The 57209-nt window shown below is 61.4% G+C and carries 49 protein-coding genes and 5 tRNA genes (2 of these 54 only partly in view); 35 read left to right on the top strand and 19 right to left on the bottom strand.

The genetic code is table 11. The annotated features are described in order from the left end of the window. Both K6T12_RS00775 and K6T12_RS00770 read left to right on the top strand, forming a co-directional pair. On the top strand, window positions 1–425 hold the 3' end of the coding sequence (locus K6T12_RS00775) for an acyl-CoA dehydrogenase C-terminal domain-containing protein (RefSeq protein ID WP_222218459.1). The gene continues 1354 nt to the left of window position 1, outside the view; 425 of the gene's 1779 nt are visible here — the last part of the coding sequence; the start codon falls outside the window, past its left edge; it ends in the stop codon at window positions 423–425. Between the two features lie 139 nt (window positions 426–564). Further along, window positions 565–2199: an electron transfer flavoprotein-ubiquinone oxidoreductase gene (locus tag K6T12_RS00770; protein WP_222218556.1), complete on the top strand. Its 1635-nt coding sequence runs from the start codon at window positions 565–567 to the stop codon at window positions 2197–2199. A 75-nt stretch (window positions 2200–2274) separates the two neighbouring features. Here the strand turns inward: K6T12_RS00770 and K6T12_RS00765 are convergent, their stop codons facing one another. Continuing rightward, entirely contained in the window at window positions 2275–3636 is a 1362-nt protein-coding gene (locus K6T12_RS00765) for a sodium-dependent transporter (protein ID WP_222218456.1), read from the bottom strand. A 357-nt stretch (window positions 3637–3993) separates the two neighbouring features. On the opposite strand from K6T12_RS00765, the gene K6T12_RS00760 reads away from it, so the two are divergent. After that, window positions 3994–4680 carry a response regulator transcription factor gene (locus tag K6T12_RS00760; RefSeq protein ID WP_222218454.1) on the top strand — a complete coding sequence of 229 codons (687 nt, stop codon included), beginning with the start codon at window positions 3994–3996 and terminating at the stop codon, window positions 4678–4680. A gap of 431 nt (window positions 4681–5111) precedes the next feature. Here K6T12_RS00760 and egtD read toward each other — a convergent pair whose 3' ends face one another. Both egtD and egtB read right to left on the bottom strand, forming a co-directional pair. Further along, complete coding sequence (egtD, locus tag K6T12_RS00755; RefSeq protein WP_222218452.1) at window positions 5112–6113, bottom strand: L-histidine N(alpha)-methyltransferase; 1002 nt, start codon at window positions 6111–6113, stop codon at window positions 5112–5114. Then, window positions 6113–7360 carry an ergothioneine biosynthesis protein EgtB gene (gene egtB, locus K6T12_RS00750; protein ID WP_315853543.1) on the bottom strand — a complete coding sequence of 416 codons (1248 nt, stop codon included), beginning with the start codon at window positions 7358–7360 and terminating at the stop codon, window positions 6113–6115. Before egtB ends, egtD begins: the two co-directional genes overlap by 1 nt. A 247-nt stretch (window positions 7361–7607) precedes the next feature. Between egtB and K6T12_RS00745 the strand changes: the two genes are divergently transcribed. Continuing rightward, a complete protein-coding gene (locus tag K6T12_RS00745) occupies window positions 7608–8267 on the top strand; it encodes a metallophosphoesterase (RefSeq protein ID WP_222218450.1) in 660 nt (219 codons plus the stop codon). A 118-nt stretch (window positions 8268–8385) separates the two neighbouring features. Here K6T12_RS00745 and K6T12_RS00740 read toward each other — a convergent pair whose 3' ends face one another. After that, complete coding sequence (locus K6T12_RS00740; protein ID WP_222218448.1) at window positions 8386–11127, bottom strand: cation-translocating P-type ATPase; 2742 nt, start codon at window positions 11125–11127, stop codon at window positions 8386–8388. Between the two features lie 128 nt (window positions 11128–11255). Further along, a complete protein-coding gene (locus K6T12_RS00735) occupies window positions 11256–11930 on the bottom strand; it encodes an SOS response-associated peptidase (protein WP_222218446.1) in 675 nt (224 codons plus the stop codon). A 196-nt stretch (window positions 11931–12126) separates the two neighbouring features. Between K6T12_RS00735 and K6T12_RS00730 the strand changes: the two genes are divergently transcribed. From K6T12_RS00730 to K6T12_RS00715, 4 genes are read left to right on the top strand one after another with little or no spacing between them, the layout of a single operon-like run. Further along, a complete protein-coding gene (locus tag K6T12_RS00730) occupies window positions 12127–13254 on the top strand; it encodes an efflux RND transporter periplasmic adaptor subunit (RefSeq protein WP_222218444.1) in 1128 nt (375 codons plus the stop codon). Then, complete coding sequence (locus K6T12_RS00725) at window positions 13247–13921, top strand: ABC transporter ATP-binding protein (protein ID WP_222218442.1); 675 nt, start codon at window positions 13247–13249, stop codon at window positions 13919–13921. The genes K6T12_RS00730 and K6T12_RS00725 overlap by 8 nt, the downstream gene beginning before the upstream one ends. Further along, complete coding sequence (locus tag K6T12_RS00720; protein WP_222218440.1) at window positions 13918–15129, top strand: ABC transporter permease; 1212 nt, start codon at window positions 13918–13920, stop codon at window positions 15127–15129. Before K6T12_RS00725 ends, K6T12_RS00720 begins: the two co-directional genes overlap by 4 nt. Continuing rightward, window positions 15126–16325: an ABC transporter permease gene (locus tag K6T12_RS00715; protein ID WP_222218438.1), complete on the top strand. Its 1200-nt coding sequence runs from the start codon at window positions 15126–15128 to the stop codon at window positions 16323–16325. Before K6T12_RS00720 ends, K6T12_RS00715 begins: the two co-directional genes overlap by 4 nt. A gap of 16 nt (window positions 16326–16341) precedes the next feature. Here the strand turns inward: K6T12_RS00715 and K6T12_RS00710 are convergent, their stop codons facing one another. The 4 genes from K6T12_RS00710 to K6T12_RS00695 form a co-directional block, all read right to left on the bottom strand. Continuing rightward, window positions 16342–16674 carry a hypothetical protein gene (locus K6T12_RS00710; protein ID WP_222218436.1) on the bottom strand — a complete coding sequence of 111 codons (333 nt, stop codon included), beginning with the start codon at window positions 16672–16674 and terminating at the stop codon, window positions 16342–16344. Between the two features lie 211 nt (window positions 16675–16885). Further along, window positions 16886–18166, bottom strand: coding sequence for a CinA family nicotinamide mononucleotide deamidase-related protein (locus K6T12_RS00705; protein ID WP_222218434.1), 1281 nt, complete (start codon window positions 18164–18166; stop codon window positions 16886–16888). A 33-nt stretch (window positions 18167–18199) separates the two neighbouring features. Further along, window positions 18200–18787 carry a DNA-J related domain-containing protein gene (locus K6T12_RS00700; RefSeq protein ID WP_222218432.1) on the bottom strand — a complete coding sequence of 196 codons (588 nt, stop codon included), beginning with the start codon at window positions 18785–18787 and terminating at the stop codon, window positions 18200–18202. Further along, window positions 18777–19145 (bottom strand): SpoIIAA family protein, encoded by a 369-nt coding sequence (locus K6T12_RS00695; RefSeq protein ID WP_222218430.1) that lies wholly within the window; start codon window positions 19143–19145, stop codon window positions 18777–18779. Before K6T12_RS00695 ends, K6T12_RS00700 begins: the two co-directional genes overlap by 11 nt. 107 nt (window positions 19146–19252) lie before the next feature. On the opposite strand from K6T12_RS00695, the gene K6T12_RS00690 reads away from it, so the two are divergent. The 3 genes from K6T12_RS00690 (at window position 19253) to K6T12_RS00680 (ending at window position 20989) form a co-directional block, all read left to right on the top strand. Further along, window positions 19253–20020: a lipoate--protein ligase family protein gene (locus tag K6T12_RS00690; protein WP_222218428.1), complete on the top strand. Its 768-nt coding sequence runs from the start codon at window positions 19253–19255 to the stop codon at window positions 20018–20020. 58 nt (window positions 20021–20078) lie between these two features. Further along, window positions 20079–20555 carry a DUF2947 domain-containing protein gene (locus K6T12_RS00685; RefSeq protein ID WP_222218426.1) on the top strand — a complete coding sequence of 159 codons (477 nt, stop codon included), beginning with the start codon at window positions 20079–20081 and terminating at the stop codon, window positions 20553–20555. 65 nt (window positions 20556–20620) lie between these two features. After that, the gene (locus K6T12_RS00680; protein WP_222218424.1) at window positions 20621–20989 is read left to right on the top strand and encodes a glutaredoxin family protein; all 369 of its coding nucleotides are present in this window, start codon (window positions 20621–20623) and stop codon (window positions 20987–20989) included. Window positions 20990–21193: 204 nt separating this feature from the next. On the opposite strand, the gene K6T12_RS00675 is transcribed toward K6T12_RS00680, so the two are convergent. Continuing rightward, complete coding sequence (locus K6T12_RS00675; protein WP_222218422.1) at window positions 21194–21364, bottom strand: DUF3012 domain-containing protein; 171 nt, start codon at window positions 21362–21364, stop codon at window positions 21194–21196. A gap of 158 nt (window positions 21365–21522) precedes the next feature. On the opposite strand from K6T12_RS00675, the gene K6T12_RS00670 reads away from it, so the two are divergent. The 4 genes from K6T12_RS00670 (at window position 21523) to K6T12_RS00655 (ending at window position 27733) form a co-directional block, all read left to right on the top strand. Further along, window positions 21523–23868 carry a helicase-related protein gene (locus tag K6T12_RS00670; protein ID WP_222218420.1) on the top strand — a complete coding sequence of 782 codons (2346 nt, stop codon included), beginning with the start codon at window positions 21523–21525 and terminating at the stop codon, window positions 23866–23868. A 217-nt stretch (window positions 23869–24085) separates the two neighbouring features. Continuing rightward, on the top strand, window positions 24086–25123 hold the full coding sequence (gene gshB / locus K6T12_RS00665; RefSeq protein WP_222218419.1) for a glutathione synthase: 1038 nt from the start codon (window positions 24086–24088) through the stop codon (window positions 25121–25123). Further along, window positions 25107–27137: a flavohemoglobin expression-modulating QEGLA motif protein gene (locus tag K6T12_RS00660; protein ID WP_222218418.1), complete on the top strand. Its 2031-nt coding sequence runs from the start codon at window positions 25107–25109 to the stop codon at window positions 27135–27137. The genes gshB and K6T12_RS00660 overlap by 17 nt, the downstream gene beginning before the upstream one ends. A gap of 86 nt (window positions 27138–27223) precedes the next feature. Next, the gene (locus tag K6T12_RS00655) at window positions 27224–27733 is read left to right on the top strand and encodes a gamma-glutamylcyclotransferase family protein (RefSeq protein ID WP_222218417.1); all 510 of its coding nucleotides are present in this window, start codon (window positions 27224–27226) and stop codon (window positions 27731–27733) included. A gap of 101 nt (window positions 27734–27834) precedes the next feature. On the opposite strand, the gene K6T12_RS00650 is transcribed toward K6T12_RS00655, so the two are convergent. Then, entirely contained in the window at window positions 27835–28647 is an 813-nt protein-coding gene (locus K6T12_RS00650) for a class I SAM-dependent methyltransferase (protein ID WP_222218416.1), read from the bottom strand. Between the two features lie 380 nt (window positions 28648–29027). Continuing rightward, window positions 29028–30410 carry a class II fumarate hydratase gene (locus K6T12_RS00645; RefSeq protein ID WP_222218415.1) on the bottom strand — a complete coding sequence of 461 codons (1383 nt, stop codon included), beginning with the start codon at window positions 30408–30410 and terminating at the stop codon, window positions 29028–29030. 558 nt (window positions 30411–30968) lie between these two features. Here K6T12_RS00645 and K6T12_RS00640 point away from each other — a divergent pair. Next, window positions 30969–32063 carry a hypothetical protein gene (locus K6T12_RS00640; RefSeq protein WP_222218414.1) on the top strand — a complete coding sequence of 365 codons (1095 nt, stop codon included), beginning with the start codon at window positions 30969–30971 and terminating at the stop codon, window positions 32061–32063. A 113-nt stretch (window positions 32064–32176) separates the two neighbouring features. Here K6T12_RS00640 and acnB read toward each other — a convergent pair whose 3' ends face one another. After that, window positions 32177–34771, bottom strand: a complete 2595-nt coding sequence (acnB, locus tag K6T12_RS00635; RefSeq protein WP_222218413.1) for a bifunctional aconitate hydratase 2/2-methylisocitrate dehydratase — start codon at window positions 34769–34771, stop codon at window positions 32177–32179. Between the two features lie 526 nt (window positions 34772–35297). Between acnB and K6T12_RS00630 the strand changes: the two genes are divergently transcribed. Together K6T12_RS00630 and miaE are read left to right on the top strand one after the other, a co-directional pair. Continuing rightward, complete coding sequence (locus K6T12_RS00630; protein WP_222218412.1) at window positions 35298–35771, top strand: PAS domain-containing protein; 474 nt, start codon at window positions 35298–35300, stop codon at window positions 35769–35771. Between the two features lie 58 nt (window positions 35772–35829). Then, the gene (gene miaE, locus K6T12_RS00625; protein WP_222218552.1) at window positions 35830–36447 is read left to right on the top strand and encodes a tRNA-(ms[2]io[6]A)-hydroxylase; all 618 of its coding nucleotides are present in this window, start codon (window positions 35830–35832) and stop codon (window positions 36445–36447) included. A gap of 89 nt (window positions 36448–36536) precedes the next feature. Here the strand turns inward: miaE and K6T12_RS00620 are convergent, their stop codons facing one another. Both K6T12_RS00620 and K6T12_RS00615 read right to left on the bottom strand, forming a co-directional pair. Then, on the bottom strand, window positions 36537–37274 hold the full coding sequence (locus K6T12_RS00620; RefSeq protein WP_222218410.1) for a UDP-2,3-diacylglucosamine diphosphatase: 738 nt from the start codon (window positions 37272–37274) through the stop codon (window positions 36537–36539). 9 nt (window positions 37275–37283) lie between these two features. Next, window positions 37284–37790, bottom strand: a complete 507-nt coding sequence (locus K6T12_RS00615; protein WP_222218408.1) for a peptidylprolyl isomerase — start codon at window positions 37788–37790, stop codon at window positions 37284–37286. A 185-nt stretch (window positions 37791–37975) separates the two neighbouring features. Here K6T12_RS00615 and K6T12_RS00610 point away from each other — a divergent pair, with 185 nt between their 5' ends. The 4 genes from K6T12_RS00610 (at window position 37976) to K6T12_RS00595 (ending at window position 43325) form a co-directional block, all read left to right on the top strand. After that, window positions 37976–39649, top strand: a complete 1674-nt coding sequence (locus tag K6T12_RS00610; RefSeq protein ID WP_222218406.1) for a glutamine--tRNA ligase/YqeY domain fusion protein — start codon at window positions 37976–37978, stop codon at window positions 39647–39649. 246 nt (window positions 39650–39895) lie between these two features. Then, window positions 39896–40798, top strand: a complete 903-nt coding sequence (locus tag K6T12_RS00605) for a hypothetical protein (RefSeq protein WP_222218404.1) — start codon at window positions 39896–39898, stop codon at window positions 40796–40798. A 108-nt stretch (window positions 40799–40906) separates the two neighbouring features. Then, on the top strand, window positions 40907–42298 hold the full coding sequence (gene cysS / locus K6T12_RS00600) for a cysteine--tRNA ligase (RefSeq protein WP_222218402.1): 1392 nt from the start codon (window positions 40907–40909) through the stop codon (window positions 42296–42298). Window positions 42299–42644: 346 nt separating this feature from the next. Continuing rightward, window positions 42645–43325 (top strand): TIGR04282 family arsenosugar biosynthesis glycosyltransferase, encoded by a 681-nt coding sequence (locus K6T12_RS00595; protein WP_222218400.1) that lies wholly within the window; start codon window positions 42645–42647, stop codon window positions 43323–43325. 288 nt (window positions 43326–43613) lie between these two features. Here the strand turns inward: K6T12_RS00595 and folD are convergent, their stop codons facing one another. Continuing rightward, window positions 43614–44465 carry a bifunctional methylenetetrahydrofolate dehydrogenase/methenyltetrahydrofolate cyclohydrolase FolD gene (gene folD / locus K6T12_RS00590; protein ID WP_222218398.1) on the bottom strand — a complete coding sequence of 284 codons (852 nt, stop codon included), beginning with the start codon at window positions 44463–44465 and terminating at the stop codon, window positions 43614–43616. A gap of 307 nt (window positions 44466–44772) precedes the next feature. On the opposite strand from folD, the gene K6T12_RS00585 reads away from it, so the two are divergent. From K6T12_RS00585 to clpX, 8 genes are all read left to right on the top strand, one after another. Beyond that, window positions 44773–44849: transfer RNA gene (locus tag K6T12_RS00585), tRNA-Arg, on the top strand. 40 nt (window positions 44850–44889) lie between these two features. Then, window positions 44890–44965 (top strand) — tRNA-His (locus K6T12_RS00580). A 31-nt stretch (window positions 44966–44996) separates the two neighbouring features. After that, window positions 44997–45081, top strand: a tRNA-Leu gene (locus K6T12_RS00575). Window positions 45082–45106: 25 nt separating this feature from the next. Continuing rightward, window positions 45107–45182: transfer RNA gene (locus K6T12_RS00570), tRNA-His, on the top strand. Between the two features lie 89 nt (window positions 45183–45271). Then, a tRNA-His gene (locus K6T12_RS00565) sits at window positions 45272–45347 on the top strand. Window positions 45348–45694: 347 nt separating this feature from the next. Further along, complete coding sequence (tig, locus tag K6T12_RS00560; protein WP_222218396.1) at window positions 45695–47038, top strand: trigger factor; 1344 nt, start codon at window positions 45695–45697, stop codon at window positions 47036–47038. 96 nt (window positions 47039–47134) lie between these two features. Beyond that, a complete protein-coding gene (gene clpP / locus K6T12_RS00555; RefSeq protein ID WP_222218394.1) occupies window positions 47135–47749 on the top strand; it encodes an ATP-dependent Clp endopeptidase proteolytic subunit ClpP in 615 nt (204 codons plus the stop codon). A 76-nt stretch (window positions 47750–47825) separates the two neighbouring features. Then, window positions 47826–49109, top strand: coding sequence for an ATP-dependent protease ATP-binding subunit ClpX (gene clpX / locus K6T12_RS00550; RefSeq protein WP_222218392.1), 1284 nt, complete (start codon window positions 47826–47828; stop codon window positions 49107–49109). 179 nt (window positions 49110–49288) lie between these two features. On the opposite strand, the gene K6T12_RS00545 is transcribed toward clpX, so the two are convergent. Together K6T12_RS00545 and K6T12_RS00540 are read right to left on the bottom strand one after the other, a co-directional pair. Further along, window positions 49289–49903 (bottom strand): nitroreductase family protein, encoded by a 615-nt coding sequence (locus K6T12_RS00545; RefSeq protein ID WP_222218390.1) that lies wholly within the window; start codon window positions 49901–49903, stop codon window positions 49289–49291. Window positions 49904–49969: 66 nt separating this feature from the next. Beyond that, the gene (locus K6T12_RS00540) at window positions 49970–50908 is read right to left on the bottom strand and encodes a DMT family transporter (protein WP_222218388.1); all 939 of its coding nucleotides are present in this window, start codon (window positions 50906–50908) and stop codon (window positions 49970–49972) included. Between the two features lie 81 nt (window positions 50909–50989). Here K6T12_RS00540 and K6T12_RS00535 point away from each other — a divergent pair, with 81 nt between their 5' ends. The 5 genes from K6T12_RS00535 (at window position 50990) to K6T12_RS00515 (ending at window position 56779) form a co-directional block, all read left to right on the top strand. Then, on the top strand, window positions 50990–51502 hold the full coding sequence (locus K6T12_RS00535) for a MarR family winged helix-turn-helix transcriptional regulator (RefSeq protein ID WP_222218386.1): 513 nt from the start codon (window positions 50990–50992) through the stop codon (window positions 51500–51502). A 172-nt stretch (window positions 51503–51674) separates the two neighbouring features. After that, the gene (locus K6T12_RS00530; protein WP_222218384.1) at window positions 51675–51989 is read left to right on the top strand and encodes a carboxymuconolactone decarboxylase family protein; all 315 of its coding nucleotides are present in this window, start codon (window positions 51675–51677) and stop codon (window positions 51987–51989) included. A 91-nt stretch (window positions 51990–52080) separates the two neighbouring features. Further along, complete coding sequence (locus K6T12_RS00525; RefSeq protein ID WP_222218382.1) at window positions 52081–55233, top strand: hybrid sensor histidine kinase/response regulator; 3153 nt, start codon at window positions 52081–52083, stop codon at window positions 55231–55233. Between the two features lie 152 nt (window positions 55234–55385). Then, window positions 55386–55775 (top strand): DUF6627 family protein, encoded by a 390-nt coding sequence (locus tag K6T12_RS00520; RefSeq protein WP_222218380.1) that lies wholly within the window; start codon window positions 55386–55388, stop codon window positions 55773–55775. Continuing rightward, window positions 55772–56779, top strand: a complete 1008-nt coding sequence (locus tag K6T12_RS00515; RefSeq protein ID WP_222218377.1) for a PA2778 family cysteine peptidase — start codon at window positions 55772–55774, stop codon at window positions 56777–56779. Before K6T12_RS00520 ends, K6T12_RS00515 begins: the two co-directional genes overlap by 4 nt. A gap of 38 nt (window positions 56780–56817) precedes the next feature. On the opposite strand, the gene K6T12_RS00510 is transcribed toward K6T12_RS00515, so the two are convergent. Then, window positions 56818–57209, bottom strand: partial view of a universal stress protein gene (locus K6T12_RS00510; protein WP_222218376.1) — the 3' portion only. 358 nt of this gene lie beyond the right edge of the window; 392 of the gene's 750 nt are visible here — the last part of the coding sequence; its start codon lies off the right edge, out of view; its stop codon occupies window positions 56818–56820.

Genomic DNA, 57209 nt, shown 5'->3' with positions numbered 1-57209 from the left:
TGCTGAACAACGGCGAGCTGCTGGCCGAGCTGCTGGCGGAGATCGAACAGACGGTGGTTGCGCTGGAGGGTAGCGAGCAGCTGTCAGCGCTGGGTGGTGCACTGCGTACCGCACTGACCGGCGGCCAGCAGGCCCGCCAGTGGCTGTTGGACAACGCGCCGGCCGATCGGGACGCCGCCGGCAGCGTCAGCGTCAACTTCATGATGCTGTTCGGCTACCTCTGTGGTGGTTGGATGATGGGCAAATCAGCGCTGAAGGCGCAGGCGCAGCTGGATGCCGGTCAGGGCGATACGGAATTCCTGAACGCCAAGCAGGCGACCGTGCGGTTCTACTGCGATCATCTGCTGCCGCGGGTGCAGGCAAACCTGGCCTCTATCCAGGCTGGCAGCGGCAGCATCATGGAACTGCCGGAAGATTTGTTTTGAAGAGATCGATTTAGATATCCGTAGCAGCCCGCTCTGAGGGCGACCGGTCGCTGACGAAGGCCGCTCTGTTACGGGCGGGCATTGGAAGAAAGAAAATAATAGTTACGGGGTGCAGGAGGTATTTATTGTGCGTGAAGCGATGGAATTTGATGTCGTAATCGTCGGTGCCGGGCCGTCCGGCCTGGCGGCGGCTTGCCGGCTGATGCAGCAGGCACAGGCGGCCGAGCGGGAACTGACGGTCTGTGTGGTCGAAAAGGGTTCGGAAGTCGGCGCCCACATTCTGTCCGGCGCGATTGTCGAGCCGCGGGCGTTGGCCGAGCTGTTCCCGGACTGGCAGGAATTGGGCGCGCCACTGAATACGCCGGTCACCGAAGACCAGTTGTTCCTGCTGAAAGATGCCGACAAGGGCACCAAGCTGCCCAACTTCGTGGTGCCCAAGACGATGCACAACGAGGGCAACTACATTGCCAGCCTTGGCAACCTGTGCCGCTGGTTGGCCGAGCAGGCGGAACAGTTGGGTGTCGAGATCTTCCCCGGCTTCGCCGCCAGCGAAGTGCTGTATAACGAGGATGGCTCGGTGAAAGGGATCGCCACCGGCGATATGGGTGTCGCCAGCAACGGCGAGCAGAAAGACAGCTACATGCCGGGTATGGAGCTGCACGCCAAGTACACGCTGTTCGCCGAAGGCTGCCGTGGTCACCTGGGCAAGCAGCTGTACGCCAACTTCGGGCTGGATGCCGAGGCGGATGCGCAGCACTACGGTATCGGTATCAAGGAGCTGTGGGATATCGATCCGGCCAAACATCAGCCGGGGCTGGTATTGCACGGTTCCGGCTGGCCGTTGTCGCAGGGGGCCAGCGGTGGTTTTTTCCTGTACCACGCCGAGGACAACCAGGTGGTGGTCGGGCTGATCATCGACCTGAACTACGACAACCCCTACCTGAGCCCGTTCGACGAGTTCCAGCGGCTCAAGCACCATCCGGTGTTGAAGCAGTACCTGGACGGCGGCAAGCGGGTTTCCTACGGTGCCCGGGCGATCACCAAGGGCGGCTATAACGCGCTGCCGAAGATGACCTTCCCCGGCGGTCTGTTGATCGGTTGTAACGCCGGCACCCTGAACTTCGCCAAGATCAAGGGCACCCACACCGCGATGAAATCCGGCATGCTGGCGGCCGAGACGGTGTTCGAGGCGCTTAGCGGCGGCTGCGACGGCGGCAGGGAGCTGACCGGCTTCAACGACAAGTTCAAGGCCTCCTGGTTGTACGACGAGTTGCATCGCAGTCGCAACTTCGGTCCGGCAATGCACAAGTTCGGCGCCTTCCTCGGCGGTGCGTTCAACTTCATCGACCAGAACATCTTCGGCGGCAAATTGCCGATCACCCTGCGTGATAACCATGTGGACTATGCCCAGTTGAAGCCGGCCAGCGGTTTCCAGCCGATCGAGTACCCGAAACCGGACGGCAAGCTGAGCTTCGACAAGCTCTCCTCGGTGTTCCTGTCGAACACCAACCATGAGGAGGATCAGCCCTGCCACCTGCAGCTGGCCGACGCCGAGTTGCCGTTGCGGGATAACCTGCCGGCGTTTGCCGAGCCGGCCCAGCGTTACTGCCCGGCGGGGGTCTACGAGGTGGTGGACGAGGGTAGCGGGCCGCGCTTCCAGATCAACGCCCAGAACTGCCTGCACTGCAAGACCTGCGATATCAAGGACCCGGCCCAGAATATCACCTGGGTGACCCCGGAAGGGGGCGGCGGGCCGAACTATCCCAATATGTGATCCACTCCATCTCGGGGCGGGCAGCAAACACGCGGGATGGGCAAACCCTCCCGCGTGCGTTGTTCTGGCGGGCTGTCAGATCAGGCCGATCGCGTTCAGGAACACCAGGCTGACGCCGACCGGTGTGATGTAGCGCACCATGAACAGCCAGAGCGCGTAAGTGCCTTCCTCCCGCATCGCCAGTTCGTCATGGCTGATCGCCCTGGGCAGCAGCCAGGCGGCGAACAACGCGATCAGCAGGCCGCCGAGCGGCAGCATGATATTGGAGGCCAGAAAATCCAGGTTGTCGAAGATGGTCTTGCCGAACAGGGTGAAATCGGACCAGATATTAAACGACAGCGCACTTGCCAGCCCCAGCAGCCAGATGATGCCGCCGCAGCCGACGGTCGCGACCACGCGGCTGAGGCCCCGGTTCTCCACCAGCCAGGCAACGGCCGGCTCCAGCAGCGAGATGCCCGAGGTCCAGGCGGCGAAGCTCAGCAGCACGAAGAACAGGGTGCCGAACAGCAGGCCGCCGGGCATCTGGCCGAAGGCGATCGGCAGGGTCTGGAAGATCAGGCCGGGGCCGGCGCCGGGTTCCAGGCCATTGGCGAACACGATTGGAAAGATCGCCATCCCGGCCAGCAGTGCCACCAGGGTGTCGGCGGCGGCGATGGTGACCGTGGTGGTGGCGATGGAGGCTTTCTGCGGCAGATAGGCGCCATATACCATGATCGCGCCCATCCCCAGGCTCAAGGTAAAGAAGGCATGGCCCAGGGCGATAAGCACCCCCTCGGCGCTGATCTTGCTGAAATCGGGCTTAAACAGAAACGCCAGGCCATCGGTGAAGTAGCCGCTGTTCATCGCATAGCCGACCAACAGCAGCAGTAGCGCGAACAGCGCCGGCATCAACACCCGTACCGCCCGTTCCAGCCCCTTCTCGACACCACGCGCCACCACAAAGACGGTCATCGCCATAAAGATCGTATGCCAGCTGATCAGGGTAACCGGATTGCCCAGCAGGCCGCCGAACAGGGCGCCGATCCTGTCGGCTTCGCCTCCTACAAAGGCGCCACTGGCGGCTTCCAGTACATAGGCCAGCGCCCAGCCGGCGATCACGCTATAGAACGACAGGATGATAAAGCCGGCCAGCACCCCGCCCCAGCCGAGCAGCTGCCAGGCCGGCGAGCGGCCCGACTCCTGCGCCAGCAGGCGCATGGTGTTGATCGGGCTGTGGCGCCCACGCCGACCGAGCATCACCTCGGCCATCATGATCGGAATGCCGACGATGGCGATGCAGGCCAGATAGACCAGCACGAAGGCGCCGCCGCCGTTTTCGCCGGTGATATAGGGAAATTTCCAGATGTTGCCCAGCCCCACCGCCGAGCCGGTGGCAGCCAGGATAAAGGCCCAGCGCGACGACCATTCGCCGTGCATCGATTTTCTTTGCTGTGGCATAGGGATTCCCCCGCGCAGGTTGAGCCACTGGGCGCAGCGGCTCGAATTCTGCTTATAAGCTTAGTTTTGCCCTGCATAGCCTTAAAAAACCGCCATCAGGACGGGCAGCTGGCCCGGATCAGAGCCCTGTGGGCGTTTGCCGTCCAAAAAAGTCTAGTCGTTATCTGCGTTAAGCCGTAAATGCCCGTATGTCCGGTGTGATCTGCTGTTTAGCCTGTCCGCTAATGTTAATAAAACAGCCTTTTCCGTTATTGCTGGTGCTGGTATAAGCCGCGACACTTACAGCTAGTGTAGATTGACGGGCTACGTTTAGAGGCGTGGAGTGCTCTCTTTAGCTGTAGCCGAAAGGAGATGCCGATGAATGGCTACAAATTATTGATCGCCGATCGCTCGCCGCTTTATCGGGAGGGCGTCAAGCTGGCCTGCCGGGAGGTACGGCATACGCTGGCGTTTTACGAGGCCGGCTCGGCGACCGGGCTGCAACAGCAACTCGATCAGCAGCCCGATATCGACCTGATCGTGCTGGATGTGGCGTTGTTCGAAAGTCAATTGCGTCAGTGGCTCTGCCAGCTGGATATTCCAATATTGCTGACCTGTGGCTCCCGATTGGTGGTCGGCGAGCGCCAATTGCGCCGGCTGGGCGTGCGGGGCGTGCTGTCCAAGCAGGCCCCGCTGGATGATGTGCCGGCGGCAATCGCCACTTTGCTGGGTGGTGCAGGCTGGTTCCGGCCGGACGGGGTGGCGGGCGGGGAGCCTATCCATTCCAAGGGCCAGTTCTCCGCCATCGGCCAGAGCGTGAGTAGACTGACGCCCCGCGAGCACACCGTATTGGATCTGTTGGCGGGCGGTCTGATGAACAAGGAGATCGCTTTCCAGCTGGATCTAAATGAAAGCACCGTCAAACGTCATGTCTCCAATATCTACCGCAAGTTGCGTATCCATAACCGCACCCATCTGGTGCTGGCGATGAATGGTGGCATGAGCCCGGCAGGCAGTCTGAGTGCCCAGGCGTTTGGCTACCAGGGGGCGACCGCACTGCAGTGATCCAAAGACCGAGGACGATCTAAAACTTTACTCTGCAGCGGGGCGAAAGTGGAATCGGCTGCCTACTTTCAGGCGAAGTCACCCAACTTTGACGGGGGAATCGTGCATTTGTCGAAGCAGCCTCCGCACTGCTGGTGCCTGCAGGGGATGTGTTTGCAGTGCGCGTGATTGCCGGCGTGTTTATGGCTGCAATAGCCGTTGCTGGCTTGGTCGGCTAACAGGTCGGTCAGGGTAAGTTCCGCAACGGTTGGGGATGTCGGCTTCGTCTTGTAATGAATACAGGTGCGGGTCGGCATCTTTGTCACTCCTGGCTCGTAGTCTCGGGCGGATATGTATGCGAGTCGGAGCATCCTTGCAAACGCTTATTCAGCAACTATAGAAGTAGTGGCCAGGGCTGCCAGTGAGCTGGATCAGTAATTGCGCAGATTGACTTACTGTGCTTCTGGAGAGGGCGAAGGCCAGTGCCAGTCAGTCCGCTCGCTAACTTCCAGCAGGTAGAGGGCGAAGCTGTCTTGCTCGGCCAGCCAGTAGTCGACCGGCCGGAAGCCGGCCCGTCTGGCCAGGGCGAGAAACTCGTCCGGGCTGTATTTATAGGAGTTCTCGGTATGGATGCTTTCGCCCGCCTTGAATTCGAAACAGTGGTCACCGATACACAGCGTCTGTGCCCGACGGCTGACCAGGTGCATCTCGATGCGGCTCTGCTGCTCATTATAGAAAGCATGATGGGCGAACTGGTCGACTTCCAATACCGCCGACAACTCCCGCTGCAGTCGCTTTAGCAGGTTCAGGTTGAACTCGGCGGTCACGCCGGCTTCGTCGTTGTAGGCCGCATTCAGTACCCTGGCGGATTTTTTGGTATCGACACCGATCAGCAACATACCGTTGGCCCCGAGCCGCTGCTGGACCATCGCCAGGAACTGCTGGGCTTCGGTCGGTTCGAAGTTGCCCAAGCTGGAACCGGGGAAAAACGCCAGCCGGTGACGATCAGGAAGCTGCTCCGGCAGTGGAATGGAGTGGGTGAAATCGACACAGGTGGCGTGCACATCCAGCCAGGGATAATCGCGACTCAGGTTATGCGCGGCGTCCTGCAGATAGTCGGCGGATATGTCCATCGGTACGTAACAGCAGGGTAGTAGAGGTTCGAGCAGCAGACGTATCTTGCTGAGGCTGCCGGCACCGGGCTCGAATACCGTACGCTGACGGCCGGCCAGGCGGCCGATTTCGCCGCTCAATCGATTCAACAGGCCACGCTCGGCGCGCGGTAGGTAATACTCCGGCTGATCACAGATTGCATCGAATAGCTGTGAACCTCGCTGGTCGTAGAGGAACTTCGGTGGAATTGCCTTGTTGGCGCGCGACAACCCGTCGATCACCGTATCGGCCAGGCTCAGTTCGCGTGGTTTGTGGTCGTGAAAACGTACCCGGGTTTTCATCAGAGATCCTCCGCCAGGCGCAGGCCACAGAAGGCCCAGCGTTCATCGGGATAGAAAAAGTTGCGATAACTGGCCCGGCAGTGCTGCTGTGGCGTGGCACAGCTGCCACCTTTGAGGACCATCTGGTTGGCCATGAACTTGCCGTTGTATTCGCCCAACGAGCCGGCCAGCGGGCGGAAGCCGGGATAGGCGCCGTAGCTGCTGGCGGTCCAGGCCCAGAGATCGCCAAACCATTGGCCATCGCTGCTGGCAGGCGCCGGGTGCAGCCGGTCGGACTCGACAAAATTTCCGCTCAGCGGCCGCTGGGTCAACGCCAGTTCCAGTTCTTCTTCGCGGGGCAGCCGCTTACCGGCCCAGCAGGCATAAGCATCGGCTTCGTAATAGCTGAGGTGGCAGACCGGCTCGGCAGGGTTCAGCGACCTGATACCGGCCAGGGTGAACTCCCGCCACTCGCCGTCCCGCTGCCGCCAGTACAGCGGCTGTTGCCAACCGCGCTGGTTGATCAACGCCCAGCCGTCCGCCAGCCAGAGCCGGGCATCCCGGTAGCCGCCGTCTTCGATGAAGGCGAGGTACTCACCATTGGTGACGAAGCGGTCGGCCAGTCGATGGTCGTTGACCAGTACCCGGTGGCGCGGAGTTTCGTTGTCGAAGGCGAACTCGCCGCCGGCAGCGCCGATTTCGTACAGCCCGCCGTGCTGCTCTTGCCAGCCCATCTCTGTCGCGGCTATGCCATTTTGCGGTAGGTCGTCGCGATAGGCCGGGAACAGCGGGGAGATCGACAAGTTGTGCTTGATATCCATCAGTAGCAGCTCCTGATGCTGCTGTTCATGGTTCAAGCCCAGCACCACTCTGTTTTGCAGCTCCGGCCAGCGATCGTTGCTCACCGCAGTCAGCAGCGCCAGCATCTGCTCATCCACGTAGCGGCGATAGCCATAGATCTCGCCGACCGTGGGGCGGGAGAGCAGACCGCGATCAGGTCGGGGGAAGGGCTCGCCGACACTCTGGTAATAACTGTTGAACAGGTGGCCGAACAGAGGATGGTAGGGCCGGTAATTGCTGAACAGCGGCAGCACGAAGTTTTCGAAGAACCAGCTGACGTGGGCCAGGTGCCATTTCGGCGGGCTGGTCTGCGGTATCGATTGGATCTGGAAGTCGTCGGGGGCGAGCGGCGCGCACAGCTGCTCGGTGGTTGCCCGTACCTGGCGATATCGGGCCATCAGTCCTTGTCGCTCCTGCTCGTCAGACACCGCTTTTCTCCAGGTCGCCAGTAGCCTCACGGGGAACTTCTCAATCCCTGCCTGCTCGATGCCCCATCGGGCAAAGGTTTGTTTGACTATAGGCGATGAACTTCGCTTCTGCCGCCGCGCTGTACAATTTATCTGGACGATAAGCAACCGAGCCGCAGGTGTGGCGCTTAGCGTCATTGGCGTCCACGCTTATATGGAGAGAGAGCTAACTGGAGGCGAGAAGGGGGGCGCCGGGAGGTTTCGGGTGATGTTGCAGAGGTTCGAACGAAACAAGCGAGGTCATGACTTCGCGGTTGGCGACCTGCACGGGCATTTTACGCTGCTGCTGCGCAAGTTGAGACAGATCGGCTTCAACCCGGATGCTGACCGACTATTCTCGGTGGGCGACCTGATCGACCGGGGGCCGGACTCGATGAAATGCATGGGGATGATGTTCGAGCCCTGGTTCTGGGCGGTGCGCGGCAACCACGAGGAGATGATGTTCGATGCGTTGCTGCGTGACGGCAGTATCGACCTCTGGCTGTGGAATGGCGGCGGTTGGATGGCCAAGGAGAACATGGAAGAGCTGAAGGCGCTGGCCCAGATGCTCGATAAATGGTTGCCCTGCGCCATCGAACTGGAGAGCGCCGCCGGTCATGTGGGGATCGTTCATGCCGAAGTTCCGGGTGACGACTGGGCCGGGGTGGAAGCCGGCGATATCAAGACCATGACCTGGGCCCGCAGGCGGGTTAGCGAGCGGCGTTGTAACCCGGTGCGGGGGATCGACGCGGTGATCTGCGGCCATACCCCGGTATCGGAGCCGATGCGTCTGGGCAATGTGAACTATATAGATACAGGCGCGTTCACCACCGGGCATCTGACGATTATCGACCTGGCGGATCTGTGCGAGGTGCGGGCGGCGGCTTAGCGGCCGGCCGGGGCAGATGCGGCGCAAGATAAGCGGCCCTTCAGAAACCTCTTTGACGAGCGTCGCCCAGTGTCGTAGCCGGTAGCCTGAGCTCCGGTCCGGAGCTTGGCTGAGGCCCTTATCGGGCCTCAGCCGATTTGGCCTTACGGTTATCACCCACCAACCGCCACAGCAATTTCTCCAGCTCGACCAGCAGCAGGATCGGCAGCGCCACCGTCACTATCAGCAGCCAGTCCAGCGGACCGAGCCCCGCTAGACCGAAAATCCTTTGTGAAACGGGCAGATAGGTATATCCCAGCTGGAGCAGCAGTACCCCGGCGATCGCCAGCAGCGACGGCCAGGCACCGCGGAAGATCGCCGTGGTGAAGATGGTACGGCTGAGCAATCGGCAGTTCAGCAGATAGACCGCTTCGATCATCACCAGCGCGTTCACCGCCACTGTCCGGGCCTGCTCTATACCGGCGCCGCCGTTGCGGTAGTGGGTGAACAGCCAGAACACGATGGCTGCCGTGGTCAACCCGACCAGTAACATCCGGCTCAGCAGCGGCGGGGTGATCAGCCCCTGGTCGCGGGGCCGGGGCGGCCGCTGCATGATGTTCGGTTCTGGGGGTTCGAAGGCCAGTGCCAGAGCCAGGGTGACCGCGGTCACCATGTTGACCCACAGGATCTGGGCCGGGGTGATCGGCAGCATCCGGCCACCGATGATCGCGGCGATGATCACCGAGGCCTGGGCCACGTTGGTGGGCAGGATAAACATGATCGATTTGACGATATTGTCATAGACGGTACGGCCCTCGATAACCGCTTTGGCGATGGTGCTGAAATTATCGTCGGTCAGCACGATATCGGAGGCCTCCTTGGCGGCGTCGGTACCTTTCTTGCCCATCGCTACGCCGATATTCGCCTGGCGCAGCGCCGGCGCGTCGTTGACCCCGTCGCCGGTCATCGCCACCACATGACCGGTTTGCTGCAGGGCGTTGACCAGCTGCAATTTGTTGGCCGGGCTGGTGCGGGCGAACAGGTCGACCTGCTCGACCGCCTGGTTGAGTTCGGCGGGGTTCAGCCGGTCCAGCTCGCTACCGCTCAGCACCCGCCCGGCGTTCAACCCCAGCTCGCTACCGATCGCCGAAGCGGTGACCGGGTTGTCGCCGGTAATCATCTTGACGGTGATGCCGGCGGCGTGGCACTGACGGATGCTGTCGATCGCCTCGGCGCGCGGCGGATCGCTGATACCGACCAGGGCGACCAGGGTCAGCCCGTTTTCGACGATACCATGGCTCAGCGCGGTTACCCTGTCGGGGACCGTTTTTTCAGCCAGCGCCATCACCCGCATCCCCCGGGCAGCCAATTCATGCAGCGTCTGCTGCCAGTAATCGGCGTTCAGCGGTTCGCTGCCGTTGTCGGTCAACTGCCGTTCGCAGTATTGCAAAATCCGGTCGGGAGCCCCCTTAACCGCCAGCAACCGGTGCCCCTCGGCGTCGTGATGCAGGGTGGCCATGTAACGTCGCTCGGTTTCGAATGGCAGTTCATCGATCCGTGGCCAAGCGCGTTTACAGGCGTCGAGACTGAGGCCATGTTTCATCGCCAGCACCAGCAGGGCACCCTCGGTGGGGTCGCCATGCAGTTCCCAGTCGTCATTGCTCTCGGTCAGGTTGGCGTCGTTGCACAGCAGGGCGATCAGGCAGCTGCGGTTCAACAGGCTGTCCTGACTCGGCTCCACCAACGCCTGGCTGTGCCGATCTCGGAACCCGCCTGCCGGCCGGTAGCCTTCGCCGCTGATGCTGTAATGGCCGGCGCTGTTGACCAGCTCCCGCGCGGTCATGGCGTTGGTGGTCAGGGTGCCGGTCTTGTCGGAGCAGATCACATCGATCGAGCCCAGCACCTCGACGCTGGGCAGCCGGCGAACCAGAGCTCGGTTGCGGGCCATCCGCTGCACCCCAATTGCCAGCGCGATGGTGACGATTGCCGGCAGCCCCTCGGGGATGGACGCCACTGCGATACCGATCGCCGCCTGGAACATCTCGTCGATTCGGTAGTCGTGTAACAGGATGCCGAACAGCATCGATGCTAGCGACAGCATCAGGATGCCGATGCAGAGTTGGTGGGCGAACCGCTTCAGTTGCTTCTGCAGCGGCGTTTCCGGCAGCCGGGCACGCTGTACCAATTCGCTGATGGTGCCGATCTCGGTATTGAGGCCGGTGCCGCAGACGATGCCGCGCGCGGTGCCGTAGGTGGTCAGCGTGCCCATATAGGCCATGTTCTTGCGCTCGGCGAGGGGGATCTCAGCTGCCAACCGGTCGGTTCGCTTGCCGACCGGCTGGGATTCGCCGGTAAGTGCCGACTCGTCGCAACGCAGGTCCTTGCAGTAGAACAGCCGCAGGTCGGCCGGTACCCGGTCGCCGGCCTGCAGGAAGACGATATCGCCCGGCACCAGCTCGGTGCTGTCGATGCTGATCAATGCGCCGTCGCGCACCACCATGCAGTGGGTTCGAGCCATCGACAGGATCGCGCGCAACGCCGCCTCGGCCTTGCCCTCCTGGATGAAGCCGACCAGCGCATTGATCACCACCACGGCAAAGATCACCCCGCTGTCGACGTAGTGCTGCAGCAGCAGGCTGACCAGTGCGCTGGCCAGCAACACGTAGATCAGCACATTGTGAAACTGGCGCAGCAGCCGTTTCCAGCCGGGTGTCGGCGGTGCGCTGGGCAGGGCGTTGGCGCCGTGGCGGGCCTGCCGTTCGGCCACCGCCTCCGGGGACAAGCCATGCTCGCTGCTATCCAGCGCGGCAAAGACCGCTTCGGCCTCCTGGGCATGGAGATTTTCCGGCAGGCCGGTGGCAGCGCAATCGGGTCCGCTCATCGGTGTGCTCCTGATGATGGCGAATGGTGCTTATCTGCTGATTACTGTAGCCCAGCACGATGACAGAACACTGACCGCCATCAACGCTGTGTTCGGCCGACTGTTGCTCTGTTGCCGCAGGCCGGCCGCTATTGTTCTGACAGTATCTCGCTCGTGCCGGTGGCCTGCGGCGGGCGCTTGTTATGGCTGTTGTTGATCGCCCGGTCGACCGGCCGGACCCGCAGATCGCCCGGCAACCCCGGCAGCAACAACGGCAGCAGGTCGCGACCCTCTAGGGCCGGGTCGAGCCAGCGGTCGAAGCAATCTGCCGGCAGCATCGCCGGTTGACGGTTATGGATATGGCGTAATGCCGGCGCCGCGTCGCTGGTGATCAGCGTGCAGGAGTCGAACGCTTCCTCGCCTTCGCCCCAGCTGTCCCAGAGGCCGGCGAAGGCCAGTGCGCCGTCGCAGCCGCTGATCTCGTAGGGTTGCTTGCCGCCATCGTCCGGATGCCATTCGATAAAACTGCTGGCCGGCAGGATGCAGCGTTGGGACTTGAACGGGTGGCGGAACGCCGGGCTCTCGGTCAGGGTTTCGGCGCGGGCGTTGAACATCGAGTAGCGGGTGTCCGGCTGCTCGGCCCAGCCGGGCACCAGCCACCAACGCATGGTGCAAAGCTCACGGCTGTGATTGCACTGGCGGACTACCGGCACCATCTCAGTCGGGGCGATGTTGTAGCGGGTCTCTAGCCGTCCTTTTACCTTCAGGGCTTTCAACAACTCCCGAACGAACGGGTCGTCGATGATGTTGTAGCGGCCGCACATGCTGCATTTCCTCGTACCGGGCAGGCGCTTAAAGCCTAGCAGCCGGTCGGACTGAGTGCTGCTCTACTGGCGTTCAGTCAACACCGACAGGCTGTTGGCAGATCGCTGATGGTTAGCCGGCAAACCTATGGGCACCGATTACACTGATAAAGATCTACCCGTCGGTTATCAGCATCGGACAGGAGGCGAGTGGCGCATGGCCCGATGGACGCTATGGATTATCCTGTTGGCGGTGCCGGCAGGCCTGTTCTGGTGGCTAACCCGTCCGGAGCCGGTGCGGGTCAGCGTCGTGTCGGTGGAACGCGGTTTGGTGGAGAGTACCGTGGCCAACACCCGGGCCGGCACCGTACAAGCCTGCCAGCGGGCCAAGCTGTCGCTGCCGATCGGCGGCCAGATCGCCAACCTGGCGGTGCATGAGGGCGATCATGTCGAGGCCGATACGGTATTGATGACCCTGTGGAACGAGGATCTGCTGGCCCGGCAACTGCAGGCGCGGCTGGCGGCGGAAACCGCCGGCCTGGAGCATCAGGTGGTCTGTATCCGCGCCAGCAACCTGCGTCGGGAGGCTGAACGGCAGCGCCGACTGGCGGATAAGCGGCTGGCGTCGGACGAATCGGTCGATCAGGCCCGTTCGGAGGCGGCAGCGGCCACCACCTCCTGCGCGGCGGCCGAGGCGCGTCGCCGCGAAGCCGAGGCGGCGATCGGGGTGGTGCAGGCGGAACTGGAGAAAACCCGCTTGCGGGCACCCTTTGCCGGTATCGTCGCCGAAGTGAAGGGCGAGGTGGGCGAGTACGCCACACCGTCGCCGCCGGGTGTCGCCACGCCGCCGGCGATCGACCTGCTGACCGACGACTGCCATTACGTGGAGGCGCCGATCGACGAGGTGGACGCCGGCCTGTTGAAGGTCGGCCTGCCGGTGCGGATCAGTTTCGATGCTTATCCGGAGCGTAGTTTCCCCGGCCGGTTACGCCGTATCGCGCCCTATGTGCTCGATCTGGAGAAGCAGGCCCGTACCGTCGCGGTTGAGGTAGAGTTCGCTTCGGTCCCTTCGATCCCGCTGTTTGCCGGTTACAGTGCCGATGTCGAGATCGTGTTGCAGAGCCACCCGGAAACGTTGCGGGTGCCGACCGAGGCCGTACTTGAGCAGGATTCGGTACTGCTATACCAAGCGGGCGAGGCGCTTGAACGTCGAACGATCAAGCCGGGGATCAGTAACTGGCGTTATACCGAGGTACTGGACGGCTTGCAGCCGGGCGACCGGGTGGTGACCTCGCTGGGCCGGGAGGAGGTACGGGCGGGCGCCCGGGTGGTTCCCGATGATTGAATTACAACAGCTGGACAAGACCTACCTGCTAGGCGGCAAACCACTACACGCCCTCGATCAAGTCGACCTGTCGATCGAGGCCGGCGAGTATATCGCCATCACCGGGCCGTCCGGCTCCGGCAAGTCGACGCTGTTGAATATGGTCGGCCTGCTTGACCGGCCGGATCAGGGCCGCTACCTGCTCAATGGCCAGGCCACCGAACAACTGACGGAGGAGCAGCGCGCCGCGTTGCGCCGCGCCCATATCGGTTTCATCTTCCAGGCTTTCCACCTTATCCCCCGGCTGAGCTGCTACGAGAATATCGAACTGCCGCTGTTGCTGGCGGAGCGGTCCCGTGCGGAACGCCGCCAGCGGGTGGACCGGGTGCTGGCACAGGTCGGTCTTGCTAAACAGGCCGGCCAGCGGCCCAACCAGCTGTCCGGCGGCCAGATGCAGCGGGTGGCGATCGCCCGGGCGATCGTATTGCAGCCGGCTCTGTTGCTGGCCGACGAGCCGACCGGCAATCTCGATCAGAAGTCCGGTCGGGAGGTGATCGAGCTGCTGGAGGCGCTCAACCGGGATGGCATGACGCTGCTACTGGTAACCCACGACCCGACGCTATCCGACCGTGCCCGGCGCCGATTGCAGATGGTCGATGGCCGCATTGTCAGCGACACAACCTTATGAAACTGGTCGATCAGCTTCACTTCAACCTGCAACTGCTACGTCGCCACCGGCTGCGCACCGGCCTGTTGCTGCTGTCGATTACGGTCGGTGTCGCTTCGGTGATCATGCTGACCAGCCTTGGCGAGGGGGCCCGCCGCTATGTCGAGCAGGAGTTCAGCTCGCTCGGCAACCAGTTGCTGATCGTGCTGCCGGGTCGCACAGAGACCACCGGCGGTGCGCCGCCGATCTACGGCACCACGCCGCGCGACCTGACCATCGCCGATGCCGAGGCACTGGGGCAGTTACCCGGTATCAGCCGTTTCGCACCGATCATCGCCGGCACTGGCCGGGTCAGCTACCGCAGTTTCGCCCGTGATGTGATCACCATCGGCACCAACGCCGATTTCTTCCCTGTCCGGCGGCTCAGCCTGTCGCTGGGCCAGGGGCTGCCGGCCGATGCCGCCAGCCTGGCAGCGCCGGTCTGCGTGTTGGGGGCCCGCCTGAAGCGGGAACTGTTCGGCAATGCCAACCCGATCAACCAGTGGCTGCGCATCGGCGACTACCGCTACCGGGTGGTCGGTGTGCTGGCCGAGCGTGGCGAGTCGCTGGGGCTGGATATGCGTGATATGGCGATCATTCCGCTGCGTTCGGCGGAGGCGCTGTTCAACTCGCCCGGCCTGTTTCGGGTCCTGCTGGAGATGAAACCGCAGGTCTCGCAGGAACTGATCAAGGATCGGGTACGCCAGACCATCCGCCGGCGTCACGAAGGGGAGGACGACGTCACCCTGATCAGCCAGGACTCGGTGCTCAGTGCCTTCAACGAGATCCTTACCACGCTGACTGCGGCGGTCGCCGCTATCGCCTCGATCAGCCTGATCGTGGCCGGGGTGCTGATCATGAATATCAGCCTGATCTCAGTCAGTCAGCGGCGTGCCGAGATCGGCCTGTTGAAGGCGTTGGGCGCCAGCGGCGCAGCGGTGCGCCAGCTGTTTATCGGTGAAGCCCTGATGCTTGCGGCGGTCGGTACGTTGATCGGCATCGCCGTCGGCGAGGCGGTGGTGGCGCTTGCCCTGCGGCTGTTTCCCGACTTCCCGCTGGCGGCGCCCTGGTGGGCGGAGCTGGCGGCAGCACTGATCGCCATCGGCTGTGGCCTGTTGTTTTCATGGTACCCGGCCAATAAGGCAGCAGGTTTGGATCCGGTAAGGGCCATGCGGGGAGAGCCGCGATGAGTTTTCTCGATAGTCTGCGCTGGCTCAGCCGGGCGTTGCTGGCCCAGCGGACCCGCTCGCTGCTGACCCTGCTCGGCATGACGATCGGTATCAGCGCGGTCTGCCTGCTGAGCGCGTTGGGTGAGGGGCTGCGCAATTACATCATGAGCGAATTTACCCAGTTCGGCAGCCATATCGTGGCGATCACCCCGGGCAAGACGGAAACTTTCGGTATCGGCGGTATCCTCAATACCTTGCGGCCGCTGTCGCTGCAGGACAGCCATGCATTGCGGCAGGTGGCCGGGGTCCGTCAGGTACTGCCGGTGGTGTTTGGCACCGCCCGGCTGACCCACGGCGGTCGGGCCCGCTACGCCAACGTGGCCGGTATTACCGCGGAAGCTCAGCAGGTATGGCGGCTACAGGTGGCACAAGGGCGCTTCCTGCCGGACGACCCGCTGGAAAACCCGCGCGCCTTTGTGGTGCTCGGCAGCCGGGTGCGCCAGGAGCTGTTTGGCGAGGGGCCGGCGCTGGGCCAGTATCTGGGCATTGGCGGCAGTCGCTACCGGGTGGCTGGCGTGTTGAGGTCGAAGGGCCAGTTTATGGGCACCGACCTGGACGACACCGTCTATATTCCGGTGGCACGGGGGCTGCAGCTGTTCAACCGGGATAGTCTGATGGAGTTGGATGTGGTGTACGCCGCCAACCTGCCGGTGGCCGAAATCAGCGAGCGGATCCGGCGGGTGCTGATCGCCCGGCACCGGGTCGAGGATTTCACCCTGATCACCCAGGACGAAGTACTCAGTACCCTCGACAAAATCTTACGGATGGTCAAATACGCAGCAGGGGGGCTTGGGGCGATCTCGTTGCTGGTCGGGGCGGTCGGTATTCTGAGTATCATGCTGATCACCACCACCGAACGGACGGGTGAGATCGGTCTGCTGCGGGCGCTGGGGTTCAGTGCCGGCCAGATTCGCAACCTGTTCCTGGCCGAAGCGGTGGCCCTGGCACTGGTGGGTGGACTTATCGGCGTGCTGTTGACGTCGATGTTGATCGGCCTGGTGCATCTGTTGTGGCCGGCGCTGCCGTTAAGCCTGACGCCCGGGGTGGTGTTGCTGGCGTTGGGGCTGTCGACGCTGATCGGCGCCCTGGCCGGCGTCCGGCCGGCACAACGGGCTGCTTCGCTGAATCCTATCGAGGCGTTGCGTTACCAGGGGTAGCGGTGGGCGTTAACGATTATTCGTCGACCCAGACGGTGCGCAACGGTTCGCCGAAGTCGTCGTAGATCACCTTCTGGCGTCGTTGATGATGCCTGGACGTGACCGGTTTCGGGCGGTTTTTGCTGCGACTGCCACGACGGGAATCGATTGCCGCGACCACTTCCGGAATCGGCGTGCGCTGCTGTTTGGCGGGATTGATCTGGATATTGCGGGTATTGTACTTGCCATCGACCAGGCCGGTGGCGCCCATCTTCACCTGCTGAATCTTGCCGCCGTGGGCAAGAAACTCTTTGATCTGTTGCTCATGCTCATGGCGCAGCTGAGCTTTTGTCGGGCGATTGCTGAACATCAGGTTATTATCCACGTATTGCGGTGGCGGGAAAGTAAGAATTACTCATACGAAAGGCGCTAAGAAAGCGGTCCTTGCCGCGGCTGGCTTGAGCGGAAAAGGTCTAAAGAGCTGGCCAGCGCCCCCTGAAGCGCGCCTGTCATACCAGTGTAGCAGCCTTGTAAGAATTTGCCGGGCGAACATCTGTTCACCCGGCTGGCGGGTTGACGGGTTAACGTGTCGCGGGCGGACGGCGCTCCTGCAGGTAGCGGGGTTCGCTGCTGATGCCGGCGGCGCGGCGCCGGATCAGGTCCAGCCCGGCACCGGCCACCATGGTCTGAAACAGCTTGCGGGCGTATGGGTAGTACAGGCAGGCGCTGTCGATCCGCTCGCTATCGCCCCAGGCCAGCCAGACGGTACCGACCGGCTTCTCGGCGCTGCCGCCATCCGGTCCGGCGATGCCGGACACCGCGATGGTGTAGTCGGCACCGCTGACCCGCAACGCGCCCTCGGCCATCTGCCGCACCACCGCGTCGCTGACCGCGCCAAATTCGGTCAGCGCTTGCGCACTGACCCCCAGCAGCTGCTGCTTGATGGCGTTGGAGTAGGTGACGAAGCCGGCTTCGAACACCGCCGAGGCGCCGGCTTCGGCGGTCAGCATCGAGGCGATCAGGCCGCCGGTGCAGGATTCGGCGCAGGTCAGCGTCTTACCCTGGCTTTTCAGCAGGGCGATCAGGTTGCCGGCCAGGCTGTCGCGATCTTCGGCCACCACGTAATCGCCGATCAATTCGCGCAGTTTGGCGACGTATTCGCCGTGCAGGTCGGCCAGCCGGGCCGGGCCCTGCACTTTGACCTCCAGGGTCGGTGCGCCGGCGCGGAAGCCCAGCTCCAGCTCCTCCGGCCAGTCCGGCAGCTTGTTGCTGATCCACTGCTGCAGGCTGGATTCGCCCTGGCCGAAGCAGTGGAAGCGGCTCAGCAGGTTGGCTTGGTCGTCATCGACCCGGCCGGCGATCTCCGGCAGAATGGTTTGATTGAGCATCTCCCGCAGTTCACTCGGTACCCCCGGGGTGCAGATGATGTCGCAGTCGTTGTGGCGGGTACGGAAACCGACCGCCGACCCGCGCGGGTTGGGCACCACCTGCACGCCGGCCGGCAGCAGTGCCTGCTTCAGGTTGGCGGCGTTCAATGTGGCGCCGCGCCGGGCACACCAGTCGGTCAGGTGGGCCATCGCGTCCGGGTGCTCGACCAGCTCGACCCCCAGCGTGCGGGCCAGCGCTTCGGCAGTCAGGTCGTCGCGGGTCGGGCCGAGACCGCCGTTGACCAGCAGCAGGTCGGCGGAGCGCGACAGCCGCTCCATCTCCTCGACCAGCTGATCGAGATGGTCGCCGACCGTTACCTTGCGGTGGATATCGATGCCGAGCTGCTGCAGGCGCTGGGCGATCATCGACGAGTTGGAGTCGATCACATCGCCATTCATCAGTTCGTTGCCGGTCAGCAGCAGTTCAATCTTCATCGCTTGTTTCCTTGCTCGTTGTTATGCGTCTTGTCAGCGCAGCATCTCGTAGGCCTCGCGCAGCTCTATAAAGAGTGCCGCGTCGCCCCCCTTGTCGGGATGGTGCTGCGCCGCCAGCCGGCGGTACTGCTGCTTGATCTGCTGCGTATCGGCATCGGCCGGCAGCTGCAGGCACGCCAGCGCCGCCTGTCGTTTGTCCGGGCTACAGTAACGCCGCCAGAACTCATTCAGCAACTGCTCCACCGACTCGGTGCTGGCACCCTGGTAGTTGGCCCAGTCCAGGTAATAATCGCGCAGCTTCGCTTCAGCGCCGTCGCCGGGCAGGCTGCTGCCGGCGGGCGAGTCGACGACCGGCTCCAGCGCGATCCGCAACGCGCTGATGCTTAGCAACAGACCGTCCTGCTGCCAGAAGCTCTGCTGTAGCCGGTAGAGCGCATTCATCACCAGAAAGTGTTTCTGGAACAGCGCCAGTCGCGGCTCGTCCGCCAGCGGCGGGAACTCCTCCGCCAGCTCCAGCGACTTGATCAATTCAAACTCGCTGCAGCCCTGCGGTTGCCGGCTCAACAGCCGGGCAACCGCCGCCAGCAGCGGGTTGCGGGTATCGTCGTGGTTACTCGGCACCGTCGATCCAGTGCAGTGCCTGCAGGAACTCCCGCTCAGCGAAGTGACGGCATTCGCCACTGATCAGCTGCTCGCCGATCAGCGCAGCCCAGTCCAGCCAGCGGGCATCGCCGACGATCGCCAGACGTTTGAAATCGTTGCGATGGGCCAGGCCGAAGCGGGCGTCCTTCCAGAGGGCGCCGGCGGTCCAGCCGGTGAAGTCGCGATCGAGGTAGATCAGCACCCTTACCGCGCCGAACTGCTCGAGCTTTTCATTGAGCAGCGGCAGGAAGTCATTCTGGTAGTCTTCGGCGGTCAACTGGCCGGTGGCCTGTACCACCACGATATCGCCGGCGGTTTCCGGCAGTACGTACAGCATGGATCGGTTCCCGTGGTTACATATCAATCCTGATTGAGAGGCTAGTGTACCGCACTGCCGACAGGCTAGTCTGTTGCCAAGCACATCTGAAAATGTGGAGGTCCCGAATGACCGGCCTGCATCGGCTGTTTAGCCGCTATCGAAACTGGCAACTGCTGGATGAGCCGCTGTCGGCGGATCCGCAACGGGCATTGCAACGGGACACCGAACTGGTCCGGGCGGTGGCGGCTGGGCTGAGTGGCCCGTTGGCGCGGCTGTGGGAGAACCCCCGTTCGCTGGTGGCGACCCGTCGCGAAACCCGGCTACCGCAGTTTGCCGAAGCCTGCCGGCGGCTGGCCGCCGAGGGCTGGCCGGTGCTGGGGCGTGACAGCGGCGGCACCACGGTGCCCCATGAGCCGGGTATTCTGCACTTCAGCCTGATCTTCCCGCAGTACCAGGACAGCCACTTCGATCTGGAGCTGATCTACCAGGCGCTGTGCGAGCCGATCCGGCTGGCGCTGGCCGAGCTGGGCCTGGACGCCGAGTACGGCGCGGTCGACGGCGCCTACTGCGACGGCCGTTACAATCTGGTGGTGGACGGCCTGAAAGTGACCGGCACCGCGCAGCGGCTGGTCGGCTCGCGGGCCCGCGAACGGGGGATCAGCGGCGGTGTACTGGCTCAGGCGATGCTGATGGTCGAGTGTGATGCGGCACGGGGCACCGAGCAGGTCAACCGCTTCTACCGGCTGGCCGGCGATCCGCGCCAATACGATCCGGCGGTCTCGACCTGCATCGCCGAGCGACTGGCCGGACGGCTTGAGTTACCGCCCGGCGAGCTGACCCTGCGGATGCGGCGATTGATCGGCCAGGCTTTCCGGAGACTGGCCGAGGGCTGAACTGGCGCTCAAGCAGTGGTATAGTCGCGCGCTGATGTGAACCGATGCCGAGTGAGCCATGAAATACATCCCCCTCGATGAGTACCGTAAAGGCTGGATCTTCCGTCATAAGGATCTGCCGGTCAGCGCCGAGGATCTGGCCGCCATCAAGCCGGTGGCGGCGGAGCGTGCCGAGCAGATCTGGGCGCTGCAGGTCAGCCAGAACTGCGACCATCCGCGTGAGTTCGATACCGGCGACTGGGCAGTGCGCAACGATGTCTGGCAGGAGGAGCCCGGCGACTGGCAGGGCCCCTGGGACAGTGACGAGCCGGAACTGCCGGCGATCGTTGCCGAGCATTTCGACTGGGACGATCAGACTGTTGTCTGGTTCTGTTACGAAAGCGACCACATCATTGAAACCACCTGGGCGGTATTCCGCCGAAACTGGAAGAACTTCCTGTTTATGGATGACGGCCCGCTGCTGATCGGCCGTAAGCGCAAGCAAGTTGCCCAGTTCTTCGAAACCGGCCAGGTACGGGTGGGCAGCCGGCCCTGAGAGGTCGGCCACCGAAAAGCTATAACACACCAATCATCTATGCTGTCAGCTCTATGGAGGTAGCCATGGCTGTTATCCGTTGGATTCTGGGTCGAATCATCCTGCTGTTGAACTTCATCTTCTCGCCGCGCTCGCCGAAACGTCCCGCCGAGGAGCAGGCCAAGCTCGACCAAGCGACCGCCAATCTGGCGCTGTATCAGTTCGAAGCTTGCCCGTTCTGCGTCAAGGTCCGTCGGGCGATGAAACGCCACGGCCTGAACATCGAGACCCGCGATGCCAAGAAAGATGCCCGTGCCCGTGACGAACTGATGCAGGGCGGTGGCCGGGTCAAGGTGCCTTGTCTGCGGATTGAAGAGGAGGGCGAGGTGAAGTGGATGTACGAGTCCGGCGATATCGTCCGCTACCTGGAAAACCGTTTCGTCGGCGCCAGCTGATTCTCTGCCGCGTTTCTTTGAACGGCGTCCTTCGGGGCGCCGTTTTTCGTTGTATTGCCTGCTGTGGTTCAACACCGACTTTATTGTCCGGCAACCGCCCCATCGAGAGGGCCCTCGTTGGCTGGTGACGATCGACGGAGTTGAGCGGGTCCGCCGGCCTTAGGGAACCTAAGGCCGGCGGTACGCAATACCGAAGCTGCCGGATTACTTGAACAGGCAGGACTTGGCGTATTCGGCTGCCTCGTTGGCGGACCAATCGCCCTTCGGCTTCTCTTTCAGATCGGCACACCAGGCTTCGCTGCCCACTTCCGGGCCGCAACCGGCCAGTGCCAAGGTGCTAGCGACCATCACCATGGCCAGCAGTATTTTTTTCATGCTCACAGTCTCCATTGCTTGGCCATGCGGCCGCTCTGTCTGAAGCGGCGGATTATAACCTAAACGTTTGTTTAATCGGATCTTTAACGGGGCGCAAACGTAACGAAACCGACATGTTATGATGCGCCGGAGCCCGATCACCGTCACAGCGTTAAACCATGTCCCCGCAACTCCCCATCGATTGCCTGCAACACGAATTCTTGTCCAGCCTGGCTAAGCGCCATCTGGTGGTCAGCGCCGCGACCGGGTCCGGCAAGTCGACCCGGTTGCCGCTGTGGGCGCGACAACTGGGGCCGGTGCTGGTGGTCGAGCCGCGCCGGGTCGCCTGTACCGCCTTGGCCGCTTATGTTGCCGAGCTGGCAGGCAGTGCGCTGGGTGAGGAGGTCGGCTATGCGATCCGCTTCGAGCAGCGCTGCAGCGAGCAGACGCGGGTGTTGTTTGTCACCCCCGGCGTGGCGTTACGCTGGCTGGTGGAAGGGCGGCTAGAGCGTTTTCAGACCGTGCTGCTGGATGAGTTTCACGAGCGGCGCTGGGATACCGACCTGCTGCTGGCGCTGCTGAAAGCACAGGACCGCCATCGACTGGTACTGACCTCCGCGACCCTGGCCGGAGAACGACTGGCGGACTATCTCGAGGCGGATCTGTTGGAGGCGGAGGGACGCAACTTCCCGGTTTCAGTCAGCCATCAGGCGGCTGATTCGCGCCAGATGCCCTCGCTGCACAATCTCAGTCAACAGGTACGGGGCGCCGCGGAACGAATGCTGGCTGACAGTGACGGCGACCTGCTGGTGTTCCTGCCGGGACGACGGGAGATCGCCCAGGCACAGGCGGCTTTGGCGGGGCTGGCGGCCGAACTGCTGCCGCTGCACGCCGGCGTCGATGCCGCCGGTCAGCGCAGGGCACTGAACCGGGCAGACCGGCGTCGAATTATCCTGGCCACCAATGTGGCGGAAACCTCACTGACCATTCCCGGCGTCACCGCGGTGGTGGATAGCGGACTGGAGCGGCGCACGCATCAGCGCAACGGCCGTACGGTGCTGAGCCTGCAGCCGATCTCGAAGGCCAGTGCAGAGCAGCGTAAGGGGCGGGCCGGGCGGTTGGCGCCGGGGCGCTGCATCCGCCTGTGGGGCGAGCATGCGCCACTGGAACAGGTTACCCCGCCACAGATCCAGCGTGAGGAACTGACTGAACTGGTACTGGCGGCGGCCTGTTGCGGCTACTCGGCCAGCGAACTGGCGTTTGCCGACCCGCTACCGGCCAAGTCGTTGGCCACCGCAGAAGCACGGCTGCGCGAGATGAATGCGATCGACCAGCACGGTCTGGTCACGGATCACGGCCGGGCACTGTTTCCGCTGCCGATCGACACGGCATTTGCCCACCTGATCAGCCTGATGCCCGATGAGGCCTGTCGGGGCGCGATGGTGGACCTTGCGGCGGCGCTCAGCGTCGGCCAGCGGCTGTTCCGGCTGCCGACGGGGGAGCAGGAGCGGCGCGAGTTGCAGCAGTGGCTGCCGCAGGGCTGTGATGCCAGCACCCTGATCGCGCTGCTGCGTAAAACGCCCCCGGAATGCCTGGCGACGGATGCGCGGCTGCGAGAGGAGGCGCGCCAGCTGGCGGCTCAGATCCGCCGTCAGCTGAACCTGCCGGCACTGCCGGATGAACTGGATTTCGATGCTCAACGCTGGCGGCTTGCCGCGATGCGTGCCGATCCGGCACGGGTCTTTATTCGCCGGGCCAAGCGGCGTGACGCAATGGGCAACGGCTTTGCCGAGCTGCAGCCGGGCCGCGATTCCCGCTTTGCCGATGAGGCCGAGGCGGCGCTGGTGTTCGACGAGCACAGCGTGCCGGGTTCACGCGGTACCCGGCAGACCCTGACCATCGGCACCTGTATGGCGCCGGTCAGCCTGGCCGAGATGGTACGGGCGGGACTGGGTGACGTCCGACCGGGTGACGTGCAGTGGCAGCCGGAAGATGCGCAGTTGTGGCTGGTGGTCGAGCGTCACTACGCCGGACGGCTGATCGGTAGTGAGCTCGAGCAGCCGCAGGGTGAGCTTGCGCGCCGGGCATTGGCCGAGCTGATCCTGTCCGGCCGGCTGATGGCAGGCGTTGGTGAGCGGCTGCGGGACGACCTGGCTGCCTGGGCGCTGTTCGTGGCGCTCGGCGAAGCCGACGGCGAGGTGCCCGAACCGCAGGCTTGGCTGCAGGCGCAGCTCGAACGACTAGGTGTGGAGCAGGGCGGAGATATCGAACTGATCGAGCCGGATGATCTGCGCTTCGAGGGTATTCCCGACTGGCAGCGGGCGGCCTTCGATGGCAAGTATCCACGCCGGCTGTCGCTCGGCGATATGGCTTTGCTGATCCATTACGACGTGGCTCGCCGGGTGGTCACCGCCGAAAAGATCGGTGGCCTGCGCAAGAGCGATCCGAAACGCTGGGAGCTGCCCGGCTGGTCGGGCTGGAAGGTGCGCTTCAAGAAAGCCAGTCGGGTGGTCGATATCCGCTAAAAAAGCTCTGAAAAACTGCCAAAAATCGCCATCATCAGGAAAAAAACGATTGCCAGCGGCAACGATTGCGAAGACAATCGCCGCCATTAATTCTGTGTCCCGTGCTTCCCCAGGTCGGGGGCATGTCCCGATGCCTTTCAACTGACCGCACAGAAACGAATACCGATATTTTTTAGATAACCAAGCCCCCGCCGGTGGGGCCTGTTGGAGTATTCAGGTGAAGATCTGTTTCCTGATGTATCCGTGGGAGCGTGTCTCTCCGGAGAACGACTCGACCCTGCGTCTAATTCACGAGGCGGCCAGCCGTGGTCATACGGTGGCGATCACCACCCCGAACAGCCTGACCATCCGTGATACGGTGGCCCACGCGTTCTGCAACGTGCTGCGCAAGTCGGACAAGCTGACCAGCAATATCCCGTCGTTCTACCGTAACGCCCAGTTCAAGCGCTCCAAACTGCCGCTGGCGGGATTTGACGCGATCATCATGCGCGCCAACCCGCCGCTGGATACGGTGGCGTTGAACTTCCTCGATTCGGTGCGCGCCGATACCTTCATCATGAACGATATCGACGGCCTGCGGATCGCCAACAACAAGCTGTACACCGCCTCCTTCTCCGGCGAAGCCAGCCGCTATATCCCCGGTACCCATGTCTCCAAGAACAAGGAGTACCTGGAGCGGGTGTTGATGGAGTCGCAGTCCGAGAAAATGATCATGAAACCGCTGAACGGCTTTGGCGGCCAGGGGGTGATCGTGGTGGAGAAAAGCGCCCAGCAGAGTTTTCGCTCGCTGCTCGATTTCTACGTCGGCGAAGGGGAGAACAGCAACTACGTGATCATGCAGGACTATGTCGACGGTGCCGAGCACGGCGACGTTCGCATCCTGATGCTGAACGGCGAACCGATCGGTGCGATGCGGCGGGTGCCGGCGGCCAACGATGTGCGTTCCAACATCCATGCCGGCGGTCGTGAAGTGAAGCACCAGCTGACCAAGGAAGAGAAGGCGCTGTGCCGTCATATCGGCCCGAAACTGGTGCGTGACGGACTGTACTTCGTCGGTCTGGACGTGATCAACGGCAAGTTGATCGAGGTGAACGTGCTGTCGCCGGGCGGCATTACCCGTATCAACCGGTTGAACCGCACCCGGCTGCAGGCCAAGGTGATCGATTTCGTCGAGCACGTAATCGCCGCTAAGGAGCTGATCGTCGAGCGCAAGAACCAGTTCCGCAAGGTGATCGAAGATGCTGACGCTATCTGAAACGGAGCTGCTGGCCCGCATCGCCGACGCCGAATGCTTCGAAGCGACGCTGGATGACGGCTCGCTGACCCTGAAGATCGAGCAATACGTGCCCCATATCTGCACCGCGGTGCATGATGGCAGCCGGTTGCGCGAGGAGCTGGTGCCCCGCTGCCTGCTGAGCGAGCAGGAGCGCTACTTCGAAGAGGATCCGTACACCGGCGAGCTGATCGGCTCGATGCCGATCACCCTGGTGTCGCATGATTCGCGCTACGAGTACGACCTGAACCGGCCGCTGTCGCGGGCGGTATACCAGCGCGCCTGGGGCAAGGAGGTCTGGCACAAGCGCCCGACCAGCGCCCAGCTGGCCCGTAGTTATGACAAGCATCGCCGCTTCTACCGGATTCTCGATGCGCTGATCGAGCAACTGCAGAACCGTTTCGGCAGTTGCCTGGTGTTTGATCTGCACTCCTACAACCATGTGCGGATCGGCGAGGGCGCGCCGACCTTCAACATCGGTACCGAGCAGATCGACATGGATCGCTGGGAGCGGGTGGTCAAGCGGTTTGGACAGCAGCTGGCCGGCATCCGCCTGCCCAACGTGCAGGTCGATTGCGCGTACAACAAGGTGTTCTGGGGACGTGGCTACATGATCGCTCACGTTAACAGCCGCTTCGAGAATACCCTGGTGCTGCCGGTGGAGGTCAAGAAGGTGTTCATGGACGAGCTCAGCGGCGAACCCTATCCGCTGGTGCTCAATGAACTGAAGGACGGCATGAAGCAGGCGCTGGTGGATACCGCTTCCTACTTCGCGCACCGTTACACGCGCACCCTGCGCAGCCGCCGCCAGGATATGCTGGCGCCGCTGCTGGATCCGGCGATCAGCCAGGTGGACCGGGCGCTGTACAAGCTGGCTCGCGATGTGGAGACGCTGCAGTACATCAACCCGACCAATATCCTGCTGGAGAAGCGGCGCTTCTTCAGCCGCAGCCACTACCAGCCGCAGTTCAGCTACCGGCAGCTGAATATCGACCCCTACCTGTTCCGTGAGCAGCTGTACCGGTTGCCGGTGGACCGGATCCGCGACGCCGGCATCCAGCAGCTGTATCGCAAGGTGGTCGATAACTTTGCCGAGAAGATCGACCTGCTGGTCAGCATCGGCAGCGACCGGTTCATCTACAACTCGCTGCGCTATTATGGCGAGCCCTCCGAGCAGGATGTCGCCAACGCCCAGTTCCTGCTCTATGCGCCCTCGCTGGACGAGCGCGAGCCGCAGGAATACGGCGCCGCCGAGATGGTGGGCTACTTCCGCGAGCAGGCCCAGCGCTGGGGGCTGGATTGCCGGGTGGAAACCTCCAACCGGCTGGTGGCCAAGGCGATGGTCAACAACGCCCGTCGGCGCTTGCTGGTGCGCAAGGACGTCAAGGTCGGCAGGACCGAGCTACAGGCGCTGGCCCATCATGAGCTGGGCGTGCATATGGTGACCACGCTGAATGCGGTACAACAACCGCTGAAGGTGTTTTCGCTGGGCCTGCCCAGCAACACCATGAGCCAGGAGGGGCTGGCGATTCTCAGCGAGTACCTGTCCGGCAACATGACGCTGCAGCGGCTCAAGATGCTCGCATTGCGGGTGTTGGCGGTGAAGCAGATGCTGCGCCACGGCGACTTCCGCAAGACCTGGCAGTTCCTGGTGCAGGAACATGGCCAGTCGCCGGATAGCGCCTTCCAGATGGCGATCCGGGTGCACCGTGGCGGCGGCTTCACCAAGGATTACCTCTACCTGCGCGGACTGCGCGAGGCGCTGCAGCTGCACCAGAGCCAGGATATCAGCGCGTTGTTCATCGGCAAGACCGGCTTCGAGTTCCTGCCGATCATCGACGAGATGATCTCGCGCGGTATTCTGCAGCGGCCGGCCTTCCTGCCGGAGTTCATGCGCAGCTGTGCCGCGCCGAATGCGCCGGTGCTCGAGTACCTGGTCAACTCCATCCGCACGGAACGACCGGCGGCCGGCGTGCTGGCCGAGCGGGTGGCCTGAGCGGCGGGGCGGCAGCAGGGCGAAAAGGCTGCGCGGGCACAGCGTTGCTACACTTCCTCGTATTGCCGCCGCGAGGAGGGGCAACCATGCTGTACTTTGCGTATGGTTCCAATATGAGCGTGCCGCGCCTGCGCCAGCGGGTGCCGAGCGCCCAGCCGATGGGGATGGCCAGCCTCGACCAGCATCGGCTGGATTTTCATAAAAGCGGTAGGGATGGCTCTGCCAAGTGCGATGCTTTCCTGACCTGCCGGCCTGACGACCGGGTCTACGGGGTGTTGTTCCATATAGATCCGGAGGAGCTGAAGCTGTTGCACCAGTTTGAGGGGCTCGGGCTCGGCTACGACCTGAAGGAGGTGCTGGTGCAGCGCGAAGACGGCCGTCTGCAGAGCGCCTTTACCTACTTCGCGATCCATATCGATCGCAGTCTGAAACCGTACCACTGGTATCTGCGGCATGTGCTGCATGGCGCCCGTTGCGCCGGCTTGCCGGCGGACTATATCGGGAAGCTGGAGCAGCTGGATAGCTGGATCGATCCCGACCCGGTGCGTACTGCCCAAGAGTTGTCGGTTTATTCCAATAGTTCCAATAATGGCTAAAAGTGCAGGTAGCGCGCTGCGCGTAGTCTGTTTTGCGCAGGAGCTTCCAGGATGCGGCTGTTTCGGCATACTGATGTTGCTGGCAATGGGCTGCCATAAAATCAACGAGCGACCAGTTCCACCACCCGGATCGCGCCGATCTCCAGGTTGTGCAGGATATTGGCAGCCATCTGCTGGAATTCTGGCCCCAACACCAGGGCCGGTGAGATCGGTGCCTGCTTGGGCTGCTGTTCCTTTTCACGCTGCCGGTTACGCCAGTTTTGCGCCAACTCCGACCAATCCTCCAGCACGTTGATCTGGAATCCGGCCTGCTCGATCAGCGTTCTCAGCTCCGCTTCCCGCATCAGATGCGACAGGCCCGCGCCGCGCGCCCAGGGCACCGGGTAGCGCAGTTGGTCGTAGGCGGGCCCCTCGATCAACTCGTGCAGAATCAGCTGACCTTTCGGTTTCAGGACCCGCCGACACTCATTCAGCGTGGCCCGCTTGTCCGGGATGTTCAGCAGGCTGTGCTGGAACAGCACGGCATCGAAACTTCTATCGGCAAAGGGCAGGGTCTGGGCGTCGGCGGTCAGTGCCGGCTGGGCACGGCTGGCATCGTACAGGCCGCTGAGCTGGCGGTTTAGCGTGTTGAAATCGTGGGTGATATCGATACCGACCATCTGGCAGGGGATCCGCTCCGCCGCCAGCCGCATCAACCCGCCCAGTCCGGAGCCGATATCCAGCACCCGGCAACCGGGTCGGCCGTAGAGCCGTTCTAATAGACGCTCCGAGGCCTTGATGCCGCCGGTATGCAGCTGATCGACCGGCGCCAGCTGGTACAGCGTGGGTCCGTCCGGGTAATGCTGCTGCAGCTGCTCAATTATCTGTTCGGGGGCCAGCGACTGGCTGTAATGGTCGGTGATCGGCTGGTTCATCGGCGCTCCGTCTGATCAGGTGATTCCCGTATAACGAGCCCCTAATCTGCCTGTTCGGAAGCTGCCAGGCAAGCCGCCTTTGGTCGTGGCTACCAAGCCCATTGCTCAGTTTGCATGTAGCCTGTTACCCGGGGCTTTTGGGTTGCGAAGTTAAGGCCCCGTAGCAGCGGGCTCTGACCGCGACAGGGCGGGCGCAGACGGACGGTTATGCTCTCTGAGCGGGGGGTGTGTCGCCTGAAAGTTAGCGCTTGAAGATTAATCAGCGGGTCAAGGCTTCCCGCGACAGCGCGAAGAACCAAATACCAAAATCAGCGGATTCGCCGATTGTATGGATAAGCAACCCACCCGGGGCCGGTTAGGGCCCCGGGCGGGCCAAACGGTTATTCGGCGATACCGCCTTCGGTTAGCTTGGTGGGGTCGAGCAGCCGTTCCAGCTCGTCACGGCTGAGGTCGGTTTTCTCCTCGGCGACCGCAATGATCGGCCGGCACTCGTGGTAGGCCTGCTTGGCGATCTCGGCCGCTTTCTGGTAGCCGATGATCGGGTTCAGCGCGGTTACCAGGATCGGGTTGCGGGCCAGTGAGGCTTTCAGGTGGGCGCTGTTGACGGTGAAGCTGCTGATCGCCTTGTCGGCCAGCAGGCGCGAGGCGTTGGCCAGCAGGGTTTCGCTTTCAAGCAGGTTGTCGGCGATCATCGGCAGCATCACGTTCAGCTCGAAGTTGCCGTGCTGGCCGCCGGTGGTGATCGCCGCATCGTTGCCGATCACCTGGGCCGCCACCATCATGGTCGCCTCCGGGATCACCGGGTTGACCTTGCCGGGCATAATCGATGAGCCCGGCTGCAGGGCTTCCAGGTGGATCTCGCTGACCCCGGCCAGCGGGCCGCTGTTCATCCAGCGCAGATCGTTGGCGATCTTCATCAATGCCACCGCCAGTGTTTTCAGCTGGCCGGACAGTTCGACGGCAGTATCCTGGCTGGCCAGGGCGCTGAAGAAGTTGTCCGCCGGTACCAGCGTCAGTCCGGTCAGACCGCTCAGCTCGGCGGCGAAGCGGGCAGCGAAATCCGGGTGGGCGTTGATACCGGTGCCGACCGCAGTACCGCCCTGGGCCAGCTGGTGCAACCTTGGCTGGACCTCGCCAAGCCGCTGTATTGCCATGTTTATCTGGTTGCTCCAGCCGGACATCGACTGACGGAAGGTGACCGGCATCGCATCCATCAGGTGGGTGCGGCCGGTTTTGACCTGGTCGCCGACCTCGGCAATTTTCCGCTCGATGCTGTCATGCAGGTGGTGCAGCGCCGGTAGCAACTGGCCGGCCAGGATCTGCGAGGCGCTCAAGTGCAGTGCGGTGGGGATCACATCGTTGGAGCTCTGGCCCATGTTGACGTGGTCATTGGCGCCGATCTCCAGACCGCTGGCATCGTGAGCCAGTTTGGCAATTACCTCGTTGACGTTCATGTTGGAGCTGGTGCCTGAGCCGGTCTGGAACACATCGACCGGGAACTGGCCGGCATGGGCGCCTTCGGCGACCTGTTTGGCGGCCTGGATGATGGCGCCGGCACGGGCTTCGTCGAGCAGCCCGAGGTCGCGGTTGGTGATGGCGGCAGCCTGCTTGATCAGCGCCAGGGCATGAATGAACACCGACGGCATCGGGCGGCCGCTGATCGGGAAGTTATTAACCGCCCGTTGGGTCTGGGCGCCGTAGAGGGCATCGGCCGGTACCTCCAGTTCGCCCATGCTGTCTTTTTCAGTTCGGAAAGTGCTCATTGCAGACTCCTTAGCAGCAACTGCTGTCATAGTGATACATCAGATTCAGTGGGTTTTTCAGTGCATCCAAGGTCGGCAGTTTTAGTCTGATGCAGTATTCAATGTAGCCCGCCTGTGTAGGGGCGTTGCGGAGATCTAGCTCGGCCCGTCTTTTGCTTACCTCTTCAAAACAGCGGCAACTCCTGCCGGACGATCTGCAGTTCCGGCTGTCGATACGGCGCAAGGGTCTTGCACGGCTCTGTCTGGTTTTTTCTTGGGGATTTCCGAGCCTGCCAGGGTTTGGCTGGATTAAAGAATGATCAATCGATTATTGATTTTTGAAACTCAATATATGGATTGAGAGCGCCAATGCATATTTACGAAAACAGAAAGCGGTAATTCGAGCTTTTACGGCGGCAACGAATTGCCGCTGTGGTTGTAAGTCTGGCCCAGGGCAACAGGCTGTAGCGGAGCGCCCGGCGGTTTGAAGTGGTAAGTGGCAACGATTGAACAGGAGGGTGGCTGTGTGATCACAAAGCCCTCCCTGCAAGCAATGGATCTGGCTGAGAGGAGAACAGCATGATCATTCAACAGAGCAGTATCCGGTTCAGTGCCGAGCATCAGAAAAGCGAACTGTACGAGCAACAGAGCTCAATGGAGGCGTTCAGCATGGAGTTGCAGGCGGTACAATCGTCGGCGTTCGACAGCCTGCAGACGCTGAAAGAGGCGCGCCTGGATGCGCTACGGCAGCAGGCGTTACGGGAGCCGTTCCCCGGTTTTCTTGCCATGACAGATACAGGCTTCCGCCTGCAGTCCGGCCAGCCGCAAACGGAGCCGTTGGCGGCAATGCCTTGGATGAGCGGCAGTGCAAAGTTGTTTCACAGCTTGCTGGAGGCGCTCACCGGCCGGCAGATAGCGGTTGCCGGTATCGATGGCAGCGATATCGCCGAGTTGGAATCGCCACCATCGCAGCCGATGGGCTCGGAGTCGGGGCTGCCGATGCGCGAACGGGTGATAGAGGTCAGCGTCAAAGTCAGCGAGCGTATCGAGGAGTACGAGTGCACCCGCTTCTCGGCCTGTGGCCGGGTGGAGACCGCCGACGGACAGTCGATCGAGTTGAACCTCGATATGACCATGGAGCGCAGTTACAGTGCCAGTCGTGAGTTCGAGATCAGTCAGCAGGTTCGTTTGAAGGATCCGCTGGTACTGAACTTCAACGGCAGTGCCGCCGAACTGACCGAGGAGAAGTTCCAGTTCGACCTGGATCTGGACGGTGAACTGGAGCTGATCAATCTGTTCGGCCCCGATAGCGCGCTGCTGGCGCTGGATACTAACGAGGATGGGCTGATCAATGACGGTGCCGAGCTGTTCGGGGCTGCCAGTGGCGACGGCTTCGCCGAGCTGGCCGCGTACGATGAGGATGGCAACGGCTTTATCGACGAGGCCGACAGCATCTTCGAGCAGTTGCGGCTGTGGTCGCATCTGAACGGCGAAGGCCGGCTGCAAACGCTGGCGGAAAAGGATGTGGGCGCTATCTATCTGGGTTCCACGCAGACGCCGTTCGATTTGAAGGATGGTGATAACCGGATGCAGGGGCGGGTGCGCGAGAGCGGTGTCTACCTGACCGAGTCCGGCTCGGTGGGTACGGTTCAGCAGGTCGACATGGCGGTTTAAGCCGGGGGCTTGAACTACAGGACTGCAGATACAGAAAACCCCGCTTGAAGAAGCGGGGTTTTTTAGTACCGGGACAGCCAGGGGCCGCCCGGTCAGCGATGATTTAGCGGGTCTTAGGCTTCAACAGTCGGGATGACGTTGGAAGCTTTCTCGACGTAGCTGTCCATCTTGTGGAAGTTCAGGTACTGGTAGATCTCGCCAGACATGCTGTCGAGGTTCTTGGCGTACTCCATGTACTCCGCGACAGTCGGCAGTTTGCCGGTGACCGCCGCAACGGAAGCCAGCTCGGCGGACGCCAGGAAGACGTCGGCGCCGGTACCCAGACGGTTCGGGAAGTTACGGGTGGAGGTGGATACCGCGGTGGAGTTCTCCGCGATACGCGCCTGGTTACCCATGCACAGCGAGCAGCCCGGCATCTCCATGCGTGCACCGGCACGGCCGAAGATGTTGTAGTAGCCTTCGTCGGACAGCTGAGCGGCGTCCATCTTGGTCGGCGGCGCGATCCACATGCGGGTCGGCAGCTGCTGACCGGCAGCGTCCAGCAGTTTACCGGCGGCACGGAAGTGGCCGATGTTGGTCATGCAGGAACCGATGAACACTTCGTCGATCTTGCGGCCAGCCACGTCGGACAGCAGACGGGCGTCGTCCGGATCGTTCGGGGCGCACAGGATCGGCTCTTTGATCTCGGCCAGGTCGATCTCGATCACCTCGGCGTACTCGGCGTCGGCGTCGGCACGCATCAGGCTCGGGTTCGCCAGCCACTCTTCCATGCCCTTGATGCGGCGCTCGATGGTGCGCGCATCGCCGTAACCTTCGGCCAGCATCCACTTCAGCATCACGATGTTGGACTGCAGGTACTCGGCAACGGACTCTTCGGACAGGGTGATGGTACAGCCAGCTGCGGAACGCTCGGCAGAGGCGTCGGACAGCTCGAACGCCTGCTCGACGGTCAGGTGTTCCAGACCTTCGATCTCCAGTACGCGACCGGAGAAAGCGTTCTTCTTGCCGGCCTTCTCTACGGTCAGCAGGCCCTGCTTGATGCCGTAGTACGGGATCGCGTGTACCAGGTCACGCAGGGTGATACCCGGCTGCATCTTGCCTTTGAAGCGCACCAGTACGGATTCTGGCATATCCAGCGGCATCACGCCGGTCGCAGCCGCGAAGGCCACCAGGCCGGAACCGGCCGGGAAGGAGATACCCAGCGGGAAACGGGTGTGGGAGTCACCACCGGTACCGACGGTATCCGGCAGCAGCATGCGGTTCAGCCAGGAGTGGATGACACCGTCGCCCGGACGCAGGGAAACACCGCCGCGGTTCATGATGAAGTCCGGCAGGGTGTGGTGGGTGTTGACGTCGACCGGTTTCGGGTAGGCCGCGGTGTGGCAGAAGGACTGCATCACCAGGTCGGCGGAGAAGCCCAGGCAGGCCAGGTCTTTCAGTTCGTCACGGGTCATCGGACCGGTAGTGTCCTGGGAACCGACAGTGGTCATCTTCGGTTCGCAGTACATGCCCGGACGGACGCCTTCCATACCGCAGGCCTTGCCGACCATCTTCTGCGCCAGGGTGTAGCCCTTGCCGGTGTCGGCCGGCTGCTCCGGCTTACGGAACAGATCGGACGGCTCCAGGCCCAGGGTTTCGCGCGCTTTTTCGGTCAGACCGCGACCGATGATCAGCGGAATACGGCCGCCAGCGCGGACTTCGTCCAGCAGTACCTGAGTCTTCAGGCTGAACTCGGAGATCACTTCGCCGGCTTCGTTCTTGACTACGCCTTCGTACGGGTAGACTTCGATTACGTCGCCCATCTCCATCTTGGAGACGTCCATCTCGATCGGCAGTGCACCGGCATCTTCCATGGTGTTGAAGAAGATCGGGGCGATCTTGCCGCCGAAGCAGAAGCCGCCGGCACGCTTGTTCGGTACCGCCGGGATGTCGTCGCCGAAGAACCAGAGTACGGAGTTGGTCGCGGACTTACGGGAAGAACCGGTACCGACTACGTCGCCGACGTAGGCAACCGGATGGCCCTTGGCTTTAACTTCTTCGATCTGGCGCAGCGGGCCCTTGACGCCCGGCTCGACCGGCTCGATCCCTTCGCGGGCCATTTTCAGCATCGCATTGGCGTGCAGCGGGATGTCCGGACGGGACCAGGCATCCGGAGCCGGCGACAAGTCGTCGGTGTTGGTTTCGCCCGGTACCTTGAATACGGTCAGGGTGATCTTGTCGGCCAGTACCGGCTTGGAGGTGAACCACTCGCCGTTGGCCCAGGATTCGATGACCTGCTTGGCGAACGGGTTGCCGGCGTCCATCAGCTCCTTGACGTCGTGGAACGCATCGAACATCAGCAGGGTGTGGGACAGCGCCTTGGCGGCAGCTGCGGCCAGTTCGTCGTCGCTCAGCGCAGCAACCAGCGGCTCGATGTTGTAACCGCCCAGCATGGTGCCCAGCAGTTCAACGGCTTTGACTTTGTCTACCAGAGGGGACGTGGCTTCGCCTTTAGCGATCGCAGCCAGGAAGCCCGCCTTCACGTATGCCGCCTGGTCAACGCCGGCCGGTACACGGTTGGTCAGCAGGTCAAGGATAAACTGTTCTTCACCTGCCGGCGGGTTTTTCACCAGCTCGACCAGTGCCGCGGTCTGATCGGCGTCCAGCGGTTTCGGCGGTACACCTTCGGCGGCACGTTCTTCTACATGTTTACGATAAGCTTCAAGCACGATATAGCCCTCATCTGTTGTCTCCGCCGGTCTATTGCTCTGATTGTCCCGGCGGCTATCGATCTAATACATCGACCATTGCGATTGGCGGCTAAATTCTAGCGGAGACGGTGGCTAAAGTTAAGATTTGTCGACAATCTTGGCGGTTAGACTTTCTGCTGAAATTGCCGTTTTTTCATGAGGCGGCGTCTTGGTGTTGTCTTATAACTATTTGAATTTCATATAAAAACCGTTATTGACTCCAGGTGGCGGAAAACTATGGTCGGTACTGGCAGGCGGCTGGGCAGGGAAATTTTTTTAACCCGTTTTGGTGGCTTTTTGATCGTTTTTCGGGCCGCCGGAGGGGCTGGTCGGCGAGCCGCATTGTGCATTGCGGCATCGATTGAATCTTGCAAAGGACGTTTGGTCGGATCTGGATCAAGGTTATTGCAGTTAATTCTCGCTACCATCGTGGCCTTAAGCAGTCCTGGCAGAAGCGGCACCCGCCCGTGTATCTGTCGTAGCAAGAAACGTTGTCAGAGTATTTATGAGCGAGATTACCACCAGCGGCGCGCGCCGGGTTGAGCTGCGCTACTTCGACGGCAGTCGTCGGCTGGCGTCGGTGCTGGACCGGGAGGTGCCGTTCCCGGACGGCAAGATCATCGTGTCGCGCACCGATCCTGACGGTCTGATCACCCACGCCAACCAGACTTTTGTCGAGATGTCCGGCTATCCGGTCGACGAACTGCTGGGCCAGCCACACCATATTCTGCGTCACCCGGATATGCCGCAACAGTTGTTCGCCGAGATGTGGCGCACCGTGCAGTCCGGCAAGCGCTGGCACGGCTATATCAAGAACCTGCGCAAGGATGGCGCCTTCTATTGGGTCAAGGCGACGGTGATGCCGAATATCCGTCTCGGCAAGCTGCTGGGCTACACCTCGGTGCGCAAAGAGCCGTCGCGTATAAAGGTCGCCGAATGCGAGGCGCTCTATGCCCGGCTGCGGGCTGAACAGGATTGATGGCCCTGGCGAGGGGCTGTCGCTATAATGCGCGCCGGTTTGTAGATAGATGAAGATGATGGAAGCACTAGACGAGATTAAGCAGTTCCTGGCCTGTGAAACCCCCGATAGCTGGATCGAGCTGGCCCGCCAGCCGGAAAGTCAGCCGCTGTTGCTGATCGACCACGCCCATTGCGAGAAAAAGGCGGCGTCGACCGCGATGACGCTGATGTTCCGCTATGTGGATCGTAGCGATCTGCTCAACAAGATGTCGCGGCTGGCCCGCGAGGAGCTGATCCACTTCGAGCAGGTGTTGGCACTGATGGAGGAGCGCGGTGTGCAGTACTGTCACCTGTCGTCGGCCCGTTATGCCGGCGGCCTGCGTGAGCATGTCCGTACCTCCGAGCCGGGTCGGCTGATCGATGTACTGATCGTCGGGGCCTTTATCGAGGCGCGCTCCTGCGAACGGTTTGCCAAGCTGGCACCTTACCTGGACGATGAATTGGCCAAATTCTACCGTTCGCTGCTGAAATCCGAAGGGCGTCATTACCAGGACTACCTGGGGCTGGCGGCGGACTACGCCGGCGAGCCGATCGACGAGCGGGTAGCCCATTTCCGTGAAGTGGAACGTCGCCTGATCGAGGAGCCGGACGATACCGAGTTCCGCTTTCACAGCGGCGCCCCGGTTATTAATTGATAGCTGTCGCCGATCAGGTAATACCGGTCATCGGTGAGATGCTGGTAAAGACAATGTCGCCCGCTCTGCGGGCGACTTGCGTTTCTGGGTTACGCGCCGGAATCGATCGGAAAATCGATTAGCCGGTAGCCATCGGCCGTCCAATCCAGGTACCAGCCCTTCTTATCCCAATCGCCCAATACGATCCGGGTGCCTTGCTGGCCATCGACTTCCATCTGGTGAATGGCGGGCCGGTGGGTATGGCCGTGCAGCAACAGCTCGCTGTTGGCATCGCGCAGCGCCTGCTCGACCGCTTCGGCATTGACGTCGGTGATATAGCTGGCCTTTTCTCGGCCGCGTGCTTTGCTGGTGTCGCGGATCTGGCGGGCGATCGCCAGTCGCTCCTCGACCGGCTTGGCCAGGAACATCCGTTGCCACTGCGGGTCGCGCACCATCTGGCGGAACTGCTGGTACTCTGCATCGTCGGTGCAGAGCTGGTCGCCGTGCATCAGCAGCAGGCGGCGGTCGTCGGCGGTGGTGATGCAGAGACTTTCCGGCAGCAGGGTGCAGCCGGTCTGGCGGGCGAAGCTGTCACCGACCAGGAAGTCGCGGTTGCCGTGCTGGAAAAACAGTTCGACACCCTGTCCGTTGAGCGCGGATAGCGCTTCGAGGATCGGTTCGGTACCGGGGAAGGGGCTGTCATCGCCGATCCAGGCTTCGAAAATATCGCCCAGTAGATAGAGCTGATCGGCCTGGCGGGCGGTGACGTTCAGGAAATGGAGAAACGCCCGGCTCAGGTCCGGGCGTTCGTGCTGCAGGTGCAGGTCGGAAATGAAGATCTGGCGCATTGGCGCTGCTTATTCCGCGTCCTGCTCGACAATCTCGGCCGACTCGATAATTACGTCTTCGGCCGGTACGTCCTGGTGGCCGGCGCGCATGGTGGTGGAGACCGCCTTGATCTTGTTGACCACGTCCATACCTTCGGCAACCTTGCCGAACACCGCGTAACCCCAGCCTTCCAGGGTCTTGGCAGTGTGGTCCAGGAAGGTGTTGTCGGACACGTTGATGAAGAACTGGGCCGACGCGGAGTGCGGCTCCATAGTGCGGGCCATGGCGATGGTGCCGGCTTGGTTGGACAGACCGTTGTCCGCCTCGTTCTCGATCGAATCGCGGGTCTCTTTCTGCACCATACCCGGTTCAAAGCCGCCGCCCTGGATCATGAAGCCATCTATGACGCGGTGGAAGATTACGCCGTCATAGAAGCCGTCACGGACGTACTGCTCGAAGTTCTGCGCAGTTTTGGGGGCTTTCTGGTAGTCCAGTTCCAGCGTGATGTCACCGAAGTTCGTGTGCAGGATAATCATCGATAGGGTTCCTGATTTTGCTTGTTATGGGCGCATTATACAGAAGTTTAATGAGGGGCCCAAAAACTGTTCTGTTTCAGCCACTTTCGATCGCTTAATCAGCTTGCCGACGCTGGGAGCGCAGGCTAGGTTCTGGTTATAATGGCAAGTCGAATTTCCGCATGGTTCAGTGACAGACGCACAACATGAGCAATAACGAACAGAGCAAGCCAAGCAACTTTATTCATCAGATTATCGAACATGACCTGGAGACCGGGGCCCATAACAAGGTGGTTACCCGCTTCCCGCCGGAGCCCAACGGCTATCTGCATATCGGTCATGCCAAGTCGATCTGCCTGAACTTCGGTACCGCCGAGAAGTTCGGTGGCGTCTGCAACCTGCGTTTCGATGATACCAATCCGGAAAAAGAGGAGCAGGAGTACATCGACTCCATCGTCGAAGACGTTCGCTGGCTGGGTTTCCAGTGGGATGGCGATATTCGCTATACCTCGGACTATTTCGACGAGCTGTACAGCTACGCCGTCCATCTGATCAAGGCGGGCAAGGCTTATGTCTGCGACCTGAGTCCGTATGAGGCACGCGAGTATCGCGGCAACTTCAATACGCCGGGTACCAACAGCCCGTTCCGCGACCGTTCGGTCGAGGAAAACCTCGAGCTGTTCGAGAAGATGAAGAACGGTGAGTTCGACGAGGGCGCCTGCTCGTTGCGTGCCAAGATCGATATGGCGTCGCCGAACATGAACATGCGCGATCCGATGCTGTACCGGATCCTGAAGAAAGAGCACCACCAGACCGGCAATAAGTGGTGCATCTACCCGATCTACGACTTCGCCCACGGCCAGTCCGACGCGATCGAGGGGATCACCCACTCGCTCTGTACGCTGGAGTTCGAGGACCACCGCCCGCTGTACGACTGGTTCATCGAGAACCTGCCGGTGCCGTCTCAGCCGAAGCAGTACGAATTCGGCCGGTTGAACCTTAACTACACGGTTACCTCCAAGCGCAAGCTGAAGCAGCTGGTCGATGACAAGGTGGTGGAATCCTGGGATGACCCGCGGATGCCGACCATCTCCGGCCTGCGCCGGCGTGGTTATACCCCGACGTCGATCCGCAACTTCTGCGACAGCATCGGCGTCACCCGCTCCTATGGCGTGGTCGACATGGGAATGCTGGAAGCGGCGATCCGTGACGACCTGGACAAGCACGCGCCGCGCGCAATGTGCGTGCTGAAGCCGCTGAAGGTGACGATCACCAACTTCCCGGAGGGTGAAGAGGAGTGGTTCGAGCTGCCGGCGCATCCGAAGGATGAGAGCATGGGCAGCCGTAAGGTGCCGTTTACCCGCAACCTGCTGATCGAGCAGGAGGATTTCGCCGAAGTGCCGCCGCGCAAGTGGAAGCGTTTGACCCAGGGCGTGGCGGTGCGGCTGCGTGGCTCCTACGTCATCACCTGCGATGAGGTGATCAAGGACGCCGAAGGCAACGTGGTTGAGCTGAAATGCAGCTACGATCCGGCCACCAAGGGAGCCAATCCGGAAGGTTACAAGCCGAAAGGGGTGATTCACTGGGTGTCTGCGGACAATTCGCTGCCCTGCGAGGTTCGCCTGTACGACCGCCTGTTCACCGAGGAGAACCCGGACGGTGACAAGGAGCGGGATTTCCTCGAACTCCTGAATCCGGAATCGCTGGTTGTGCTGTCCGGCGCGCGGGCGGAGATCGGCCTGAAGGATGCGGCGGTGGAGTCGCGTTACCAGTTCGAGCGGACCGGTTACTTCAATATCGACAAGTCCAGCACGGCCGATAAGGTGGTGTTCAACCGCACCGTCGGCCTGCGTGATTCCTGGGGTAAGCAGCAGAACTGAGGCTGCCCGGCCCGGACTGTGCGATAGTTGAGAGTGTTGAAAAAACGGTTACCTTCGGGTGGCCGTTTTTTTATGCTTGGTTTTTATATTTGTTTTTTTATAGCTGTATTTCGACTGCTAGTAGCCTGTCGGGCTTGGCCGATCATAGCGAAGGGAAGACGTTTTGAGACAGTTTTTAAGCTCTTTTGAGGCGGGTAGTGGTGCTATTTAATTAACGAAAAAGGCGGCCAGCCCAAGGAGGAATGGATGAGAGCGGTACTATTGGCAGTGGGGGCGCTGGCGTTGGCCGGTTGTGCGCAGCTGTCGCCATCGGCGCAGGCCGGATCGGTATTGCCGGTCGAGCAGGTGCGTTCACTGCCGAGAGAGGTGCGTGAAACCTCCGGGCTGGCGCTACACCAGGGCAGGCTGTGGACCATCAACGATAGCGGCGACAGCGCCCGGCTATACCGCCTGGGGCTGGAAAGTGGCGAGCTGATGGCGCGCTACCCGATCGATGGAGCTAGCAATGTCGACTGGGAGGATCTGGCGCAGGATGCCGATCACCTCTACATCGCCGACTGCGGTAACAACCGTGCAGACCGACGTGAGCTGGTATTTTACAAGCTGGCCTGGCGGGATCTGGATAAGGAGGCTGCCGATCCGGTGCCGGCGCTGGCGCTGCGGGTCCGTTATACCGACTTCGACGCCCAGCGTGGCGAGGGCAAGGCGCATAACCTGGACTGCGAGGCGATCACCGTGGTCGAGGGCGAGTTGTGGCTGTTCACCAAGAACCGTGGCGACCAGCAGAGTCGTCTCTACCGGCTAGACCCGAACCGCGCCAGCCAGGACGTCGCGCCGGCGGAGGCGTTTCCGGTGCGCGGACTGATCACTGCCGCCGACTACCATGCCGAAAGTGGTCAGCTGGCTCTGCTGGGTTACGGCATGGGCGGCAGCTTCGGCCAGGCATTTATCTGGCTGTTGCCGGTCAAGGATCGCCAGCCGGACTGGTCGCAGGCGCACCGCTACGAGCTGGCGGCGGGCGGTCAGTGGGAGGCGCTGGTCTGGCAGGGGGCCGGCCAGTTGTTGCTCAGCGCCGAATCCAGCTTGTTCGGCAGTGCCCGCTTGGCGACGGTCAGCGTGCCGGTTGCCTTAAGTAAGTCAACCAATTGATTTATAATGCCGGCTAATGGCCAGCTCCGGGCTCGCTCGGGCGGGCCGGCAATGGACTATCGACCTGGGTCGATCAGACTCGACAAGACTCCACAGAAGCGGATTTCGATGCTGCAGATCTATAACACACTGACCAAACAGAAAGCGCCGTTCCAGCCGCTGGAACCGAACAAAATCAAGATGTACGTCTGCGGGGTGACCGTCTACGACTACTGTCATATCGGCCACGCCCGGGTGATGGTGGCGTTCGACCTGATTACCCGCTACCTGCGCTGTCGTGGTTGGGACGTGACCTATGTCCGCAACATCACCGATGTGGACGACAAGATCATCAAGCGCGCGGCCGAGAACAGCGAAGCGGTTGACCAGTTGACCGAGCGGATGATCGAGGCGATGCACGAGGATGAAGACCGCCTCAGCGTGCTGCGGCCGGATATCGAACCGCGTGCCACCGCCCATATGGGGGATATTATCGACATGGTGCAGACCCTGATCGACAAGGGGTATGCCTACGCCGCCGATAATGGTGATGTCTACTACCGGGTGGAGAAGTTTGCCGAGTACGGCAAGTTGACCAACCAGAATGTCGACGAGCTACGTTCAGGTGCGCGCATCGAGGTCGGCGAGGCCAAGGAAAGCCCGCTGGACTTCGTGCTCTGGAAGAGCGCCAAACCCGCTGAGATCAGCTGGCCGTCCCCCTGGGGCGATGGCCGGCCGGGCTGGCATATAGAGTGTTCGGCGATGTCCAAATGCTGCCTGGGCGAGACCTTCGATATCCACGGCGGCGGCCCGGACCTGCCGTTCCCGCACCATGAGAACGAGATCGCCCAGTCGGAAGCGGCCAACGGCTGTACTTTCGCCAACCACTGGATGCACGCCGGTCCGGTGCGGGTCAACAGCGAGAAGATGTCCAAGTCGCTGGGTAACTTCTTCACCATCCGCGACGTGCTGCAGAAGTACAACCCGGAAGTGGTGCGTTTCTTCCTCGGGCGTGTGCACTACCGCAGCTATATCGACTACTCGGAAGATAGCCTGAAGGAGGCGCGCACCATGCTGGAGCGTTTCTACCAGGCGCTGCGCGGCGTCGAGCTGGCAGCGGACGAGGGTGAGCTGGGTGCGGGATACGAGCAGCGCTTCTTCGAGGCGATGGACAACGATTTCAACACCCCGGAAGCGTTCGCGGTGTTGTTCGAGATCGCATCGGAACTGAACAAGGCCAGCCGGGAAGGCGACGCCAAGGCCGGTCAGTTGGCGGCAGTGCTGAAGCGCCTTGGCGGATTGCTGGGCCTGCTGCAGCAGGACCCGGACAGCTTCCTGCAGGGCGAGGACAAGGCTGGCGAGATCAGTGCAACGGAGATTGAAGCGCTGATCGAGCAGCGTACCGCAGCCCGCAAAGCCAAAGACTTCGCCGAGTCCGACCGGATCCGCGACAGCCTGGCGGCCCAGGGGGTGATCCTCAAGGATAGCCGCGAAGGGACCACCTGGTTCCGCGAGGGTTGAGCCGGAAAATGAGTGAGTGGCGGGGAACCGCGCAAACGCAAGGCAGTCAGAGATGACTGCCTTTTTTATATCCCCTCGGGGAGCTGCAAGATGCAAGCCGTAGGCTATAAGCGGCATAACGGACAGGCACCAGCCCTCTGGCCTATGTGGGGCGTAATCTGGGGCGCCGCTATCGCAGGCGGTTGAGACGCTGTTTGGCCGGTGGGCCTGCAAACAGCCGGCGTGCCGTCCGGTTATCCGATCTGGCGGGCGGCATGCAGCCTGAAGCTTGGCGCTTATGGCTTTATCAACGGGTTCGTCGTTTTCCCGTTAAAGCGCGAAGGCCCTTTTGTATCTGGAGATAACGTTGACCAACCAAGATCAAGCCGTATTGGTGCTGTTGTTCAAGCGGCCCCGGCCCGGCCAGGGCAAGCAGCGGCTGGCGGCCGACATCGGCTCTGACGCCGCCTGCCGGGTGGCGGAAGCGTTGCTGGCCTGTGCCCTGGAACGGTTGCAGAACTGGCCGGGGCCGGTGGTGTTGGCGCCGGCCGCTGCCGCTGACGGCGACTGGAGTCAGGCGCTATTGAGCCGACCGGCGCTGGTCTGTCCGCAGAGCGGCGGAAATCTGGGTGAGCGGATCAACCGGCTGGATGCCGATCTGCGAGCTAAGGGATTCTCTCGCCTGTTGCTGATCGGCTCCGATCTGCCGGAATTGAGTGATCGACTGCTGCTGCAGGCGGCGGCGATGCTCGACAGCAGTGCCGTAGCGCTCAGTCCCGCTGACGACGGCGGTGTCTGCCTGATGGCCAATCGAGAGCCTTGGCCGCTGTTGGCTGAGCTACCCTGGAGCACCGGTCAATTGGGCGAGACGTTGGCCGATTGCTGCCGGGCGGCGGGTATGGCGGTCGGCACGGTGGCGCCGAGTTACGATGTCGACCGGCTGGCCGATCTTCTGGCCTGTGTCGAACGGCTGCGGGCCGGCCAGCCGACATCCGCCCAACAGCGGTTGATCGAGTGTGTCGCCGGGTTGAAGTTGTTCCCACAATAGACATCTGTCATCGAGCTGATGCCCGCGCAGGGGCAGAGCTCCAGTAGTGTGGCTGCTCTCTAGAGCCGGTTCGGCGTATAGGGGATATCGCTCGGGCAGTAAGTGTAAACCCGATCTTCCCAGTATTTGACGGGTGAAAGTCTTCGGATTGGAAATGTCGATCGTCTGCCGAGTGTCAGTGGTGGTCATGGAGGCCGGGCATCGGGGCAGTGCAGGAGGGGCCAGAGTTAGGCTGACCGGCCCCGATGCCAGGCGGGTTTTGCGTCGTCTTAGCAGCGGAACGGGCCGTTAATCCAGCTTTTCGGCCGCTTCCAGAGTGTTTTCCATCAGGCAGGCAACGGTCATCGGTCCGACACCGCCCGGTACCGGGGTGATCCAGCCGGCATGTTCGGCGGCGGTCTCATATTCGATATCGCCAACCAGACGGCCGTCATCGAGCCGGTTGATGCCGACGTCGATAACGATGGCGCCCGGCTTGATCCATTCACCTTTTACCAGCCCCGGCTTGCCAACGCCGACCACCACGATATCGGCCCGGCGGACGTGAAACTCCAGGTCGCGGGTGAAACGATGGGTGGTGGTGGTGGTGCAGCCGGCCAGCAGCAGTTCCAGGGTCATCGGGCGGCCGACGATATTGGAGGCGCCGACAACGACCGCTTCCTGACCATGGAACTCGACACCGGTAGACTCCAGCAGGGTCATCACGCCTTTCGGAGTGCAGGGGCGCAGGGCGGGCAGGCGCTGGGCCAGACGGCCGAGGTTGAACGGGTGGAAGCCGTCAACGTCTTTGTCCGGTCGGATCCGCTCGAGGATCTCGTTGGCATCGAGTTGCTCCGGCAGCGGCAGTTGTACCAGGATGCCGTGTACGCTGGTGTCGCTGTTCAGTTCGTCGACCAGCTCCAGCAGTGCCTGCTGGCTGGTTTCCGCCGGCAGGTCGTAGGAGCGGGATTCGATACCCACCTCTTGGCAGGCATTCTTCTTATTGCGTACATACACCTGGGAAGCCGGATCCGCACCGACCAGTACCACTGCCAGGCAGGGCGCGCGCTTGCCGTCACGAAGGCGTTGCTGGATACCTTCGGCGACTTTTTGGCGTACACTGGCAGCAATCTGTCTGCCGTCTATGATATTTGCACTCATGGTAGGGCTGCTGTCCTCTATCTATATAGATCTAACCGGCGCGAATTTTCTCACGGTTGTCCGTTTGCGCCAAGCGCTGTCCCGATTCCGTCATGGAACAGCCGCACTACAGGCGGGTAAGCGGCATCTGGGCCGGCCGATCTGATCAAACTGTGCGCTAACTCCTTTATTTTATTAAAAAATGTGTAAATGGGGTGTTGACGGTCCGAAAAGCGCTGTATATTATGCGCACCTCCTTGAGGCGAGGCGCTCGGTCAGGCTGGAAAAGCTTGCTGATGCGCGGGTTTCAAGGAAGTCGGGCAGCAACGCGCCCGTAGCTCAACCGGATAGAGCAACGGCCTTCTAAGCCGTAGGTTGCAGGTTCGAGTCCTGCCGGGCGTGCCAAGGTTGCTGTTTGGGCGGTGAGCGGAAATTGAATGTTATGGTGGGCGTAGCTCAGTTGGTAGAGCTCCGGATTGTGATTCCGGCGGTCGTGGGTTCAAGCCCCATCGTCCACCCCATTCAATTGCGCGTGAACGCCTGATAAGTGTCGCGGAAGTGGTGAAATTGGTAGACACGCTGGATTTAGGTTCCAGTGCCTCACGGCGTGAGAGTTCGAGTCTCTCCTTCCGCACCATGTCTGACGGCATGCTTCTGTTATGGTGGGCGTAGCTCAGTTGGTAGAGCTCCGGATTGTGATTCCGGCGGTCGTGGGTTCGAGCCCCATCGTCCACCCCATTTCAGAACGCATCGCAAAGATGACCGTCCCGGTTCGAATAGCGGACTGGCCGGTAAAAACCACTGTCGCAACGGCAGGCACGGTTATGGTGGGCGTAGCTCAGTTGGTAGAGCTCCGGATTGTGATTCCGGCGGTCGTGGGTTCGAGCCCCATCGTCCACCCCATTACCGTAAAGTCTCTCCAATTTATTTCCTTTTCTTCCTTTTTTATTTCCGTTTTCCCCTTGAGCCGTTTTGAATCTTTGGCCGGTTTGCGTGCCGCGCTGTGTGCGGATCGTTACAGTCTGATTTCGCTGTTGTTTAAATTTTGCTCGATAGCGTAAAAGGGTACCGTCGGTCAAGGGTTTCCCTTGACTAATCCAGTGGCATCGCCCAGAATTTCGCGCTTTGGTTTCGCCCGCATATAAGCTTGCCTCGGCAGCGCTTTCGGGGGGCGCTGGTTGCCAGGTGGGTATCATGCTTCCTGCCGATCAGTGAATGATCATTTTGTACAAGTATTTGTGAGGAATTCCATGCAAGTTTCCGTTGAAACGACTTCCGGCCTTGAGCGTCAGATGACGGTGACTGTACCGGCAGAACGTGTCGACCAGGACGTTAACTCCCGTATCCAGCAGACTGCGCGTACTGCTCGTATCGATGGTTTCCGTCCGGGTAAGGTGCCGGTCAAAGTGATCAAGCGCCGTTACGGTCCGGGTATCCGCGAAGAGGTTCTGGGCCAAGTGGTTCAGGAATCCTTCTACGAAGCACTGCAGCAGGAAGAGCTGATGCCGGCCGGTGGCCCGAGCATCGAGTTCAAGAACGACAAGGAAGGTGAAGACTTCCAGTTCGTGGCAACCTTCGAGGTTTACCCGCAGGTTGAGCTGGCGGATTACTCCAGCGCTGAAATCACCAAGCTGAAAGCTGAAGTTCAGGACGCTGATCTCGACCAGATGATCGAAACCCTGCGCAAGCAGCAGGCGGGTTGGGAAGCGGCTGACCGTGCGGCTGCCGAAGGCGATCGTGTGAAGATCGACTTCGAAGGTTTCATCGACGGCGAAGCGTTCGACGGCGGTAAAGGTGAGAACATGGAGCTGGTACTGGGCTCCGGCACCATGATCCCGGGCTTTGAAGATGGCCTGGTTGGCGCGGAAGCCGGTGCCGAGGTCGAGCTGAACGTGGCCTTCCCGGAGGAGTACCACGCTGAAAACCTGAAAGGCAAGCCGGCGACTTTCAAAGTGAAGGTCAACGCCGTTGAAGCTCAGGTGCTGCCGGAGCTGGACGAAGCCTTTTTCGAGAAGTTCGGTATCGAAGAGAACACCCTGGACGGCTTCAAGGCTGAAGTGCGCAAGAACATGGAGCGCGAGCTGGCCCAGTCTCTGAAGATGAAGCTGAAAGATCAGGTGTTCGGCAAACTGGTTGAGATCAACGAGATCGACGTACCGAGCGCGCTGGTTGATGGCGAAATCGACAACCTGCGTCGTCAGGCGATTCAGCAGTTTGCCGGTCCGAACGCCGATCTGGACCCGAACATGCTGCCGAAAGAGATGTTCGAAGAGCAGGCTAAGCGTCGCGTTACTGTCGGTCTGCTGATCCAGGAAGTGATCAAGGCCAACGAGATCAAGGTTGACGAAGATCGCGTGCGCAGCACCGTCGAAGAGATGGCGGAAACCTACCAGGAACCGCAGCAGGTCATCGATTGGTACTACGGCAACAAGGAGATGCTGTCCCAGATCGAGAACCTGGTGCTGGAAGATCAGGTGGTTGATCAGCTGCTCGCTTCTGCTAAAGTCTCAGAAGAAGAAGTCAGCTACGAAGAAGCCATCAAGCCGGCACAGCAGGAAACTGCTGAAGAGAGCGCAGAAGGCGAAGACGCCTAAGTTCTGCCGCTCTCGAGCAAGTCTTGATGCGTATGGAAAACGACAGTCAGCTTCGCTGGCTGTCGTTTTCGCTTTATAGAGAAGGAGAAGGGAGATATGACAGGTTCTGAGATCTACAACAGCGCGCTGGTACCGATGGTGGTCGAGCAGACCGCCCGCGGCGAGCGTTCCTACGATATCTACTCCCGACTGCTAAAAGAGCGGGTTATCTTTATGGTCGGTCCGGTCGAAGATCACATGGCCAACCTGGTGGTGGCTCAGCTGCTGTTCCTGGAAGCCGAGAACCCGGATAAAGATATCCACCTGTACATCAACTCGCCGGGCGGTTCAGTGACTGCCGGCATGTCGATCTACGACACCATGCAGTTCATCAAGCCGGACGTCAGCACCATGTGCATCGGCCAGGCAGCCAGCATGGGGGCTTTCCTGCTGGCGGGCGGCGCCACCGGCAAGCGTTTCGCGCTGCCGAACTCGCGGGTGATGATTCACCAGCCGCTGGGCGGCTACCAGGGCCAGGCGACCGATATCGAGATTCATACCAAGGAGATCCTGAGCATTCGCGAGAAGCTGAATCGCTTGTTGGCGGAACACACCGGCCAGGACTTCGAGACTATTGCGCGTGATACCGATCGTGATAACTTCATGGGTCCGGAAGCGGCAAAAGACTACGGTCTGATCGATCAGGTGCTGCACAATCGCATCGGGTCTTAAGCTTTCTGCACGGAAATCGATGCGAAAGTTTTGGTTCTAGAATAAGAAGTAGGTTTTTCACGCACGAGGTAGTCGAATGTCCGACGATATCAACAGTAAAAGTGGCGACGACGGCAAGCTGCTGTACTGTTCGTTTTGCGGCAAAAGCCAGGACGAGGTACGTAAGCTGATTGCGGGCCCATCCGTGTTCATTTGCGATGAGTGTGTCGATCTCTGCAACGATATCATCCGTGAAGAGGTGCAGGACGCCGAGCCGGAGGAGCCCTCCGATCGTCTGCCGACCCCGGCCGAGATCAAGACCACCCTGGACGATTATGTAATCGGCCAGGAGGCCGCCAAGAAGGTTCTGGCGGTGGCGGTCTACAACCACTACAAGCGGTTGCGGGCCCAGGGCAAGACCAACGGCGTCGAGCTTGGTAAGAGTAACATCCTGCTGATCGGCCCGACCGGCAGCGGCAAGACGCTGCTGGCACAGACCCTGGCGCGGATGCTGAACGTGCCGTTCACCATCGCCGATGCCACCACCCTGACCGAAGCCGGTTATGTCGGTGAGGATGTCGAGAACATCATCCAGAAACTGCTGCAGAAGTGCGACTACGATGTCGAGCGGGCGCAGTTGGGGATCGTCTATATCGACGAGATCGATAAGATCTCCCGTAAGTCCGACAACCCGTCAATCACCCGCGACGTGTCCGGCGAAGGCGTGCAGCAGGCACTGCTGAAGCTGATCGAGGGTACGGTGGCTTCGGTACCGCCGCAAGGTGGTCGTAAGCATCCGCAGCAGGAGTTCCTGCAGGTCGATACCTCCAACATCCTGTTCATCTGTGGCGGCGCCTTTGCCGGTCTCGAGCAGATCATCCGCGACCGTTCCGAGAAGAGCTCGATCGGATTCAGTGCGGTGGTCAAGGGTAAGGATGAGGGCAAGAGCATCACCGAAGCCCTGCACGAGGTGGAAGCGGAAGATCTGGTCAAGTACGGCCTGATTCCTGAATTCGTCGGTCGTCTGCCGATGGTGGCGACACTGGGCGAACTGGATGAAGAGGCGCTGATCCAGATCCTGACCGAGCCGAAGAACTCGTTGACCAAGCAGTACGCGGCCCTGTTCGAGATGGAGGGGGCCGAGGTTGACTTCCGCAAGGAGGCCCTGGCGTCGGTTGCCAAGCTGGCGCTCGAGCGCGGCACCGGGGCGCGTGGCCTGCGATCGATCCTGGAAGCGGCATTGCTGGATATCATGTACGAACTGCCGTCGCTGGAGAATGTCAGCAAGGTGGTGATCGACGAGAACGTGGTTGAAGGCAACAGCGAGCCGATGCTGATCTACGAAAACACCGAACAGGCCAAGGCTGCCCCGGAGGACTGATCTCCGTACCTGCAGCTTAGCCAACACCAAAAAGGGACAGCATCTGCTGTCCCTTTTTTGTTTTAGTTTTTAGTTAACAGTTTTGAGTTAACAGCTTTAAACCCGGTAGGGTGGGCACGCTTTTTGTGCTCACGTGCTGACTATCGGCACAAATAATTGATGAAAACTCCGGGAGGTGATCAGGCAACCTCCATCACATCCTCTAGCGGTCGGCGCGGTTTCTGCGGCCAGTTACCCGGCTTCGGGTAGCCGGCGGTGACCAGCATCACCGGCACTTCGTTGTCGGCCAGGCCGAACTCCTGTGCCAGCGCCGCCGCATCGAAGCCGCTCATCGCGCCGCTGGCCAGCCCCATCCCCTGGGCGGCCAGCATCAAGGTCATCGCCGCCAGTGAGGCGGAGCGGAACGCCTCGTCGCGCTGCAGCTGCGGATTGTCCCGGTGGCTGCCGGTGACCGCTTCGACCCAGCCGGCGGCGATGGAACGGTCCATGAAACCGGCCTCCACTGACGGTTGCAGCACCTTTGACATCCCCTCGTAGGCCGCCAGGGTGCCGCAGATGATAAAGGTAACCGGGGCATCCACCACCTGAGATTGGCCGTAGGACACGGCTTGCAGGCGCTGTTTGGCGTCGGCGGAGCGAACTGCGATGAACTTCCAGTTCTGCATGTTGTAGGCGGACGGTGCCCGGGTGGCCAGCTGGACCAGTTCGGCGACCTGATCATCGCTCAGCGGACGTGCGCTGTCGTAACGGCCGGTTGATACACGGGATTCGATCAGGGATCTGATATCAGACATGGGATGCTCCTTTTTATCGCAATATCTGCGTCTATAAATCGTTTGATGATGGTCTAGTGAATAACTTCAGGGTGTTGGTTCCCGGCTCAGGGCGCCGGCAGTGGTTGGCTGCGGCTGGCTGGTAGCGGACGCTTTGGGCGTCGCTGCCGAGGCCCGTTGTACCACCAGGATGCTGGCCAGCACGGCGATCAGGCCGACCAGTGCCACGCCGGTGATGGTCTGGCCGAGCAGTGCCCAGCCGAGAATGACCGCTGTCAGCGGGCTCAGCAGTCCCAGCGAGGAGACCGCCACCGGTGACAGCCGGGCCAGACCACGGAACCAGAGCGCGTAGGCCAGCAGTGCGCCGAACAGGCACAGGTAGGCGTAACCCAGCAGCTGAGTGCTGTTCAATACCGGCAGCGGCGGGTCGATCGCCCAGGCCACGGGGAGTAGCATCAGCCCGCCAACCAGCAGCTGCCAGCCGGTGAAGGCCATGAGCGGTAGCCGGGTCTGCCAGCGCCGGGCCAGATAGGTACCGGTGGCCATGCAGGCGGCGCCGACCAGCGCCGCGACGATACCGACCGGATCCCATACGGAGTCCGGCGACAGCAGCAGCGCGGCCATACCGACTACACCGAGCAGCGCGGCGCCGACCGCCATATAGGCCGGGCGGCGTCCGTCCATCGCCCAGGCCAGGCCCATCACCAGCAGCGGTTGGATTGCGCCGACCACCGCGGCCAGACCGCCTGGCAGACGGTAGGCGGCGACGAATAACAGGGCCTGGAAAAACCCTATATTAAGCCCCGCCAGGATCGTCAGGCGCCCCCACTCGCCCCGTTCGAGGCGGTGGCGGCTGAGCAATACCAGCAGGATGCCGGCCGGCAGGCAGCGCAACAGGGCGGCGGTGAACGGCCGGTCCGGCGGCAGCAGCTCGGTGGTAACGATATAGGTTGACCCCCACATGATCGGCGCCAGCGCGGTCAGCAGTAGGTCGGTCCAGTTTGAGTAGCCTTGTTTGTTGTTCATGATACAATTGTCTTTAGTTCAAGATAAATTCAGTCTGGCATATAGAAATCTTGAGTTCAAGATAAAATGGAAGGGGAAATTATGAGCCTTGAACGGAAAGGTGACGCGGTTGACACGATCATCGAGCAATGGAACCGGGAACGACCGGACCTGGATGTCAGCCCGATGGCGCCAATAGGGCGTCTCAAGCGATGTGCGGCGCTGATGGACCGCCGGTTGGACGAGGCCTTTACCGCCTTCGATATCAGTTTCTGGGAGTTTGATGTGCTGGCAACACTGAGACGTTCGGGCGCACCGTACTGCCTGGCCCCGACAGCGCTGTTTTCAACACTGATGATCACCTCCGGCACCATGACCCACCGCCTGCAACGGCTTGAAGCCCGCGGCCTGGTGGAGCGCAAGGCCAATCCGGATGATGCCCGCAGCAAGCTGGTGCAATTGACGGACAGCGGGCTGGCGCTGATCGAGCGGGCAGTGGAAGCCCATGTGGCGAACGAGTGGCGGATTCTGGAGCCGCTCGAGGCGGCTGACTTGCGAGCGCTGGAAGAGAGCCTGGTGAAACTGCTGGCAGTGCTCGAACCATCTGGCGACTGAGATTCGGTATCGCCCATCGGCGTTTTTCCGGCCCGCTTGCGCCATGGAGCCCGATAATTTGTAGCCTTGGTCGAGCAACTGGTCGTATTAAGGTAAGGGGTGTTGTCTGCGGCTGTGCTGATTTCTGTTCTAAGGTTAGAAGACCACAACGCGCGTGATCAGGGAGGCTGATATGGCGACCCAACCCTCAGAACAATATCGCAACACGCAACAACGGTTCCCCGAACTGTTCGATGCACTGGAAGCGCTCGGCAAGGCGAGCAGGCACGCGGGGCCGCTGGATGAGAAGAGTGCCCAGCTGATTCAGCTGGCAGCAGCGGCGGCAGCTCGCTCGGAAGGTGCGGTGCACAGCCATACCCGGCGAGCGCTGGCGGCGGGGGCCGATCCCGCCGAAATCTACCACTGTCTGTTGCTGCTGGTCAGCACCATTGGTTTTCCATCGGTAATGGCTGCGCTCAGCTGGGCCGAGGATGTATTCGCCGAATAGCTGAGCTGCTAGTTTGTCGGCAAACAATACTCTTAATCGAATGCAGGGTATGCTTCGAAAGGGAAAGTGAACCTATACAGATGGATCTGAGATGAGTATTCGACGAAAGCTGAGTCTGAGTTTGTTGCTGTTTCTGAGCATCGCGCTGTTGGTGGTCGGCAGCGTAGTCTACTTCCAGCAACGGCAGAGTTTGATTCAGCACACCTTTGACGATCTGGAATCGGTAGCAACGCTGCAGGAGCTGCGCCTGAGCGCGCTTAATGAGCAGAACCTGGAGCGGTTGTCGCTGATCCGCAGCCGCACCCAGCTGCGGATCAGCTTGGCGCAATTCAACGTCGAGCAGGCGCCGGATGCGCAGCAGCGGATGAATCGAATCCTGCGTGACGCCCTCAACTCGTTGCCAGTGCTGAAAAGACTGGATGTGGCGGATCCGAACGGGGTGGTCGTCGCCAGCACCGATCCGCAACGCCTGGGGCACATTATCGCAGCGGAGCCCGCCTTTAAACACGGCCGCAACGAACCCCGGGCCGATTACCTGAACCTTTCCGATAGCGGTCAATTGCAGCAGCATATGTCCGGTCCGCTGACGCTCGATGGTAGGGTGCAGGGGGTGTTGCTGGTCGAATTCGACAGCCGTGACCTGCTAAAGGTGGTGGGCGAAACTGCCGGCATGGGGAAGAGCGGCGAGACGCTGCTGGTGCGTCACGATGGCAGGCTGCAACAGCTGATTACCCCTCCTCGGCAAGTGACGATGGCACCGCTGACCAGCCTGCCGAAAACGGACCCGTTGCTGCACCAGGCGCTGCATGGCCATCGGCAGTTCCTGACCGGTGTGCCGGACTACCGTGGCGAGCTGGTGTTGGCGGTAACGCATTCCATCGATGAGCTGAACTGGGGGTTGGTGGTCAAGATCGACAACAGTGAAGCGCTGGCCCCGTTGGCCGAGCTTCGATACTCGTTGATCACCACGTTGCTGCTGTTGATCGCGGTGGGCGGGCTGCTCAGTGAGCTGCTATTGCGGCAGATTACCGCCCCGATCAGCTGGTTGACCAATACCGTCTCGCTGATCCAGCAGGGCGATCATAGCCAGCGTATCGGCTATCAGGGAAAAGATGAGCTGGGCTTGCTGGCTCGGGTGTTCAACCAGATGATGGATAACCTTCAGGATAGTCACCGTGCGCAACAACGGCTGAACCAGGAGCTGGAGCAACGGGTGGAACAACGCACCGCCGCATTGGCCGAGAGTAATCGCGCCCAGCAAGTGGCACGGGATGAAGCGGAACGGGCCCGGGCGGAAGCTGAGGAGGCCAACGCGGTTAAGAGCCGCTTCCTGGCCAATATGAGCCACGAAATCCGAACCCCGATGAACGGCGTGCTGGGCATGACCAATCTGCTGTTGCGGACTCCGCTGACTGAACAGCAACGTGATCTGTCGGCGTCAATCAAGGACAGCGGCGAGCACCTGATGACAGTGATCGACGACATTCTCGATTTTTCCAAACTGGAAGCAAACCGGGTGGAGATTCAGCTCAGTTCAGTCGAACTCAACGGCTATCTGGAGCAGATCGTCACCCTGTTCGGCGGTCGGGCGTTGGAGAAAAAGCTGGAGCTCAACTATCGAATCGCTCCCGAGGTACCGGCTTTCATCCTGTGTGATGCCGTTCGTCTGAAACAGGTGCTGACCAACCTGGTCAGTAACGCGATTAAGTTCACCAGTGCCGGTGAGGTATTGCTTCAGGTATCCCATCAGGGCGTTGAGCAAGGCACTCACCGGCTGAGATTCTCGGTACGGGACAGTGGTATCGGAATCTCTAAAGCGGAACAGGCAAAGCTGTTCGATGCGTTTTATCAATCGCAAAGCAGCAGCACCCGCCAGTTTGGTGGTACCGGCCTCGGTTTGAGCATCAGTGCCCGGTTGGTCGAGCTGATGGGGGGGCGGATCAGTGTCGAGAGCGAACCGGGCCAGGGAGCGGTGTTCAGCTTCGAACTGCCGGTCAGGGTGGCCGAGGGGACGCCGAAGCGTCATCTGAAACCCAACTTGGTCGAGCTCCGCGGCAAGCGCTTATTGGTAGTGGATGATAATCCCACCAACCGGGATATTCTTCATCAGGTCACCCGCGCCTGGGGATTGAAGGTGGTCACCTTCAGCCAGGGGCACGAGGCGCTGGCCTCGATCAAACAAGGGGATCGATATGATGTGGCGGTGCTGGATGCTGAGATGCCCGAGGGCGGTGGCATTCAGTTGGCGCGGCAGATTCGCCAGGCAGGCCAGCCGGAATTGCCGCTGGTCATGTTCTGCTCCGAGAATGCAATCGACGCCAGGGCGATACCGGCAAGGATAGAGCTGCTACGCAAACCGATGCGGAATTCGGCACTTTACAATGCGCTGGTCAATGTGCTGCGCGAAGGCGAACCGAGTCTTTCGCTTGATTTAGCGGTAGAAGTCGAGCCGGCACCGGACTCGCTGATCGCCGAGCATAATCCGCTGAAGATTCTGGTCGCTGAAGATAACCGGATCAACCATAAGCTGCTGACACAGCTATTGGCTGATCTTGGCTATAGTGCCCAGGTGGTCGAATCCGGCAGTGCCGTACTGGATATCTGTCGTGAACAGAGCTTCGATGTGATTCTAATGGACGCCCAGATGCCGGGAATGGACGGCTACGAAGCCACCCGTCACTTGCGCAAGCTGGATACTGAGCGACCATATATTATCGCGGTGACCGCCAGCGTGATGGAGGGCGACCGGGAGTACTGCTTGTCACAGGGGATGAACGCCTACCTGAGCAAGCCGATCTCCGAAGGTGAACTGCGCGAGGCGTTGCTGACCGCTTACCGGACACTTGATTCGGTTCCGGCATGCGAGTCTGGCGAGCCGGCACCGGTCGTGAATGAGCAGGCGCTGATCGACCAAAACCGGCTGCAAGCGCTGCCAGTAGCGCTCTGGCAGGAGTTGTTCAGCCTCTATATGGATGAAGCCAGCGCGATCCTGGCGAAACTTAGTCGGGCTCTGGATGACGGGGATCTTGCTGCGGTGGGCAATCACGCCCATAGCTTGAAAGGCGGTGCGATCAATATCGGACTGAATGGTTGCGCCGAACTGTTCGCCGGCATCGAACAGAGTGCCAACGCCGGGGAGGCGAGCAGGGTGGGCGAGCTGGTGGAAAACTGTGAGGAGACGCTGGAAGCGACCCGGCGGGAGGGGGAGAGTCTGCTTCAGGAAGATACCTTGATTACACAATAGCGTCCTGTGTGCCGGCTACGCGGTCCAGCTGCGATCGTTCAGCCGGCGCTCACTGAATGGCATCTACCATGCGTGGTATCGATATGCTGCCGCCGCTTCGGTGACGGCAACCTATACTGACAAAATCGTTGATACCAGCTCTGGAGCGCCCGATGATGAATACCCGCCGATTGATCGCCACCCTGCTGATTAGCCTGCTCAGTCTACTGCAGGTTCCCATGACCCAGGCCGCTATGTTGGCCACCGATCAGGCTCTGCAATCCGAAGCACGTCAATTGGATCGTACCGAACTGTTGTCGATGCTGGAAAAGGAACAGGTGCGCAGCCAGTTGGAAGCCTACGGGGTCGATCCGCAACAGGCGCAGGCACGCGTCAACAGCATGACCGATGCTGAGCTGGCAATGCTGAATCAGCAATTGGAACAGTTGCCTGCAGGACAGGGGGTGATCGGCGTGGCAGTGCTGCTGTTCATCGTATTTATCGTCACTGATGCACTGGGTGCCACCGACCTGTTTACCTTCGTCAAACCGATCAATCGATGACCGAAACCGCGTCGGCTACTGTTGCCCGGTTGCTGCTGGTGGTGCTCTGTTTGGGGGGGCTCGGCGGTTGTAGCGGGTTGACCGGTAAGCCGGCGCAGTGGAGCGCCCGTCAGGACTTGCCGCCAGCGGTAGAGTTGGCGGATGTTCCCTTTTTCCCGCAGACCCGTTACCAGTGCGGCCCGGCGGCGCTGGCCACGGTGCTGAACTACAGTGGCCTGCGGCAGGTCGGCCCGACCGAGCTGCAACCACAGGTCTACCTGCCTGGCAGGCGGGGCAGTCTGCAGGTCGAGTTGTTGGCGGCCAGCCGGCGACATGGCCGGCTGGCCTATCAACTGGAAGCCAACCTGGACGCACTGCTGGCGGAACTGGCCGCTGGCCATCCGGTGCTGGTGATGCAGAATCTCGGCTTCGACTGGTGGCCACAATGGCATTATGCGGTGGTGGTCGGTTATGACCTGTCGGCACGGATGATGATACTGCGTTCAGGTGAGGAAAGGCGCCGACTGATCCCGATACATACCTTCGATAACACCTGGCGCCGGGCCGGCCGCTGGGCGCTGGTGGTCCAGGCACCGCCCCGAATGCCGGCCAGTGCGCAGCCACTGCCTTATCTACAGTCAGTCAATGCATTAGAGCCGATCAACCCTGAGTCGGCTGTCGTTGCTTACCGGCAGGCGGTTCGCCGCTGGCCGGAGCAGCCGCTGTCCTGGCTCGGACTCGGTAATCTGCAGTACGCATCCGGCCGTTATTCGCAGTCCGTTGACACCTTCCAGCAGGCGCTGGCAGTGCACCCGGACGATGCAAGGCTATGGAACAATCTGGCCTATGCATTGGATGGCGCCGGTTGCCGGCAACAGGTCCTGCAGGCTTTGCGTTGCGGACTGCGTCGACAGCCGGAAAGTCCATTGCTATTGCAGAGCCTCGACGAGCTGCGAAAGGATGGGATTGTGGAATCTGAGCAGTCAATTGAAGATTGTCCGCGGTTGCGCCGCTGCCCGCCTTAAGAGCTTTAATTTATCAGCTTGCAGCTTGCAGCTTGCAGCTAACGTATCAACAACACCTCCATCCGTGAACGGCTGATCTCACTGACCAGTGCTTCGGTTTCCGGATCCTGAATATAGTCTTCGGGGATCAGCAGAGTATTGCTGGCCCGTAGCTCGATCTGCTGTAACAAGCCGTTCGGGCCGGGCGCCAACTGGACCACCTCGACCCGGCCGTGATTGAACTCGGCCAGCGACCGGTCGGCGTCCTGCTCGCTGCTCAGGATCACCAGTCGACGATAACCCCGCTGCAGCAGGTGGCGCGCCACTGCTAAAGCGTTCTTGCCGGCCCGGGAATTGCGGTGCAGCAGATAGAGGCTATCCCGGCGGGGCGTTGGGCTGGCGGCCGGTACCCGGGTCAGCCAGGCGCTGTGGCTGATCCAGAGCACGTCGC

The sequence above is a fragment of the Marinobacterium arenosum genome, assembly GCF_019795155.1.
GTDB lineage: Bacteria > Pseudomonadota > Gammaproteobacteria > Pseudomonadales > Balneatricaceae > Marinobacterium_C > Marinobacterium_C arenosum.
This window is presented reverse-complemented; position numbering and strand designations above follow the sequence as displayed.

Coding starts and splice junctions, on each gene's coding strand:
- K6T12_RS00770 (WP_222218556.1), top strand. CDS start 565: ATGGAATTTGATGTCGTAATCGTCGGTGCCGGGCCGTCCGGCCTGGCG.
- K6T12_RS00765 (WP_222218456.1), bottom strand. CDS start 3,636: ATGCCACAGCAAAGAAAATCGATGCACGGCGAATGGTCGTCGCGCTGG.
- K6T12_RS00760 (WP_222218454.1), top strand. CDS start 3,994: ATGAATGGCTACAAATTATTGATCGCCGATCGCTCGCCGCTTTATCGG.
- egtD (WP_222218452.1), bottom strand. CDS start 6,113: ATGAAAACCCGGGTACGTTTTCACGACCACAAACCACGCGAACTGAGC.
- K6T12_RS00745 (WP_222218450.1), top strand. CDS start 7,608: ATGTTGCAGAGGTTCGAACGAAACAAGCGAGGTCATGACTTCGCGGTT.
- K6T12_RS00740 (WP_222218448.1), bottom strand. CDS start 11,127: ATGAGCGGACCCGATTGCGCTGCCACCGGCCTGCCGGAAAATCTCCAT.
- K6T12_RS00735 (WP_222218446.1), bottom strand. CDS start 11,930: ATGTGCGGCCGCTACAACATCATCGACGACCCGTTCGTTCGGGAGTTG.
- K6T12_RS00730 (WP_222218444.1), top strand. CDS start 12,127: ATGGCCCGATGGACGCTATGGATTATCCTGTTGGCGGTGCCGGCAGGC.
- K6T12_RS00725 (WP_222218442.1), top strand. CDS start 13,247: ATGATTGAATTACAACAGCTGGACAAGACCTACCTGCTAGGCGGCAAA.
- K6T12_RS00720 (WP_222218440.1), top strand. CDS start 13,918: ATGAAACTGGTCGATCAGCTTCACTTCAACCTGCAACTGCTACGTCGC.
- K6T12_RS00715 (WP_222218438.1), top strand. CDS start 15,126: ATGAGTTTTCTCGATAGTCTGCGCTGGCTCAGCCGGGCGTTGCTGGCC.
- K6T12_RS00710 (WP_222218436.1), bottom strand. CDS start 16,674: ATGTTCAGCAATCGCCCGACAAAAGCTCAGCTGCGCCATGAGCATGAG.
- K6T12_RS00705 (WP_222218434.1), bottom strand. CDS start 18,166: ATGAAGATTGAACTGCTGCTGACCGGCAACGAACTGATGAATGGCGAT.
- K6T12_RS00695 (WP_222218430.1), bottom strand. CDS start 19,145: ATGCTGTACGTACTGCCGGAAACCGCCGGCGATATCGTGGTGGTACAG.
- K6T12_RS00690 (WP_222218428.1), top strand. CDS start 19,253: ATGACCGGCCTGCATCGGCTGTTTAGCCGCTATCGAAACTGGCAACTG.
- K6T12_RS00685 (WP_222218426.1), top strand. CDS start 20,079: ATGAAATACATCCCCCTCGATGAGTACCGTAAAGGCTGGATCTTCCGT.
- K6T12_RS00680 (WP_222218424.1), top strand. CDS start 20,621: ATGGCTGTTATCCGTTGGATTCTGGGTCGAATCATCCTGCTGTTGAAC.
- K6T12_RS00675 (WP_222218422.1), bottom strand. CDS start 21,364: ATGAAAAAAATACTGCTGGCCATGGTGATGGTCGCTAGCACCTTGGCA.
- K6T12_RS00670 (WP_222218420.1), top strand. CDS start 21,523: ATGTCCCCGCAACTCCCCATCGATTGCCTGCAACACGAATTCTTGTCC.
- K6T12_RS00660 (WP_222218418.1), top strand. CDS start 25,107: ATGCTGACGCTATCTGAAACGGAGCTGCTGGCCCGCATCGCCGACGCC.
- K6T12_RS00655 (WP_222218417.1), top strand. CDS start 27,224: ATGCTGTACTTTGCGTATGGTTCCAATATGAGCGTGCCGCGCCTGCGC.
- K6T12_RS00650 (WP_222218416.1), bottom strand. CDS start 28,647: ATGAACCAGCCGATCACCGACCATTACAGCCAGTCGCTGGCCCCCGAA.
- K6T12_RS00645 (WP_222218415.1), bottom strand. CDS start 30,410: ATGAGCACTTTCCGAACTGAAAAAGACAGCATGGGCGAACTGGAGGTA.
- K6T12_RS00640 (WP_222218414.1), top strand. CDS start 30,969: ATGATCATTCAACAGAGCAGTATCCGGTTCAGTGCCGAGCATCAGAAA.
- K6T12_RS00630 (WP_222218412.1), top strand. CDS start 35,298: ATGAGCGAGATTACCACCAGCGGCGCGCGCCGGGTTGAGCTGCGCTAC.
- miaE (WP_222218552.1), top strand. CDS start 35,830: ATGGAAGCACTAGACGAGATTAAGCAGTTCCTGGCCTGTGAAACCCCC.
- K6T12_RS00620 (WP_222218410.1), bottom strand. CDS start 37,274: ATGCGCCAGATCTTCATTTCCGACCTGCACCTGCAGCACGAACGCCCG.
- K6T12_RS00615 (WP_222218408.1), bottom strand. CDS start 37,790: ATGATTATCCTGCACACGAACTTCGGTGACATCACGCTGGAACTGGAC.
- K6T12_RS00610 (WP_222218406.1), top strand. CDS start 37,976: ATGAGCAATAACGAACAGAGCAAGCCAAGCAACTTTATTCATCAGATT.
- K6T12_RS00605 (WP_222218404.1), top strand. CDS start 39,896: ATGAGAGCGGTACTATTGGCAGTGGGGGCGCTGGCGTTGGCCGGTTGT.
- cysS (WP_222218402.1), top strand. CDS start 40,907: ATGCTGCAGATCTATAACACACTGACCAAACAGAAAGCGCCGTTCCAG.
- folD (WP_222218398.1), bottom strand. CDS start 44,465: ATGAGTGCAAATATCATAGACGGCAGACAGATTGCTGCCAGTGTACGC.
- tig (WP_222218396.1), top strand. CDS start 45,695: ATGCAAGTTTCCGTTGAAACGACTTCCGGCCTTGAGCGTCAGATGACG.
- clpP (WP_222218394.1), top strand. CDS start 47,135: ATGACAGGTTCTGAGATCTACAACAGCGCGCTGGTACCGATGGTGGTC.
- clpX (WP_222218392.1), top strand. CDS start 47,826: ATGTCCGACGATATCAACAGTAAAAGTGGCGACGACGGCAAGCTGCTG.
- K6T12_RS00545 (WP_222218390.1), bottom strand. CDS start 49,903: ATGTCTGATATCAGATCCCTGATCGAATCCCGTGTATCAACCGGCCGT.
- K6T12_RS00540 (WP_222218388.1), bottom strand. CDS start 50,908: ATGAACAACAAACAAGGCTACTCAAACTGGACCGACCTACTGCTGACC.
- K6T12_RS00535 (WP_222218386.1), top strand. CDS start 50,990: ATGAGCCTTGAACGGAAAGGTGACGCGGTTGACACGATCATCGAGCAA.
- K6T12_RS00530 (WP_222218384.1), top strand. CDS start 51,675: ATGGCGACCCAACCCTCAGAACAATATCGCAACACGCAACAACGGTTC.
- K6T12_RS00525 (WP_222218382.1), top strand. CDS start 52,081: ATGAGTATTCGACGAAAGCTGAGTCTGAGTTTGTTGCTGTTTCTGAGC.
- K6T12_RS00520 (WP_222218380.1), top strand. CDS start 55,386: ATGATGAATACCCGCCGATTGATCGCCACCCTGCTGATTAGCCTGCTC.
- K6T12_RS00515 (WP_222218377.1), top strand. CDS start 55,772: ATGACCGAAACCGCGTCGGCTACTGTTGCCCGGTTGCTGCTGGTGGTG.